Origin of the sequence: Granulicella mallensis, from assembly GCF_014203225.1 — a bacterium.
In the GTDB taxonomy this organism is placed as follows: Bacteria; Acidobacteriota; Terriglobia; order Terriglobales; family Acidobacteriaceae; genus Granulicella; species Granulicella mallensis_A.
Window position 1 is genome coordinate 1 of the sequence record NZ_JACHIO010000015.1, and the last position, 56,057, is coordinate 56,057.

57 protein-coding genes, 2 tRNA genes and 3 rRNA genes (1 of these 62 running past the window's edge) are annotated in these 56,057 nt (G+C 58.0%); 45 read left to right on the forward strand and 17 right to left on the reverse strand.

Translation table 11 applies throughout. The features are described 5' to 3' along the window. From HDF15_RS16910 to map, 25 genes are all read left to right on the forward strand, one after another. Positions 1-94: hypothetical protein (locus HDF15_RS16910; protein WP_184257641.1), on the forward strand; the 94-nt coding region annotated here is incomplete at its 5' end. 144 nt (positions 95-238) lie between these two features. Beyond that, complete coding sequence (gene rpsJ, locus HDF15_RS16915) at positions 239-556, forward strand: 30S ribosomal protein S10 (protein WP_014263806.1); 318 nt, start codon at positions 239-241, stop codon at positions 554-556. Between the two features lie 133 nt (positions 557-689). Further along, on the forward strand, positions 690-1,418 hold the full coding sequence (gene rplC / locus HDF15_RS16920; protein ID WP_184257643.1) for a 50S ribosomal protein L3: 729 nt from the start codon (positions 690-692) through the stop codon (positions 1,416-1,418). A gap of 95 nt (positions 1,419-1,513) precedes the next feature. Next, entirely contained in the window at positions 1,514-2,182 is a 669-nt protein-coding gene (gene rplD / locus HDF15_RS16925; protein ID WP_184257645.1) for a 50S ribosomal protein L4, read from the forward strand. Beyond that, positions 2,182-2,475 carry a 50S ribosomal protein L23 gene (locus HDF15_RS16930; protein WP_014263809.1) on the forward strand — a complete coding sequence of 98 codons (294 nt, stop codon included), beginning with the start codon at positions 2,182-2,184 and terminating at the stop codon, positions 2,473-2,475. The genes rplD and HDF15_RS16930 overlap by 1 nt, the downstream gene beginning before the upstream one ends. A gap of 120 nt (positions 2,476-2,595) precedes the next feature. Then, positions 2,596-3,420, forward strand: coding sequence for a 50S ribosomal protein L2 (gene rplB / locus HDF15_RS16935; RefSeq protein ID WP_014263810.1), 825 nt, complete (start codon positions 2,596-2,598; stop codon positions 3,418-3,420). Positions 3,421-3,522: 102 nt separating this feature from the next. After that, positions 3,523-3,807 (forward strand): 30S ribosomal protein S19, encoded by a 285-nt coding sequence (gene rpsS, locus HDF15_RS16940; protein WP_014263811.1) that lies wholly within the window; start codon positions 3,523-3,525, stop codon positions 3,805-3,807. 47 nt (positions 3,808-3,854) lie between these two features. Further along, positions 3,855-4,376, forward strand: coding sequence for a 50S ribosomal protein L22 (rplV, locus tag HDF15_RS16945; RefSeq protein WP_184257647.1), 522 nt, complete (start codon positions 3,855-3,857; stop codon positions 4,374-4,376). A gap of 130 nt (positions 4,377-4,506) precedes the next feature. After that, positions 4,507-5,178 carry a 30S ribosomal protein S3 gene (rpsC, locus tag HDF15_RS16950; protein ID WP_014263813.1) on the forward strand — a complete coding sequence of 224 codons (672 nt, stop codon included), beginning with the start codon at positions 4,507-4,509 and terminating at the stop codon, positions 5,176-5,178. 172 nt (positions 5,179-5,350) lie between these two features. After that, positions 5,351-5,785, forward strand: coding sequence for a 50S ribosomal protein L16 (rplP, locus tag HDF15_RS16955; protein WP_158824402.1), 435 nt, complete (start codon positions 5,351-5,353; stop codon positions 5,783-5,785). A gap of 92 nt (positions 5,786-5,877) precedes the next feature. After that, entirely contained in the window at positions 5,878-6,090 is a 213-nt protein-coding gene (gene rpmC, locus HDF15_RS16960; RefSeq protein ID WP_014263815.1) for a 50S ribosomal protein L29, read from the forward strand. Positions 6,091-6,092: 2 nt separating this feature from the next. Then, a complete protein-coding gene (gene rpsQ / locus HDF15_RS16965; RefSeq protein ID WP_014263816.1) occupies positions 6,093-6,443 on the forward strand; it encodes a 30S ribosomal protein S17 in 351 nt (116 codons plus the stop codon). Positions 6,444-6,536: 93 nt separating this feature from the next. Further along, a complete protein-coding gene (rplN, locus tag HDF15_RS16970; protein WP_014263817.1) occupies positions 6,537-6,908 on the forward strand; it encodes a 50S ribosomal protein L14 in 372 nt (123 codons plus the stop codon). Between the two features lie 116 nt (positions 6,909-7,024). Next, the gene (gene rplX / locus HDF15_RS16975; protein ID WP_184257906.1) at positions 7,025-7,366 is read left to right on the forward strand and encodes a 50S ribosomal protein L24; all 342 of its coding nucleotides are present in this window, start codon (positions 7,025-7,027) and stop codon (positions 7,364-7,366) included. A gap of 156 nt (positions 7,367-7,522) precedes the next feature. Next, the gene (rplE, locus tag HDF15_RS16980) at positions 7,523-8,071 is read left to right on the forward strand and encodes a 50S ribosomal protein L5 (protein WP_014263819.1); all 549 of its coding nucleotides are present in this window, start codon (positions 7,523-7,525) and stop codon (positions 8,069-8,071) included. Between the two features lie 66 nt (positions 8,072-8,137). Further along, positions 8,138-8,323, forward strand: a complete 186-nt coding sequence (locus tag HDF15_RS16985) for a type Z 30S ribosomal protein S14 (protein WP_014263820.1) — start codon at positions 8,138-8,140, stop codon at positions 8,321-8,323. Positions 8,324-8,523: 200 nt separating this feature from the next. Continuing rightward, entirely contained in the window at positions 8,524-8,922 is a 399-nt protein-coding gene (rpsH, locus tag HDF15_RS16990) for a 30S ribosomal protein S8 (protein ID WP_184257649.1), read from the forward strand. Between the two features lie 148 nt (positions 8,923-9,070). Beyond that, on the forward strand, positions 9,071-9,610 hold the full coding sequence (gene rplF / locus HDF15_RS16995; protein WP_184257651.1) for a 50S ribosomal protein L6: 540 nt from the start codon (positions 9,071-9,073) through the stop codon (positions 9,608-9,610). A 122-nt stretch (positions 9,611-9,732) separates the two neighbouring features. Next, the gene (gene rplR, locus HDF15_RS17000) at positions 9,733-10,098 is read left to right on the forward strand and encodes a 50S ribosomal protein L18 (RefSeq protein ID WP_014263823.1); all 366 of its coding nucleotides are present in this window, start codon (positions 9,733-9,735) and stop codon (positions 10,096-10,098) included. 44 nt (positions 10,099-10,142) lie between these two features. Further along, positions 10,143-10,649: a 30S ribosomal protein S5 gene (rpsE, locus tag HDF15_RS17005; protein WP_014263824.1), complete on the forward strand. Its 507-nt coding sequence runs from the start codon at positions 10,143-10,145 to the stop codon at positions 10,647-10,649. 99 nt (positions 10,650-10,748) lie between these two features. Then, positions 10,749-10,934, forward strand: a complete 186-nt coding sequence (rpmD, locus tag HDF15_RS17010; RefSeq protein WP_184257653.1) for a 50S ribosomal protein L30 — start codon at positions 10,749-10,751, stop codon at positions 10,932-10,934. Between the two features lie 128 nt (positions 10,935-11,062). Next, entirely contained in the window at positions 11,063-11,527 is a 465-nt protein-coding gene (gene rplO / locus HDF15_RS17015; RefSeq protein ID WP_014263826.1) for a 50S ribosomal protein L15, read from the forward strand. A 165-nt stretch (positions 11,528-11,692) separates the two neighbouring features. After that, positions 11,693-13,102, forward strand: a complete 1,410-nt coding sequence (secY, locus tag HDF15_RS17020; RefSeq protein WP_184257655.1) for a preprotein translocase subunit SecY — start codon at positions 11,693-11,695, stop codon at positions 13,100-13,102. 137 nt (positions 13,103-13,239) lie between these two features. After that, on the forward strand, positions 13,240-13,947 hold the full coding sequence (locus HDF15_RS17025) for an adenylate kinase (RefSeq protein WP_184257657.1): 708 nt from the start codon (positions 13,240-13,242) through the stop codon (positions 13,945-13,947). A gap of 68 nt (positions 13,948-14,015) precedes the next feature. Then, positions 14,016-14,765, forward strand: coding sequence for a type I methionyl aminopeptidase (gene map, locus HDF15_RS17030; RefSeq protein WP_044177677.1), 750 nt, complete (start codon positions 14,016-14,018; stop codon positions 14,763-14,765). A 159-nt stretch (positions 14,766-14,924) separates the two neighbouring features. Here map and HDF15_RS17035 read toward each other — a convergent pair whose 3' ends face one another. Continuing rightward, complete coding sequence (locus HDF15_RS17035; RefSeq protein ID WP_184257659.1) at positions 14,925-16,763, reverse strand: phosphoenolpyruvate carboxykinase (GTP); 1,839 nt, start codon at positions 16,761-16,763, stop codon at positions 14,925-14,927. A 260-nt stretch (positions 16,764-17,023) separates the two neighbouring features. Here HDF15_RS17035 and HDF15_RS17040 point away from each other — a divergent pair, with 260 nt between their 5' ends. Continuing rightward, positions 17,024-18,403: an NAD(P)/FAD-dependent oxidoreductase gene (locus HDF15_RS17040; RefSeq protein ID WP_184257661.1), complete on the forward strand. Its 1,380-nt coding sequence runs from the start codon at positions 17,024-17,026 to the stop codon at positions 18,401-18,403. Positions 18,404-18,704: 301 nt separating this feature from the next. Here HDF15_RS17040 and HDF15_RS17045 read toward each other — a convergent pair whose 3' ends face one another. Beyond that, on the reverse strand, positions 18,705-19,640 hold the full coding sequence (locus HDF15_RS17045) for a branched-chain amino acid transaminase (RefSeq protein ID WP_184257663.1): 936 nt from the start codon (positions 19,638-19,640) through the stop codon (positions 18,705-18,707). Positions 19,641-19,665: 25 nt separating this feature from the next. On the opposite strand from HDF15_RS17045, the gene HDF15_RS17050 reads away from it, so the two are divergent. The 3 genes from HDF15_RS17050 (at position 19,666) to HDF15_RS17060 (ending at position 23,220) form a co-directional block, all read left to right on the forward strand. Next, a complete protein-coding gene (locus tag HDF15_RS17050; RefSeq protein ID WP_184257665.1) occupies positions 19,666-21,108 on the forward strand; it encodes a glycosyltransferase family 87 protein in 1,443 nt (480 codons plus the stop codon). Positions 21,109-21,219: 111 nt separating this feature from the next. Then, the gene (locus tag HDF15_RS17055) at positions 21,220-22,443 is read left to right on the forward strand and encodes an acyltransferase (RefSeq protein ID WP_184257667.1); all 1,224 of its coding nucleotides are present in this window, start codon (positions 21,220-21,222) and stop codon (positions 22,441-22,443) included. Between the two features lie 90 nt (positions 22,444-22,533). Beyond that, positions 22,534-23,220, forward strand: a complete 687-nt coding sequence (locus tag HDF15_RS17060; protein ID WP_184257669.1) for a MarC family protein — start codon at positions 22,534-22,536, stop codon at positions 23,218-23,220. Positions 23,221-23,241: 21 nt separating this feature from the next. Here the strand turns inward: HDF15_RS17060 and HDF15_RS17065 are convergent, their stop codons facing one another. Next, the gene (locus tag HDF15_RS17065; protein WP_184257671.1) at positions 23,242-23,784 is read right to left on the reverse strand and encodes a DUF4337 domain-containing protein; all 543 of its coding nucleotides are present in this window, start codon (positions 23,782-23,784) and stop codon (positions 23,242-23,244) included. Positions 23,785-24,889: 1,105 nt separating this feature from the next. On the opposite strand from HDF15_RS17065, the gene HDF15_RS17070 reads away from it, so the two are divergent. The 7 genes from HDF15_RS17070 (at position 24,890) to HDF15_RS17100 (ending at position 32,726) form a co-directional block, all read left to right on the forward strand. Beyond that, a 16S ribosomal RNA gene (locus HDF15_RS17070) occupies positions 24,890-26,389 on the forward strand. A gap of 333 nt (positions 26,390-26,722) precedes the next feature. Beyond that, positions 26,723-26,799, forward strand: a tRNA-Ile gene (locus HDF15_RS17075). 31 nt (positions 26,800-26,830) lie between these two features. Continuing rightward, positions 26,831-26,906, forward strand: a tRNA-Ala gene (locus tag HDF15_RS17080). 368 nt (positions 26,907-27,274) lie between these two features. Continuing rightward, a 23S ribosomal RNA gene (locus HDF15_RS17085) occupies positions 27,275-30,224 on the forward strand. A 160-nt stretch (positions 30,225-30,384) separates the two neighbouring features. Beyond that, a 5S ribosomal RNA gene (gene rrf / locus HDF15_RS17090) occupies positions 30,385-30,501 on the forward strand. Together the 16S, 23S and 5S rRNA genes with 2 tRNA genes alongside form the textbook arrangement of a ribosomal RNA operon. After that, on the forward strand, positions 30,489-30,788 hold the full coding sequence (locus tag HDF15_RS17095) for a hypothetical protein (protein ID WP_184257673.1): 300 nt from the start codon (positions 30,489-30,491) through the stop codon (positions 30,786-30,788). Before rrf ends, HDF15_RS17095 begins: the two co-directional genes overlap by 13 nt. A gap of 501 nt (positions 30,789-31,289) precedes the next feature. Continuing rightward, the gene (locus HDF15_RS17100; protein ID WP_184257675.1) at positions 31,290-32,726 is read left to right on the forward strand and encodes a hypothetical protein; all 1,437 of its coding nucleotides are present in this window, start codon (positions 31,290-31,292) and stop codon (positions 32,724-32,726) included. A 95-nt stretch (positions 32,727-32,821) separates the two neighbouring features. On the opposite strand, the gene HDF15_RS17105 is transcribed toward HDF15_RS17100, so the two are convergent. The 5 genes from HDF15_RS17105 to HDF15_RS17125 form a co-directional block, all read right to left on the reverse strand. Further along, positions 32,822-34,531, reverse strand: a complete 1,710-nt coding sequence (locus HDF15_RS17105) for a DUF4097 family beta strand repeat-containing protein (RefSeq protein WP_184257677.1) — start codon at positions 34,529-34,531, stop codon at positions 32,822-32,824. 1 nt (position 34,532) lies between these two features. Next, on the reverse strand, positions 34,533-35,864 hold the full coding sequence (locus HDF15_RS17110) for a hypothetical protein (RefSeq protein WP_184257679.1): 1,332 nt from the start codon (positions 35,862-35,864) through the stop codon (positions 34,533-34,535). A 2-nt stretch (positions 35,865-35,866) separates the two neighbouring features. Further along, positions 35,867-36,733, reverse strand: coding sequence for an anti-sigma factor (locus tag HDF15_RS17115; protein WP_260331163.1), 867 nt, complete (start codon positions 36,731-36,733; stop codon positions 35,867-35,869). Positions 36,734-36,743: 10 nt separating this feature from the next. Then, positions 36,744-37,568: an RNA polymerase sigma factor gene (locus tag HDF15_RS17120; RefSeq protein ID WP_184257683.1), complete on the reverse strand. Its 825-nt coding sequence runs from the start codon at positions 37,566-37,568 to the stop codon at positions 36,744-36,746. A 131-nt stretch (positions 37,569-37,699) separates the two neighbouring features. Then, positions 37,700-38,221 carry a superoxide dismutase family protein gene (locus tag HDF15_RS17125; protein WP_184257685.1) on the reverse strand — a complete coding sequence of 174 codons (522 nt, stop codon included), beginning with the start codon at positions 38,219-38,221 and terminating at the stop codon, positions 37,700-37,702. 189 nt (positions 38,222-38,410) lie between these two features. Here HDF15_RS17125 and HDF15_RS17130 point away from each other — a divergent pair, with 189 nt between their 5' ends. Next, a complete protein-coding gene (locus HDF15_RS17130) occupies positions 38,411-39,016 on the forward strand; it encodes a thymidine kinase (RefSeq protein ID WP_184257687.1) in 606 nt (201 codons plus the stop codon). Between the two features lie 489 nt (positions 39,017-39,505). On the opposite strand, the gene HDF15_RS17135 is transcribed toward HDF15_RS17130, so the two are convergent. From HDF15_RS17135 to trpD, 5 genes are all read right to left on the reverse strand, one after another. Continuing rightward, positions 39,506-40,327: an alpha/beta fold hydrolase gene (locus HDF15_RS17135; protein ID WP_184257689.1), complete on the reverse strand. Its 822-nt coding sequence runs from the start codon at positions 40,325-40,327 to the stop codon at positions 39,506-39,508. 132 nt (positions 40,328-40,459) lie between these two features. After that, positions 40,460-41,668 (reverse strand): MFS transporter, encoded by a 1,209-nt coding sequence (locus HDF15_RS17140; protein ID WP_184257691.1) that lies wholly within the window; start codon positions 41,666-41,668, stop codon positions 40,460-40,462. Between the two features lie 18 nt (positions 41,669-41,686). Continuing rightward, on the reverse strand, positions 41,687-42,070 hold the full coding sequence (locus tag HDF15_RS17145; protein WP_184257693.1) for a VOC family protein: 384 nt from the start codon (positions 42,068-42,070) through the stop codon (positions 41,687-41,689). A gap of 4 nt (positions 42,071-42,074) precedes the next feature. Further along, on the reverse strand, positions 42,075-42,434 hold the full coding sequence (locus HDF15_RS17150) for a YbjQ family protein (RefSeq protein WP_014263853.1): 360 nt from the start codon (positions 42,432-42,434) through the stop codon (positions 42,075-42,077). 33 nt (positions 42,435-42,467) lie between these two features. Further along, entirely contained in the window at positions 42,468-43,481 is a 1,014-nt protein-coding gene (gene trpD / locus HDF15_RS17155; protein WP_184257695.1) for an anthranilate phosphoribosyltransferase, read from the reverse strand. A 500-nt stretch (positions 43,482-43,981) separates the two neighbouring features. On the opposite strand from trpD, the gene sucC reads away from it, so the two are divergent. The 3 genes from sucC (at position 43,982) to ndk (ending at position 46,579) form a co-directional block, all read left to right on the forward strand. Next, positions 43,982-45,160, forward strand: a complete 1,179-nt coding sequence (gene sucC / locus HDF15_RS17160) for an ADP-forming succinate--CoA ligase subunit beta (RefSeq protein ID WP_184257697.1) — start codon at positions 43,982-43,984, stop codon at positions 45,158-45,160. Continuing rightward, positions 45,160-46,035: a succinate--CoA ligase subunit alpha gene (sucD, locus tag HDF15_RS17165; protein ID WP_184257699.1), complete on the forward strand. Its 876-nt coding sequence runs from the start codon at positions 45,160-45,162 to the stop codon at positions 46,033-46,035. The genes sucC and sucD overlap by 1 nt, the downstream gene beginning before the upstream one ends. Before the next feature lie 127 nt (positions 46,036-46,162). Continuing rightward, a complete protein-coding gene (gene ndk / locus HDF15_RS17170) occupies positions 46,163-46,579 on the forward strand; it encodes a nucleoside-diphosphate kinase (protein WP_014263857.1) in 417 nt (138 codons plus the stop codon). Positions 46,580-46,688: 109 nt separating this feature from the next. Here ndk and HDF15_RS17175 read toward each other — a convergent pair whose 3' ends face one another. Further along, positions 46,689-47,912, reverse strand: a complete 1,224-nt coding sequence (locus HDF15_RS17175; RefSeq protein ID WP_184257701.1) for an SGNH/GDSL hydrolase family protein — start codon at positions 47,910-47,912, stop codon at positions 46,689-46,691. A 213-nt stretch (positions 47,913-48,125) separates the two neighbouring features. Between HDF15_RS17175 and HDF15_RS17180 the strand changes: the two genes are divergently transcribed. The 4 genes from HDF15_RS17180 (at position 48,126) to hppD (ending at position 53,578) form a co-directional block, all read left to right on the forward strand. Next, complete coding sequence (locus HDF15_RS17180) at positions 48,126-49,220, forward strand: aldose epimerase family protein (RefSeq protein ID WP_184257703.1); 1,095 nt, start codon at positions 48,126-48,128, stop codon at positions 49,218-49,220. A 597-nt stretch (positions 49,221-49,817) separates the two neighbouring features. Beyond that, positions 49,818-51,104, forward strand: a complete 1,287-nt coding sequence (gene fahA / locus HDF15_RS17185) for a fumarylacetoacetase (RefSeq protein WP_184257705.1) — start codon at positions 49,818-49,820, stop codon at positions 51,102-51,104. 20 nt (positions 51,105-51,124) lie between these two features. After that, entirely contained in the window at positions 51,125-52,090 is a 966-nt protein-coding gene (locus HDF15_RS17190; protein ID WP_184257707.1) for an aldo/keto reductase, read from the forward strand. Between the two features lie 354 nt (positions 52,091-52,444). Then, a complete protein-coding gene (gene hppD / locus HDF15_RS17195) occupies positions 52,445-53,578 on the forward strand; it encodes a 4-hydroxyphenylpyruvate dioxygenase (protein WP_184257709.1) in 1,134 nt (377 codons plus the stop codon). Between the two features lie 59 nt (positions 53,579-53,637). On the opposite strand, the gene HDF15_RS17200 is transcribed toward hppD, so the two are convergent. From HDF15_RS17200 to HDF15_RS17210, 3 genes are all read right to left on the reverse strand, one after another. Further along, a complete protein-coding gene (locus tag HDF15_RS17200) occupies positions 53,638-53,946 on the reverse strand; it encodes a DUF3861 domain-containing protein (RefSeq protein ID WP_184257711.1) in 309 nt (102 codons plus the stop codon). Between the two features lie 62 nt (positions 53,947-54,008). Then, positions 54,009-54,920 (reverse strand): SDR family oxidoreductase, encoded by a 912-nt coding sequence (locus HDF15_RS17205; RefSeq protein ID WP_184257714.1) that lies wholly within the window; start codon positions 54,918-54,920, stop codon positions 54,009-54,011. Positions 54,921-54,966: 46 nt separating this feature from the next. Further along, positions 54,967-55,698 carry an SDR family oxidoreductase gene (locus HDF15_RS17210; protein WP_184257716.1) on the reverse strand — a complete coding sequence of 244 codons (732 nt, stop codon included), beginning with the start codon at positions 55,696-55,698 and terminating at the stop codon, positions 54,967-54,969. A 93-nt stretch (positions 55,699-55,791) separates the two neighbouring features. Between HDF15_RS17210 and HDF15_RS17215 the strand changes: the two genes are divergently transcribed. After that, positions 55,792-56,057, forward strand: the start of a protein-coding gene (locus tag HDF15_RS17215; protein WP_184257718.1) for a LysR family transcriptional regulator. It continues 658 nt past the right edge of the window; only the first 266 of its 924 coding nucleotides appear in the window; its start codon is at positions 55,792-55,794; its stop codon lies off the right edge, out of view.

Below are 56,057 nucleotides of genomic sequence, written 5' to 3' on the forward strand. Positions count from 1 at the left end.
CACCCCGGTGGCGATGGAGAAGGGCCTGCGCTTCGCAATCCGCGAAGGCGGTCGTACCGTCGGCGCGGGTACCATCTCCGAGATCATCAAGTAAGACTCTTCGATAAGAAGGTTTTGCTTCTCGGATACAGATAACGAGGACTGCCGGTTCGCCAAGAGGTACGACGGCCGGCAGTCACTCCAGGCGTTCTTTGAATAAAGTGCTTTTTGACAAAGCATAGAAAGATATTGGTTCAACATGGCACAGCAGCGCATTCGCATCCGTCTCAAGGCTTATGACTACCGCGTCCTGGACGTCTCCACCAGCGAGATCGTCGAGACGGCTAAGCGCACCGGCGCACAGGTTGCGGGACCGATTCCCCTGCCGACGATGAAGAACAAGTATTGCGTTCTGCGCTCGCCCCACGTCGACAAGAAGTCGCGCGAGGCCTTCGAGATCCGCACGCACAAGCGTCTGATCGACATCCTTGAGCCCACGCAGCAGACCGTCGACGCGCTCATGAAGCTCGACCTGCCGGCGGGTGTGGACGTAGAGATCAAGACGGTTACCAAGTAATAAGCAAGTCAGCAAGTCAGCAAGTCAGCCTAAAAGCTGATTCGCTGACGCGAAGCAAGCTGACTGGCCGACTCGCTAAAAAAGAAGTACCTACAGTGCCGCGATCAACGCAGCATGATGAGGAAAGGGAAGTATGTCAGTTACAGGAATTCTCGGTAAGAAGATCGGCATGACGCAGTTGTTCGATGATCGCGGTGATATTCACCCGGTTACGGTGCTGAAGGTTGGCCCATGCGTTATCACGCAGCTCAAGACCCAGCAGACGGATGGCTACAGCGCCGCCCAGATCGGTCTCGTTGAGTTCGTCAAGGCTTCCAAGATCAACAAGGCCATGACCGGACACTTCGCGAAGTCGAATGTGCCTCCTGTCAGGGAGATCCGCGAAGTTCAGATCGAGTTCGTTGAAGAGGGTGAAGAGGCGCCGAAGGCTGGCGATCGCGTCACGGTTGAGATCTTCAATGAGACCCGTTTTGTCGACGTGATCGGCAACTCCAAGGGGCGTGGTTTTGCGGGCGTCATTCGCCGCCACGGTTTCGGCGGCGGTCCCAAGTCGCACGGTCATATGTTCCAGGTGCAGGGTTCTATCGGCGCTTCGTCGTTCCCCTCGCGCGTGTTCCCTGGTCAGCGTATGCCTGGCCACATGGGCACCAACCAGGTGACGGTTCGCAACCTCCGCATTCGCGGCATCGACGTAGAGGACAACCTTCTCCTCGTTGAGGGCGCGGTTCCCGGAGCTCGTGATGGATATGTTCTCGTTTCGAAGTCCGTTGCTCCTCCGCGTGAGCGTCGTGGATTTGCCGGTGCCGCTACGAAGGACGCGTTGAAGGCTTCCAAGAAGGCAGCAGCACCCAAGAAGAAGTAAGCATTCGTAAACCTCTGCTCGGGGAATAGACCGATACAGCAGACGAACAAAGTTAAGGCGCACCGCATCGATGGTGCGCACGAAGAGAGAAGAAGATGGCAAACATCAACGTAGTCAATCTCACGGGAGCCAAGGTCGGCGAGTTCGAGCTCGACGAGGTTTTCGCGGGAGAAGTAAACGAGGCTCTGCTCTGGGAGGCGGTCAAGCACTATCGCGCCAGCCTTCGCCAGGGTACGCACGCCACCAAGAATCGTAAGCTCGTCTCCGGCGCAGGTAAGAAGCTGTGGAAGCAGAAGGGCACGGGCCGCGCCCGCGTCGGTTCGATCCGCACTCCCCTCTGGCGTGGCGGCGGTACGGTCCACGGACCTCAGCCGCGCAGCTATGAGTATGCTTTCCCGCGCAAGAAGCTGATGGGCGCTCTGCGCTCGGCTATCGCTTCGAAGATTGCCGACGGCAAGTTCACCGTGGTTGAGAACTTCGATGTGAGCGAAGGCAAGACCAAGCTCTATCGCACCGCGCTGAACAAGCTCGAAGCGAAGAAGACCGCGCTCCTGGTAGAGACCTCGCAGCAGCTCAGCGAGAAGCTCTATCTCGGTTCGCGTAACCTTCAGGGTGTGGAGCTGGTGCTCTCGTCCGAGGTTCACCCCTACGATCTGCTCAAGTATGAGCATGCGATCTTCTCGAAGGCCGCGATCGAGGCCCTGCAGGAGACGCTGAAGAAGTCCGTTTCCAAGCGCAAGCACGCTGAGAAGGAGGCTGCATAATGCCTACCGTTTATAACGTCATTCGTCGTCCGCTCATTACCGAGAAGGCCCTGACGAGCCGTGAAGTTGAAGGCTCGCTCGTATTCGAGGTTGCCGCCAATGCCAGCAAGACCGAGGTCAAGCAGGCTGTCGAGCACCTCTTCAACGTCAAGGTTGCGAGCATTCGCACCGCCAACGTTGTAGGCAAAGAGCGTCGTCGTGGCAAGTTCGCTGGTTTCCTCCCCGACTGGAAGAAGGCGTATGTCCGCCTGAAGGCCGGCGAGAAGGTTCCCGACTTCGCTGCAGAGATTTAGTACGAGTTGTCAGTTCTCCGTTCTGAAGAAGATCGACTTAAAGCTGACAACTGAGAACTGACAACGATCCAGGCCAGGCGCGAGACCAATATGCGCCTGGCAGGCAAAGGAAGAAGCACCATGCCGATTAAGAGTTTCCGTCCGATTACGCCGACCCTCCGCTTCCAGACGAAGCTGGTCAATGACGACATCACGACCGACAAGCCGTATAAGCCGCTGCTGGCTGTAAAGCCGCGCACCGGCGGCCGTAACAACATGGGCAAGATGGTCATCCGCCACCAGGGCGGAGGCCACAAGCAGAAGCTGCGCCTCATCGACTTCAAGCGCGACAAGTACGGTATCCCCGGCACCGTCGCGACCGTTGAATACGATCCGAACCGCAGCTCGCGCATCGCGCTCATTAACTACGCGGACGGTGAGAAGCGCTACATCATTCAGCCGGTTGGGCTGAAGGTTGGGCAGAAGATCATGAGCGGCCCCGAGGCCGACATCCTGATCGGCAACGCCCTGCCGCTCAAGTTCATCCCTACCGGTACGATCGTTCATAACATCGAACTCCGTCCTGGCAAGGGTGCGCAGATGGCGCGTTCGGCCGGCGCACAGGTCAACCTGATCGCGAAGGAAGGCGACTACGCCCTCCTGAAGCTGCCCTCCGGCGAGACTCGCAAGGTACTCGTAGAGTGCATGGCGACGATCGGCCAGGTCGGCAACACCGATCATGAGAATGTCACGATCGGTAAGGCTGGACGCAACCGCTGGAAGGGCATTCGCCCGGCCAACCGCGGCGTCTCGATGAACCCGGTCGATCACCCGCACGGTGGTGGTGAAGGTAAGACCTCAGGCGGCCGTCACCCGGTTACGCCGTGGGGCCAGCCGACACGTGGCTACAAGACTCGTAACAATAAGCGCACTGACACGTTCATCGTTCAGCGTCGCACGAAGTAACTCACAGCCCGGAGGAGCATCGCCAAGGCGATGCAGACGGGCAAACACCAAGTCTCGGAACTCCTCACGAGATTCGTTGTATCGAGTACCCAGGAGTTTCAAATGTCACGTTCGACAAAGAAAGGCCCGTTCATCGACGCTCACCTGATGGTGAAGATCGACACCATGAACGCCGCCAACGACAAGAAGGTCATCCGCACCTGGTCGCGCCGGTCCACCATCCATCCCGACATGGTTGGTCACACCATCGCTGTGCACAATGGGCGCAAGTTCATTCCGGTCTACTGCACCGAAAACATGGTCGGGCACAAGCTCGGCGAGTTCTCGGCTACCCGCACCTTCAAGGGCCACTCCGCGAAGGCTGGCGACACAGCGAAGGCGAAGTAAAAAAGATTTCGACAAAAGGCGTTTGCTTTTTGTTCTAAGGATCAGCAATGGCAAAAGTAACAGCACCGAAAGCTCCCGAGTTCCGCGCCGAGGCCAAATTCCAGCGCGGCAGTCCGCAGAAGGCCAAGCTCGTGCTCGACCTCATCAAGGGTCAGCGCGTTGAGGCCGCTATCAACACGGTCGCGTTCACCAACAAGCGTTGGTCCCCGATCGTCGAGAAGGTACTGCGTTCGGCAGTGCAGAATGCCGTGTATCTCTCCGGCGAGCAGGGCCTGGACGTCGACGTCGATAACCTCTACGTCAAGACGGCCATCGCGAACGAAGGCCCGCGCATGAAGCGTATCCGCCCTGCTCCAATGGGACGCGCCTTCCGCTACCAGCGCCGCATTTCGCACATCATCATCACCGTAGCGGAGAAGAAGTCCGCTGCAACGGCTAACGTTGAGGCTCCAGCTACACCGGCGAAGAAGACTGCCGGCAAGCCCGCCGCGAAGAAGGCCGCTACCAAGGCTCCAGCCAAGAAAGCTGCTGCCAAGAAGGCTCCAGCGAAGAAGGCTGCTGCTAAGTAGTTCAACGGGAATTTCAAGAAGCAATCGGTTGACTGAAGTTTAGAAAGCAACCGGTTGATTCTCTCTAACAGGTAATTTGCAGTATCAGCCGCGCCGGCTCAACCGGCTATGGCTCAGGTAAAGGGAAGCTATGGGACAGAAAGTCCATCCGTATGGATTCCGACTCGGCATCAACAAACCGTGGAAGTCGCGGTGGTTCACCGAGCGCGGTTTTGACAAGCTGCTGGTTGAGGATGTCAAGCTGAAGGCAGAGCTTCGCGAGAAGCTGAAGGCCGCCGGCGTCAGCTCCGTCGAGGTCGAGCGCCCCGGCAACAAGCTGCGCCTCATCATCCGCACTGCGCGTCCGGGTATCATCATCGGCCGCAAGGGCGCGGAGATCGATAAGCTCAAGGCCGATATCCAGAAGCGGACCAACCGCGAGGTCTTTATTGATATCCTCGAGGTCAACAAGCCGGAGCTCGATGCTCAGCTCGTCGCCGAGAACATCGCGCTGCAGCTCGAGAAGCGCGTCTCGTTCCGCCGTGCGATGCGTAAGAGCGTCGATTCGGCGCTGCGTTTCGGCTGCAAGGGCATCAAGGTCCGCGTTTCGGGCCGCCTGAACGGTAACGAAATCGCACGCTCGGAGTGGTATCTCCAGGGCCGTCTGCCGCTGCACACGCTGCGCGCCGACATTGACTACGGTTTTGCCGAGGCGCACACCACCTACGGCATCATCGGCGTCAAGACCTGGGTTTATCGCGGCGATATCTATGAGCAAAAGAAGCGTCGCGAACCGGCTCCTGTCACGACCGGCGCGTTCTAAATCTTTGCGGGAGATTTGCGGGCTGGATAAGTCCGCAAATTTCCTGTAAACTTAACAAGCTTCGGCCCCGAGTCTGCGCGGCTACTTCCAGTGCAGAGACCCCGGCTGAATCATCCGACCCATTCGCGGACGTTTCATTGCAACATCACGCGGACGTTAGAAGGAATTCCTCATGCTTTTGCCCAAGAAGGTTAAATACCGCAAGCAGCAGCGCGGCCGCATGTGCGGCAAGGCGTGGCGCGGCTCCGACATCTCGTTTGGCGATTTTGGTCTCAAGGTTCTGGAGTGCGGTTACATCACCGACCGCCAGATCGAGGCCTCTCGTATCGCCATGACGCGTTTCATCAAGCGTGGCGGCAAGGTCTGGCTGCGTCTCTTCCCGGACAAGCCCATCACCAAGAAGCCTGCCGAAACCCGTATGGGTAAGGGCAAGGGTGCTCCGGATCACTGGGTCGCCGTCGTTCGTCCGGGCAAGATCCTGTTCGAGATGGAAGGCGTTCCGGTTGAGCTTGCGAAGGAAGCCATGCGTCTCGCGGCGCACAAGCTGCCGCTCAAGACCACCTTCGTCGTCCGCCCCGGCATGAAGCCCGAAGTGGCCGCTAAGTAGCTTTTATTTGCATCTCTGGTTGCCTGCTCCAAGCGCCGTAAGGAATCTGTTCTACCTCGCTTGCAGTGGCAACAACATAGAAGGAAGTCATTATGGAACTCGAAAAGATCCGCAGTCTGAGTGAAGAGGAGTTGAAGGGCGAAGAGGCCAAGGCCGCTGAGCAGCTCTTCCGCATCCGTTTCGCTAAGAGCCTCGGCAAGCAGGAGGGCGTCAGCAAGATCCGTAGCCTCAAGCTTGACATTGCTCGCTTCAAGACCATCGCTCGCGAGCGTCAGCTCGCCACCGCTAAGGCAGGGAAGGAATAACCATGGCCGATACCACCGTAACTACCGCGCCAGCGACCGAGCAGGCCGCACCGCGCCGCAATGAGAAGGTCGGCCAGGTCGTCTCGACCAAGATGCAGAAGACCATCGTTGTCGAGATCGAAATGCGCAAGGCGCACCCCAAGTACAAGCGCGTGATGAAGTCGAACAAGAAGTTCTACGCGCACGACGAGCAGAACTCAGCACGTGTGGGCGATGTCGTCCGCATTCGCGAGTCACGTCCTCTGTCGAAGCTCAAGCGCTGGTCGCTTGAGGAGATCATTCGCCGCTCGTCCTTGTCGGCTCTGCCTGACGAGAAGCCGTCGCGGGCCGAGAACGCCATCCAGAAGGCGTAATCGATTTGTTTTTGAGGGGTTGATTCTAGCCTCGATGCACTACCAAGTTTCCGCGCGGGGCCCAGGCCTCCCGCTGCTGCAAGGAGATCTACCATGGCAGTTCAAATGCGCACCATCCTTGCCGTCGCCGACAACTCCGGCGCCCGCAAGCTCCAGGTTATTCTGCCGCTCGGCGGCGGTCTCGGTAAGAAGGCCGGTCTCGGCGACGTCGTTACGGCGGCCGTCAAGGAAGCTTCTCCCGATGGCACCGTCAAGAAGGGCAAGGTCGTGAAGGCGGTCATCGTCCGTACGCACAAGGAATATCGCCGTCGCGACGGCACGTATATCCGCTTCGATGAGAATGCGGCTGTTGTGATCAACGATGCGATGGAGCCGGTTGGCACGCGCGTCTTCGGTCCCGTCGCCCGTGAGCTCCGCGAGAAGAAGTTCCTCAAGATCGTCTCGCTCGCTCCCGAAGTCATTTAGTTTCGCGCCGCATTGGTTTGCGGCGCAATAAAGCGGATTCCGGCTCCGCGGTAGTGGATCGCCGAGGCAGGAGAGTCGTTATGCCAAGCAAGTTCAAGCCGATCATCGCCAGCAAGATTCGCATCAAGCGCAACGATCAGGTTGTCGTCATCGCCGGTAAGGACAAGGGCAAGAAGGGCCGCGTCCTGCGTGTCATCGTCGCCAAGCAGCGCGTGCTGGTTGAAGGCGTCGGCATGATCAAGAAGCACGTCAAGCCCGACCCGCAGCGGAATATTGCCGGCGGCATCGCCGAGCAGGAAGCTCCGATCCACGTGTCCAACGTGATGCTGGTCGATAGCGAAGGCAAGGCAACTCGTCTCGGCCACCAGGTCGAAGGTGACAAGAAGACCCGCGTTGCTCGTACCAACGGCGTAGTGATTGCCGATAAGGTCGAGAAAAAGGCGAAGGCCAAGAAGTAAGAAATTAGTTCTCAGGAGTGAGCTCTCGGTTGTCAGTGAGGGCGAAATGATCTTCTGGGAACGGACAACGGAGAGCTGACATCTCCAATTGAGCACCCCACGAAACGGTACACAGCGCAAGCTACCCCGGAACCGTGGAGAAAGAGAAGAAGCCACATGGCAGCACGTTTGAAAGAGAAGTACCACAGCGAGATCAAGTTGGCCCTGCAGAAGGACCTTGGCCTCGACAACATCATGGCGGTTCCCAAGCTCGAGAAGATCGTGATCAACATGGGTCTTGGCGAAGCGACACAGAACGTCAAGATCATGGATCCTTTGCTCGCCGATCTCGGCGCGATTGCCGGTCAGAAGCCGGTCATCACCAAGGCGAAGAAGTCCATCGCGGCCTTCAAGCTGCGTGAGGGCATGCCGATCGGTGCGATGGTTACCCTTCGCGGCGATACGATGTACGAGTTCCTCGACCGCCTCATCTCGATCGCTCTGCCCCGCGTACGTGACTTCCGTGGTGTTTCGTCCAAGTCGTTCGATGGACGCGGCAACTACACGCTCGGCCTGCGCGACCAGTTGATCTTCGCTGAAATCGACTACGCGAAGGTGGACAAGACCAAGGGTATGAACGTCACCATCGTGACGACCGCATTGGACGACAATGGCGCTCGATCACTGCTCAAGCACTTCGGCATGCCGTTCCGCCAGGGTGCATAGGCTGTAGAGGTTTCGGCCTCGAATCGTTTCGATAAGTTTGCAGTAAGATAGAGAGAGTAAAAAGTTATGGCTACTACAGCAAAGCGCGTCAAAGACGCCCGCACGCCGAAGTTCAAATCACGCCAGCACAACCGCTGCCAGCTTTGCGGCCGTCCGCGCGCTTTCCTGCGCAAGTTCGGTATCTGCCGTCTGTGCTTCCGTGGTCTTGCGCTCAAGGGCGAGATTCCGGGCGTCGTCAAGTCCAGCTGGTAAGCTGCGCAATCGCTTCCACCTAAGAGCACAATGGACATCGGTCCCTTGGGCTTTAGGTGTGGAACGGGGCTTCAGCCCCGGCCCTCCCTGAGGGTGAGACAAATATCGGCGTGACACGCTGCAAAGCGAACCGCCACAACCATTCCCGCAGGTTCTCCTGGCTGATCAGTCCGGAGCGAACGGGGGATGAAAGGAAAACGATGAACCTTACCGATCCAGTCGCAGACTTCCTCACGCGCATTCGCAACGCACACCGTGCTCGCCACCAGAAGCTCGACGCTCCAGCCTCCAAGCTCAAGACTGAGATTGCCCGCATCCTCAAGGAAGAGGGCTACATCGCAAACTACAAGGCCGCCGAAGAAGAAGGCCAGAAGGTTCTGCGCGTGTACCTGAAGTACGGCCCGAACAACGAGCCGGTGATCCGCGACCTCAAGCGCATCTCGCGTCCCGGCTGCCGCGTGTACCTGGGCAGGGACGAGATTCGTCGCGTCCAGGGTGGCCTCGGCATCTCGATCATGACTACCCCCAAGGGTGTTATGACCGGACGTCAGGCCCGTCGCGAAGGTGTTGGCGGCGAAATCCTCGCAGAAGTCTGGTAGTTCCCGGGGTAGCGGTGGGCTTTGGCTCACCGCTGCCCGTACAAGTTTGAAAGGGCTTTGGCCCAGGCCCAAGGCGAGCCATGATCGCCGGCTGCAGTGGAACGAAGCCTAAACTCTTCGCGACTCGCAAGCCATAAAGGATTTTGAAATGTCACGTATCGGCAAGAAGCCCATCACGCTGCCTAAGGGCGTCAAGTACACAATGCAGAGCAACATCTGTGTTGTCGAGGGTCCCAAGGGCAAAGTTAACGCTTTGATTCCCGACGGCATCACGCTTTCCGAGAAGGACGGCATTCTTACTGTCGAGCGCCCTGACGATAAGCACGCTGCGGTCCACGGGCTGGCTCGCGCTCTCGTCTTCAACGCTGTTGAGGGTGTGACGAATGGCTGGAAGAAGGAGCTTGACGTTGTCGGTATCGGTTACCGCGTCGAGATGAAGGGCAAGGATATGGTCGTGTTCACACTCGGCTACTCCCACCCCATCGAGTTCCCCTTGCCTACCGGTATCGAAGTTGCCATCGACCCCAAGCAGACCCATGTTACGGTCTCGGGCATCGATCGCCAGAAGGTCGGCCAGATTGCCGCGGACATGCGTTCGCTGCGCAAGCCTGATCCTTACAAGAACAAGGGTGTTCGCTACTCCGACGAGAAGCTCAAGAAGAAGGTCGGAAAGACGGGCGCTAAGTAATAGGGCGTAGGGTCTAGGGTTCAGAAGGCGATGCTTTCTGGGCCCTGAACCCTGGCCCTGACCTCTCAGCAATTCACCGAACGTCGTCTTCATTGAGGCGACGCTACTAGGAAGGAAAGATCATGATCAATCTCCGCAAACGCAATGACATTCGCCAGCGCGTGCACTTTCGCATCCGTGCGAAGATCTCCGGCACCGCCGAGCGTCCCCGTCTCAACGTGTATCGTTCGTTGAACCACATCTACACGCAGCTCATCGACGACGCGACCGGCACCACCATCGTCTCGGCTTCCACCATCAGCAAGAAGGGTGAGGGCAAGACCGCAGGCGGTAACGTTGAAGCCGCAAAGACTGTCGGCAAGCTGATCGCAGAGCGCGCTCAGGAGAAGGGCATCAAGAAGGTGGTCTTCGATCGTGGCGGTTACCTGTATCACGGTCGCATCAAGGCGCTGGCCGATGCTGCTCGCGAAGCCGGGCTGGAGTTCTAAGGTTTGCTGTCAGGCGCACCGCGCCAGAAGGATTAAGGAAAATAATGGTTACGAAGAAGAGACTCGACGGCAACCGGATGAACCTCAAGGATGAGGTCGTCTCCATCAACCGCGTCACCAAGGTCGTCAAGGGCGGCAAGAACATGTCGTTTGCGGCGCTGGTCATCGTTGGCGACGCTGCTGAAGGCGTGGTCGGCTACGGCTCCGGCAAGGCCAAGGAAGTGCCCCAGGCTATCCGCAAGGGCATTGAAGCGGCGAAGAAGAACCTGATCAAGGTCAACCTGACGGAGTACACGATTCCGCACCAGGTGCTTGGCCACTTCGGTTCGGGTGAAGTTCTATTGAAGCCCGCTCCTGAAGGTACGGGCGTCATCGCCGGCAAGACGGTACGCGCCGTCATGACCGCTGCCGGTGTGCAGAACGTGCTGACCAAGAGCCTTGGCTCGGCCAATCCGCACAACGTGATCAAGGCTACCTTCGACGCGCTCACCCAGCTTCGCGATCGCGCTGAAGTTGCCGCTCTGCGTGGCAAGTCAGTCGACGAACTTTAAGAAATGCAGAGGGTAGGGAATAGAGCATAGAGAGTAGAGAAAGATTTGGTCTACACTCTATCCTCTTCACTCCATCCTCTCCCTCAACGGAGAAGAACAATGGCAGCCGAAAACAAGATTAAACTCCAGTACTTCCGCTCGCAGATCTGCACGCCGGTCAAGCACAAGCTCGTCGTCAAGGGCCTGGGCTTCACGCGCCTGAATCAGATTGTCGAACGCGAAGATACACCGTCGATCCGCGGTATGGTGAATAAGATTCCTCACCTCGTCCGTATCGTCGACTAGTGAAATGTTCTCAGTGGTTGGTTCTCAGTTGTCAGTGAGAATGCAAAGAAGCTGAGAACCGGGAACGGAGAACTGACATCTCCGCAACAGATGCGAGTCGGCTACCAGCCGGCGTTAGCGAGGAAATCATGGCACTTAATCTCAGCAATCTCAAAGCGCCCAAAAAGGCGAATGAAAACAAGAAGCGCGTTGGCCGCGGTATGGGTTCGGGTATGGGTAAGACCTCGACCCGCGGTCACAAGGGTCAGGGTTCGCGTTCGGGCTCCAGCCTGATGCGCGGTTTTGAAGGCGGCCAGATGCCGCTGCACCGCCGCCTGCCGAAGCGTGGCTTTACCAACATCTTCCGCGTCGAATACGCCGTCCTCGGCCTCGACCGCATCGCCGAGCTGAACGAGAGCGAACTCACCCTCGAGAAGCTCACCGAGCATGGGATTCTGAAGAAGCGCAACGGCCTGGTGAAGGTCCTCGCGAACGGCGAGCTGAAGTCGGCTGTCACGGTGCATGCGCACAAGTTCTCGAAGGCTGCCTTGAAGGCTATCGAGGCTGCCGGCGGTAAGGCTATCGTTGTTGGCGAACCTGTTTCCGCTGCCTAATGGTTCATGGGCCGGGGCATGAGCCCCGGCCTTGTTATGTGAACGCGAATTTCCGCGTAGAATGTTTCTCAAGAACCCCAGCAGAGATCGGTTCCGCTGAAACAGTGTGCGGTACTCTGCCTGAAGCTTCGAAATCCGAAATTCGGTTTAAGGCCTTCTTCCACGATGCTCGAGAAATTCCTCAACATCTTCCGTATCCGCGACCTGCGCAATCGCATTGGCTTTACGCTCGGGATGCTCGCGATCTACCGCCTGGGTGGACATATTCCTACGCCCGGCATCAACGCCGACATGGTCGCGCAGTTCTTCAATCAGAACTCCGGCTCGGCTCTGGGACTGCTCGATCTGTTCAATGGCGGCAACCTGCGCAAGGCAACAATCTTCGCGCTGGGCATCATGCCTTACATTACGGCGTCGATCATCTTCCAGTTGCTTACGGTTATCTATGAGCCGTTGGCGAAGCTGCAGAAGGAAGGCGAGCTTGGCCGCCGCAAGATCACCCAGTGGACGCGCTACGTCACGGTGGTTCTGGCGGTTGTGCAGAGCTTCTTCATCGCTCTTACTTTGACCAGCACGCAGGCCGGCCAGTCGATGGTCAACGTCAGCCGTGCTCAGTTCATTCCACTGTGCGTTATCACTCTGACCTGCGGCACCGCCTTTATCATGTGGCTGGGTGAGCAGATCACAGAGCGTGGCATTGGCAATGGTATGTCGCTGCTGATCTTCACGGGTATCGTCGTCGGCTTGCCACGCGGTGTGGAGGACCTCTACGAGAAGGCCCATACAGCTGTCTGGGGTGGTTTTACTCCCATTGCGGTTGGGATGATTATCGCGTTGATGATCGCTGTTGTGGCCTTCATTGTTTATGTAGAACGCTCTGAGCGCCGTATTCCGATTCAGTCAGCCAAGCGTATGGTCGGTCGCCGCATGGCTGCACCGGATTCCAGCTTTCTGCCGCTCAAGGTGAACTCCGGTGGCGTGATGCCGGTCATCTTCGCCAGCTCAATTCTGTCATTCCCGCTCTTGTTGCAGGGTGTCAATGTCTTCGGCGTTCCTCTCCGCGATAGCAAATACCTGGGGCCCGTCTTCCGGAACCTCGCGCCCTCTGAACCCTGGTATGAACTCATCTCGATTGCGGCGATCATCTTCTTCGCGTACTTCTACATCTCGATCATCTTCCGTCCGGACGATATCGCGGACAATATGCGCAAGTACGGCAGCTTTATTCCCGGCATCCGTCCAGGCAAGCGCACCTCCGATTTCATCAACGATGTGCTGACGCGCATCACACTGGTTGGAGCGATCTATCTCAGTATTATTTGGATCATTCCGACGATGCTGGTCAGCGGTATCCACTTCAACCATCTGTGGCTCGTTGGCAAGTTCTTCGATACCCTTCCAACGTGGACTACCAATGGCCTTGGCCTTAACTTCTACTTCGGCGGCACATCGTTGCTGATCGTTGTGGGTGTTGCCATGGATACGGTGCAGCAGATCGAATCGCAACTGATCATGCGCCACTACGAAGGCTTTACGCCCAAGTCCGGGCGTATTCGTGGCCGCCGTAGCTGGTAGTTTCAAACTCGTTTGACGCAGGAACCCACGTCTGCAGGTCTGGGCGTGGGTTCTTACGTTGTTCGTTCATCCTTTGTGATTCTTCAAGGTAGAACGATGAACCTCTTCACCCTTGTTCTTCATCAAAGCTGAGTCCTATGTCTAAACCCCTTCCCAACGCGAGCGATTTCCTTCCCGGCCCTGTACTGTTGCTCGGGGCACCCGGAGTGGGCAAAGGCACACAGGCCAAACGTTTGATGGATGAGTTCAACATCCCTCAGATCTCTACCGGCGATCTGCTGCGTGAGCATCGGCGCAATCACACGCCGCTTGGCATGCTGGCCGATGAGCTGATGAGCCAGGGTAAGCTGGTTCCTGACGATCTCGTCAACCAGATGGTGGCGGTCCGTTTTCAGGATCCTGATACCCAGCACGGCTACATCCTGGATGGCTTTCCGCGCACGCTCAACCAGGCGGAGTGGCTCGACGGTCAACTTGTTGCCTACCTGCTGCCGGTCGTTGCGGTCAATATTGTTGTCGACGAAAAGGTCCTGCTGGAGCGCATTACCGGGCGGCGTATCTCTCCCGCCGGGCGCATCTACAACATCTACACCACTCCGCCCAAGGTTGAAGGCATCTGTGATGTCGATGGCAGCAAGCTCGAACAGCGCGCTGACGATACGGAAGAGGTCTTTCATGAGCGCATGAAGACCTTCCGGGTCAAGACGGCGGCTGTCATCGAATACTATCGTTCACACGGAAATCGCTTTGCCGAGGTCGATGGGGATCGTCCTGTTGATGAGGTGACAAAAGGCATCCGTGCCGCGCTTCTGAAGCTTCGGCATCATCCGGAAAACGGAGAATAAAGTTTGAAAGAGGAGAGCTCTTATGCTCCCTCTCTGCGTACGGCTTTCAACGTTCCACCCCTGAATTTATGGCTATTCTCATCAAATCCGCTGCCGAGATCGAAAAGATGCGCATCTCCGGCATTGCCCTGCGCAAGGTGCACGAGGCTGTGAAGTCTGTAGTTCGCGCCGGTGTGACCACCATGGACCTGGAACGCGCGGCTGAAGCCAAGGTCGCAGAGCTTGGAGCGAAGGCTGCCTTCAAGGGATACCACGGGTATCCGGCGGTACTTTGCACCTCGGTGAACGAAGAGGTCATCCACGGCATTCCCAGCGAGCGGCGTACACTGCGCGAGGGAGATGTTGTCTCCGTGGATTGCGGCGTCATCGTCGATGGCTATTACTCTGACTGTGCTGTGACCTATCCGGTCGGCAAGCTCAGCCCTGCGGTTGCCAAGCTGCTGCGCGTTACCGAGGCCTCGCTCTATGCGGCCATCGACAAGGCTGTTGTTGGCGGCCGTCTCTTTGACATCTCCCACGCGGTACAGAGCATGTGCGAAAAAGAAGGCTACGGCATTGTGCGCGAGTTTGTCGGGCACGGTATCGGCAAGTCCATGCACGAAGACCCGCAGGTTCCTAACTTCGGAGACCCCGGCAAGGGGCCTCGCCTGAAGGCCGGCATGGTGTTGGCGATCGAGCCGATGATCAATGCTGGCACGGCAGAGGTAAAGGTGCTTGAGGATGGCTGGACCGCTATCACAACCGATGGCAGTGTCAGCGCCCACTTCGAGCATACGGTTGCCATTACCAACGATGGCCCGGTTATCCTGACGCTTTAATTCCTCGACTACGCAATTTGTCTTTGCATTTGTGATTGCAGCTAAGGGCCCCTGTAGAACAGGGGCCCTTAGCTGTTTTGATTCGATTAGGCCCGAGATTTTTGCTAGGTGCGTAGTCGAAGGATGACGCTTCTGATGAATATGTAAGAAAGCAGGGCACTACAACCTGCAGATCAAAAGTTCGCGCTCGTAGATCATCTCCGGTGGTAGATGGTCATGCAGAGCGAGGAACAGTTCTTCGTGTCCCATCACCTCGTGCCGCCAGGCTGCACGGTCTACCTTTTGCAACTCGTCGAATCGATCGCGAGGCATGTCCAGGCCGTTCCAGTTCATGTCTTCGTAGTGCGGTGTCCAGCCGATGGAGGTCTCCTTGCCCTGGGCACGGCCGCGTACGCGATCGACGATCCACTTGAGGACGCGCATGTTTTCGCTGAAGCCGGGCCACAGGAACTTACCGCTCTCGTCCTTGCGGAACCAGTTGACGTGGAAGACGCGCGGCGTGACGGAGAGCTCGCGCTGCATCTTGAGCCAGTGCCGGAAGTAATCACCCATGTGATAGCCGCAGAAGGGAAGCATCGCCATTGGGTCGCGGCGCACCTTGCCCAGCGCGCCTCCAGCGGCCGCAGTGGTCTCAGAGCCCATCGTCGCACCGAGATAGACGCCTGATGACCAGTTGAAGGCCTGGAAGACCAGTGGGATGGTCGTGGCACGGCGGCCGCCGAAGAGAAAGGCCGAGATGGGAACGCCGTCGGGCGACTCCCAGGCGGCCAGGTCGATGCTTGGGCACTGCACGGCGGGTGCGGTGAAGCGGCCGTTCGGATGTGCGGCAGGTTTGCCCGTCTCGCGGCCAATCTCCGGCGTCCAGAGCTCGCCACGCCAGTCGAGGCACTCGGCGGGCGGCTCGTCGGTCATGCCCTCCCACCAGACGCCGCCTTCCGGCGTCAGCGCGACGTTGGTAAAGATCGTATTGCGGCTGAGTGTCGCCATGGCATTGGGATTGGTCTTGCCGCTGGTGCCGGGAGCTACGCCGAAGAAGCCTGCCTCTGGGTTGATGGCACGGAGCTGGCCTGTGGCGTCCGGCTTGATCCACGCGATGTCGTCGCCGACGGTCCAAACCTTCCAGCCGTCGAAGCCTTCGGGAGGAATCATCATCGCGAAGTTGGTCTTGCCGCAGGCGGAGGGGAACGCCGCGGCTACGTAGGTCTTTTCTCCCTGGGGAGATTCCACTCCGAGGATGAGCATGTGTTCCGCCATCCAGCCTTCATCACGAGCGATGTTGGAGGCGATGCGCAAGGCAAAGCACTTCTTGCCTAACAGGGCATTGCCGCCGTAGCCCGAGCCGTAGCTCCAGATCTCGCGCGTCTCCGGGAAGTGAACGATGTACTTGGTGTCGTTCTGCGGCCAGGACACGTCCTGCTGACCGGGCGTCAGCGGAGCGCCGACGGTGTGCATGCAGGGGACGACGCGCTTCACATCCTTATCGATCTCGGCAAATACCGGAGCACCGATCCTGGCCATGATGCGCATGTTCACCACGGCATAGGCAGAGTCCGTGAGCTGCACCCCGATCTGTGACATCGGCGAGCCGATGGGCCCCATCGAATAGGGCAGAACGTACATGGTTCTGCCGCGCATCGCTCCGCGAAACAGCTGCTTCAGCTTCTTGCGCATGACGAACGGATCTTCCCAGTTGTTCGTCGGCCCGGCGTTGTCCTTCGACAGCGAGCAGATGAACGTACGGTCCTCCACGCGCGCGACATCGTTCGGAGAGGAGCGAGCGTAGTAGCATCCGGGCCACAGCTCCTGGTTCAGCTTGATAAAGGTTCCTGCGTCGACGAGCTGACGGCAGAGATACTCATTCTCTTCCGCGGAGCCGTCGATCCAATGGATCGCTGCCGGCTGCGTGAGTTCGGCCATCTTTTCGACCCAGCGGATCAGGTGTTTGTTGGTAGTCAGAATACGAGTTGAAGCCAAAGGGCTTTTTGTTGCCGCAGACATGGTTTCCTCCACCCTCGGAAGGGATGCAAAAACACTAGAGCAGCCAGGGTACGCCTGTCGTCAAGACACCCCGGAAATGTCTCAAGAAAAAGCAAAAACGAGCGGTTATCGAAGAGAGGGACGCCTGGCAGGGGCTTTTGGAGCTGAGAGCCCCACCGTTTGAGGAGGACTGGAGCCAGCTTTCCAGCATGTTGTGCGACAGAGGGGGCTGGTGCAGCATCGTAAGCTAGAGACAGATTACGAAGGAGAGGGAGACGGCGATGGCAGAGCAGGGTACAAGCAGACGACCGCGGGTCGTTATCGTGGGTGCAGGCTTTGGCGGCATCAATGCGGCAGCGGGCCTGGCGAAGCTGCCGGTGGATGTCACCGTCGTCGACCGCAAGAATCACCATACGTTCCAGCCCTTGCTCTACCAGGTGGCATTGGCTGTGCTCTCTCCGGGGGACATTGCTCAACCTATCCGCAGCATCCTGCGCGAGAACACCAATACCGAAGTCATCATGGATGAGGTTACGGGCTTTGATACGGTGGAACGCCACATCATGCTGAAGAGCGGTGCGGTGCTGATCTACGACTACCTCATCCTGGCCACCGGCTCTACGCACAGCTACTTCGGCAAAGACGAGTGGGCGAAGCTGGCCCCGGGGCTCAAGACGATCGAAGATGCTACGGAGATCCGCCGTCGCGTGCTGCTGGCGTTTGAACTGGCTGAGCGCCAGAAGCTCGAGAGTGGATCGCATCCGCCGTTGAACTTCGTGATCGTCGGAGGCGGGCCCACCGGGGTGGAGCTCGCGGGGTCCATCTCCGATATCGCCAAGCTTTACATGACGAAGGATTTTCGCCATATCGATCCGGGTACGGCGCAGGTGCTGATCCTGGAGGGCTCACCGAACATTCTTGGCGCCTACCCTGAAGACCTGCAGAAGAAGGCCGTGGAGCAGCTCAACGCGCTCGGCGTGCGTGTACGAACCGGCGCGCACGTCTCCGATATTCAGCCCGGATACGTCATGGTTGGCGACGAACGGGTAGAGAGCGTCTGCACTCTATGGGCGGCAGGGGTGCAGGCTTCGCCGCTGGGAAAGATACTAGGAGTTGAAACGGACAGACGAGGCAGCGTTATGGTCGATGACCATCTGCATCCTGCCGGACATCCTGAGATCTTTGTCCTCGGCGACCTTGCGCACTTTGAGCAGGACGGCAAGCAGGTTCCGGGTGTTGCGCAGCCTGCCATGCAGATGGGCGCTTATGCGGCCAAACGCATCGGCCTGCTTCTTAAAGGCAAAGGCGACACGCAAAAGCCCTTCCGTTATTTCGACAAGGGAGATATGGCGACGATCGGCCGCAAGGCTGCGGTAGCCCGTATTGTGTGGCCGTTCCATGCGCACTGGAGCGGCTTTATGGCCTGGCTTACGTGGCTGGTCGTGCACATCTTCTTTCTTATCGGATTCCGCAACCGTCTCTCCGTCTTTCGCCAGTGGGCTTATACCTATGTGCAGTTTCAGGATGGTGTACGCCTGATCGTCGGTTCGCAGGAGCTGCCGGGTTGGGACAAGCTTGCAGCGTCCGTAGGCCCGATTACGAGCGGCGATCCGCAGCCTGAGACCCAGAGAGCCGATAGTTCTACAACTACGGTGGTTTAGAACATTTCCTCATAGTGTGGTGCAGGAATGAACCATCACAGAAATGTCATCTCGACCGGAGCATGATGGTTTTATCGTCATGCGGAGTGGAGAGACCTGCAGTTTGCTCGCATAGACGATGGTGCCGGTACGAACAACCTGCAGGTCTCTCCACTGCGGCGGCAAAGAGCGCCGCGTTCGGTCGAGATGACAGGGGATGGGTGGGATCGAAGAGGTGCATGGGGGGACTCAACCTACCTGTTTCAGGCAAGGGAAAAGGGCAGCCGCATTGGGCTGCCCTTCGTGTATTGCGTTCGCGAGACTAAGCTACAACGGCCTCGCGGACCTTTACCGGCGTCAGCCAGTTATAGCGATCCGGCGCAAGTCCGTTCACCACATCGAAGAACGCCTTGTGCAGCGCGCTGGTGATGGGGCCCATCTTGCCGTCGCCGACCATGATGCGATCGACAGAGCGCAGATGCGTCACTTCCGCAGCGGTGCCGGTGAAGAAGGCCTCATCGCAGATGTAAAGCAGCTCGCGCGGCAGGGCTTGCTCGACGACGGGAATGCCCAGTTGGCGTGCCAGCACCAGGATCGAGTCGCGCGTGATGCCGTTCAGCACCGAGTTCGCCAGCGGTGTCGTATACAGCGTTCCGTCGCGCACGATAAAGAGATTCTCGCCCGAACCTTCCGAGAGATAGCCGTTCACATCGAGGGCGATGCCCTCCGAATAACCGTTGATATCGGCTTCCATACGAATGAGCTGCGAGTTCATATAGTTTGCGCCGGCCTTCGCGAGTGAGGGCATCGTGTTGGGCGCCAGACGGTTCCAGCTCGAGATGCAGACATCCGCGCCGCCGTCACCGGGAACGTACTTGCCCCAGGGGAAGTTCGCGATGTAAACCTCAACCGGCGACTTTAGCGGGTTGACGCCGATCTCGCCGTAGCCACGAAATGCAATGGGCCGAACGTAGCACGGAGCTACACCATTAGCCTCGACGACCTCGATCACCGCGCTGTTCAACTGCTCGACATCGTAGGGAAGGGGCATGCGATAGATCTTGGCGGAGTTGATAAGCCGCTTCATGTGTTCGTGCAGGCGAAAGATGCTGGCGCCGTCAGGCTGCGTGTAACAGCGAATGCCCTCAAATACAGACGAGCCGTAGTGGATCACGTGGCTCATCACGTGAATGTTGGCCTTCTCCCAGGGGATCAGTTGGCCGTTGTGCCAGATGTTTGTGGTCGTTTCGAGCGGCATAGCATCAAACTCCTTTGATGGAGGAGTGCTTCAGCAATCTCCTCCGCGTTTCACCACTATTGTAGAGGGGAACTTGGAGAGTGGGCATCGTCCGGCTGATATAAGCGAAAACTGTTGTTGCAATTGCCCCCCTTCTTTTCCTGGCGGAATTTGCTGGAGGGCATTCTTCAGAGCCTTTTGGGCGTGCTATATACTTTCGGCCATGTCCGCAGAGATTCCTTCGCAAGAGACGCTTGTGCCTCGTAATGTCCTGGGTGTGTGGTGGATCTTTTGTGTTATCGCCAGCTTGCTCTGGGTGATCTGCGCGATAGCCCATCGGCACGGCTATGATCCGCTGGCAAAGCCGCTTCTGGATTCGCCCCTTACGGATATTACGGTGTATGCCCAGCGATTCGAGTTATACCGAACCCCTGCGTTCTTTGCGAAATCCTCTGATCCTAAGGTATCGACCTTTGCCTATCCGCCGGCGGCAGCGCTGATTTATTACTTCTTTTATAAAATCATCCCGCATTCGAGATATCTCTATGTGGGGCTTTCAGCGCTTGTAAGTCTTGTGACGATTGGCAGCCTTTGGCTGTTGGGTGTACGGTTTCTGCGATCTCCTTTCAGAAGTGGCCTCTTTGTCGCGACGTCGTTGCTCTTCAGCTTTCCCTTTTTATTTCTTATGCAGCGCGGCAATATCGAACTTATCGTCTGGATCGTTATTGCCATCGGCATACTGGCCTACTTTCGAGGCGCACTCTATCTTGCTGCTGTGCTGTTTGGAATCGCCGCATCCGTCAAACTGTATCCAGTCCTTCTGCTGGGGTTGTTTCTGTCGCGACGGAAGGCCTACGGCCCGTTCTTTGCCGGACTTGCATCCTGTACCGTGGTGACGCTATTCGCGCTCTGGTTTTCCGGCCCATCCATCGGGTATGCAGCGGATGGCTTTGCCGCTGGCGTCGCAGGGTTCCAGGGGGGCTATGTCAAACAAATTCGTTTCACAGAGATAGGGTTTGATCACTCTCTCTTTTCTCCTTTAAAGTTGCTGGCCATCCAGCACAACATGTCCCTAGCCAGCTTGACGCGTCCCTACTACCTGATCGCCGGTCTGTTCATGGCGATTGCGTTTTTTCTGAGAGTACGCAAGCTGCCGTCGATCAACCAACTTGTGTTTCTTGTGACTGCGATGATCCTGTTTCCGCCTGTCTCCTACGAATACACGCTCGTTCACCTGTACCTGCCCCTGTTGCTTCTGCTAGCTACGTTTGTTGGCTATCGGAGTGAGTCTGGTCCTCCTGTTTCATCTATTGTCCTGGGTGCGCTTGTCTGCATGCTCATTTTGCTTCTGCCCGTAGACTTGTTAGGAAAGTTGCCTGTCTTTCTGGCGGGTCAGCTTCAGGTTATTCCACTCTTGTTCCTATTGGGTTTTACCGTTGCCGCTCCATGGACCTCCGAGGCCGCAGCGGTAACGGCTGTGTCTTTGTGACGAACACAGTGTGTCTCGCTTTTCCAGGCGAAGACTTTGAATTGTTCATGGCCGACAGCCGTACCCTCGGCCTGGCATAAACCAAGAAGACTCCGAAGGGGGTTCCTTAGCTTGCCGCATTCATTGCCGGTTTCTGGCAATACAGAACGCACGATACCCGAGAACCGAGCCTTCTACCCTGGGCTCGATGGCCTCCGCGCGATTGCCTTTCTGATGGTCTTCTGTTTTCACTACCTCCACATCGCATGGGGGTGGGCAGGCGTTAATATCTTTTTCGCTCTCTCCGGATTTTTGATCACAGGCATTCTCTTCGATACACGCGACAGCCCGCATCGCGCACGTAATTTTTACGTTCGGCGTACGCTAAGAATCTTTCCTCTTTACTACGGGATCTTTGCTGTTTTGCTGCTGCTTTACCCACTGGTCCATTGGCAATGGACGTGGCTGTGGGTTCTTTGGCCTGCATACCTGGGGAATTTTGCCGGCTGGATTCACCCTTATCTTGAGGGCGATCCGTTGCAGCGGCTAGCGGACTTTCAGCTCTTTGCGGCTCGTCCGACTTTTTACACGCCTGTCTATCTCGGACATTTCTGGACCCTTTGTGTAGAGGAGCAGTTTTATCTGATCTGGCCGTGGATCGTCTTCTGGGTTCGAGATCGGCGCAAGCTTCTCTGGATCTGCGCAGCTTCTATTCCAATCTGTCTCCTGGCGAGAATCCTGGCGGAACATCTGCTTCCAGCTTGGCTTCTCCAGCACGAAGTCTTGAGCCATGCCACACCTTTCAGCATGGATAATCTTCTGCTGGGCGGATTCCTGGCTCTTCTCCTTCGCGGGCCATATGCCACGGATTTACTGCGTCGGGCGCGCATTGCCTCATTGATAGCATTCACCGCTGTCTTGCTCTGTTTCGTCTTTACTCCGGCGCACCATTTTCGAGCGCATCCGTATCCTTACCCCGCGAGTCTGCACACCTGGTCTTTTAGCGTCATCGCAATTCTGTCGGGCCTGCTGATTCTGCTGGCGCTTCAGCCCGGTACATGGGTCTATCGTGTCTTCAACCTTGCTCCACTGCGCTGGATGGGACGCATTAGCTATGGCGCTTATGTATTTCACGATATTTTCCACATGCTCTATGTCTCTCTTGTTGACCGCTTTTGCGCCTATCTTGTCCTGCATCATGAACCTCTGAGTTCTGTGTTGTGGGCGCATCGCGATCGTGTCGTTGCGGTGGTTGCCCTGGCCGCAACCTTCCTGCTCGCCTGGCTAAGCTTCAGGTTCTACGAGTCGCTTTTTCTCAATCTCAAAGAGCGCTGGACGATTCGCGAAGGTGCATGAACTCCTCTCTTTGGCTCGTGCGACGCGAGTATGCGTTCGCACGAGCAGACTCCCGACCTGCGCATTGCCGACTCGTGAAAGAATTGCAGAGTGATCGTCCCGCATGCAGCTTCGCTCTCCCTCTTTGAAGGGTCGGCCTATGTCCGCTTTTCGCTGCTTGCTCTTAGCTCGATCTTCTTCCTTGTCGATCCGTTTGCTGCGCTGCCGACGTTTCTGGCCGTTACGGCCGATCAGGATGCCGCTAAACGTGCACGTACTGCCCGCAAGGCTTCGCTGACTGCATTCGTGATCCTGACAGCGTTTGCGATTGCAGGCACGTACATCTTCCGCATCTTTGGGATTACACTCCCGGCGTTTGAGATCTCGGGCGGAATCATCCTTCTGCTGATCGGCCTCGACATGCTCGAAGCCAAGCGCTCACCTACGCAGGAGAGCCCGGGCGAAACCCAGGCTGCTTCCTCGAAAGACGATGTTGGCATCGTACCGCTGGGTATCCCGATGCTGGCCGGTCCTGGAGCCATCACCAGTGTGATGGTGCTGGTCGGCCAGGCGCAGACGCACTGGCAGATGATTGCGATCTTTGGGGCGATCGCCATCACGGCGGCAATCTGCTATCTAGTGCTTGGCAGTGCGGATCGTGTGGCCAGAATGCTCGGGGATACAGGGATTCGCATCCTTGTTCGCATTATGGGTTTGCTACTGGTCGCGCTAGCCGTACAGTACTTCGTCAATGGTTTCGTTGATCTGGGCGTGTTGACGAAACCCAGCAGTCTCTAAGCGATTCCAGCGAAGCCCTGTTCAGTGAACCAAGAGTGCCGAGGCTGCCAACAGCAGTCCGGCTATCCCCAGGCCTAGTCCAAGCATGAAATAGATCCTCTGCTTCGTCAGCAGGGTAATCGACGAGAGCACGACCGCAATCTGGAGCAAAGCTTCACCCAGATCGTAACGGCTTGCACGCCGCTCGGCGCGGTTTACTTCATGCTCAAGATCTTCGGCCTTCCTTTGTTCTTCAATGAGGTCGTCGGCCAGCTTCTCCATATGCGCCTTATAGCTGTTCAGCTTTTGCTGCACAGCAATACTGTTCGAGCTGGGCTGGAGAGACAACAGATCGGAGGTCATGCCGATCTGTCCCTGGCGAATCTTCTTGGCCTGGTACTCGTTCCACTGATCGGCCGCGCGTGACTGCAGGAGTACGGCTTCGGTATGTGTGCGATGGCCCAGAACTGTAACCATTGCGACCAATACTGCCAGAATACTGATGATCAAAGAGATATACCGCGTGTCTCCCTTGCTGGCTTCGTGCATTTCCTGGGTAAATTCGTGAATTTCAGTTGCTTCCATGGATGGGACACCTGATGCGGATTCTATCGGAGCCCTTGTTTGAGTGCGTGAGGGAGTTTTTTAGGCAGTTTGTTCGAATTCTAGTTAATCGCGTTTTCATTGGGGAAATGAGAGTTTTTGAAGGCTGCGAGTAGCAATAAAGACGAGAAATGCACAGCAGTCCACAGGAATCCACAGCGATCCGCCTTGCATGAGGCCTGGATCGTTGCTAATCTCAACAAGTCGCAGTTGTAACGCGATGGCAACAAAGAGGTAACGCAGTAGCAATAAAGAAAGTATCAACTTAGAGGTTGCGCAAAGTAGAAAGATGCGATACACTGAATTGGTACTGAAGTAAGAGCTAAAGCCTTGCATCGAAGCCACTTAGAAGTATTGAGGGCAACAAGGTGGAAATAAAGAAAGTATGAACTTAGGGGTTGCGCAAAGCAAGAAGATGCGATACTCTGGGTTGGTACGAGAATAAGAAGTAAAGCTTCGCGCCAGAGCCCATTTGAGGTGTTGACGGCAAGTCGGAGCGCAGTCCAAGCGTTTGATCGCGGTAGTAAGAGCTCAGTTGAGCCAGCCGACACAAACCCAAGCCACTGCAATTGATATATCCAGGAGCTTAGGCTCCGCGGCCCTTTGTTGGGTTGTGAAGATGTTTTTGAGAATTTGTGCTGTTTTTGGTTGACCTCCTCGCTATCTGGTCGCCCCGCTCTCCACGCCCTGACGGGTTCTGATGAGAAGAGCAAAAGGGTGAAAAGGAAAGTTGAGGGTAGAGGTTGACAAGCGAACGAAACTTTGATACTCTTAAAAAGTTCGCGCAAAACACTGCAGCGAGGCCGGTGAATAAAGAAACACTCCCGGTATCTCCCCAGTACAACACAGCGCAATCAAGTTCGAGGACACAAACCTGTGGCTTTGCCCAGAGTTGGTCCTTGATCCAAAACTGTCCGCTTAGGCGAGAACAGTCAGGATCTTTGACAACATAGTTGAACGTGCCAGTCGTGAGATGAAACGACCTTTGGTTGGGTCATTCTCACTATATTATTACCTCCGCTCCTTTCGAGCGAGCGGAGCGCTCGAGCCTTCGGACCCCTGTCCTAGAAGGCAGAGCAAACCAAGATTAAACGAGAGTTTGATCCTGGCTCAGAATCAACGCTGGCGGCGTGCCTAACACATGCAAGTCGCACGAGAAAGGGACTTCGGTCCTGAGTACAGTGGCGCACGGGTGAGTAACACGTGACTTATCTACCTCCGAGTGGGGAATAACCTAGAGAAATCTGGGCTAATACCGCATAACACTTACGAGTCAAAGCAGCAATGCGCTTGGAGAGGAGGTCGCGGCAGATTAGTTAGTTGGCGGGGTAATGGCCCACCAAGACGATGATCTGTATCCGGCCTGAGAGGGCGCACGGACACACTGGAACTGAAACACGGTCCAGACTCCTACGGGAGGCAGCAGTGGGGAATTTTGCGCAATGGGGGAAACCCTGACGCAGCAACGCCGCGTGGAGGATGAAATCCCTTGGGATGTAAACTCCTTTCGATCGGGAAGATAATGACGGTACCGAGAGAAGAAGCCCCGGCTAACTTCGTGCCAGCAGCCGCGGTAATACGAGGGGGGCAAGCGTTGTTCGGAATTATTGGGCGTAAAGGGTGCGTAGGCGGTTTGATAAGTCACATGTGAAATCTTCGGGCTCAACCCGAAGTCTGCATGCGAAACTGTCGGGCTTGAGTATGGGAGAGGTGAGTGGAATTTCCGGTGTAGCGGTGAAATGCGTAGATATCGGAAGGAACACCTGTGGCGAAAGCGGCTCACTGGACCATAACTGACGCTGATGCACGAAAGCTAGGGGAGCAAACAGGATTAGATACCCTGGTAGTCCTAGCCCTAAACGATGATTGCTTGATGTGGTGGGTACCCAATCCTACCGTGTCGAAGCTAACGCGATAAGCAATCCGCCTGGGGAGTACGGTCGCAAGGCTGAAACTCAAAGGAATTGACGGGGGCCCGCACAAGCGGTGGAGCATGTGGTTTAATTCGACGCAACGCGAAGAACCTTACCTGGGCTCGAAATGTACAGGACAGCGGTAGAAATATCGTCTCCCAGCAATGGGTCTGTATATAGGTGCTGCATGGCTGTCGTCAGCTCGTGTCGTGAGATGTTGGGTTAAGTCCCGCAACGAGCGCAACCCTTATCTCCAGTTGCTACCATTTAGTTGAGCACTCTGGCGAAACCGCCTCGGATAACGGGGAGGAAGGTGGGGATGACGTCAAGTCCTCATGGCCTTTATGTCCAGGGCTACACACGTGCTACAATGGCCGGTACAAACCGCTGCAACCCCGCGAGGGTGAGCTAATCGGAAAAAGCCGGCCTCAGTTCGGATTGGAGTCTGCAACTCGACTCCATGAAGCTGGAATCGCTAGTAATCGTGGATCAGCATGCCACGGTGAATACGTTCCCGGGCCTTGTACACACCGCCCGTCACATCACGAAAGTGGGTTGCACTAGAAGTCGGTGCGCTAACCGCAAGGGAGCAGCCGCCCAAGGTGTAATTCATGATTGGGGTGAAGTCGTAACAAGGTAGCCGTAGGAGAACCTGCGGCTGGATCACCTCCTTTCTAAGAGAGAACGTTCTGGTAATCAATCTCAGCCTCGCGATTGCGAGCAGGCCGCCGCAAGGTGCTACCTGATGAGTGCGAAAGGCCAGACAACCCCTCCCTCAAGCAAAGCCGATCTTGGTCGGTAGAGTGCGAGATGGGGAATCTGAACTCAACCTTCTCTTTGTCGTATGAATCAACAACGATGGTCATATCCGGCGTAGCTGGATAGCACGTTCAACTGTGTCCTCGAAAACCTTCGAGAGAGCTCAAGAGCCCGCGTCATCATTCTTCGGAATCGTTGGCCGGGCGACAGAGTAAGCATGTCGGCAGCGTAAGCTGTTCGCCAATGCCGGGCCTGTAGCTCAGTTGGCTAGAGCGCACCCCTGATAAGGGTGAGGTCGGTAGTTCGAGTCTACCCAGGCCCACCATTTTCTATTCTTCGGTTATACTGAACGAAGTGGGGCTGTAGCTCAGTTGGGAGAGCGCCTGCTTTGCAAGCAGGATGTCATCGGTTCGATCCCGGTCAGCTCCACCAAACTCTCTAAGGTTTTTATGAAGCAACCTGTTCGAGGTTGAGTTTCCGCTCATTGCGGATTCTGATCCTTGAGCATGTCTCAGGCGCGCTCCAGAGCGCGTAGCGTTGCAACACTTTGTTGCCGCAGACGATTTTTGACAACTGAATAGATTGGGTAAATATAACTACAAGGCTGAGCAGCTTTGGGTTATCGGTAGTCTCGATAACTTGAGCTGATTACAGTGTTGAGTGTCTTTAGAATATTTTTGGAACGGCGATGGAGATCCGCAAGTTGTGATCGAAGTTGACCGTTCAGGCGGACTAAACAACGTAGGTTTATTGGCTTACGGTCAGAGGTTTTCAATCTGATGCGTGTGAGTAAATTCTATGGTCAAGCTACTAAGGGCGCACGGTGGATGCCTTGGCAGAAACAGGCGATGAAGGACGCGACAAGCTGCGATAAGCTTCGGGGAGCCGCACATAGGCATTGATCCGGAGATTTCCGAATGGGGAAACCCAATATGGCAAACCCATATTATGCCCTACTGAATACATAGGTAGGAGCAAGCGAACGGAGGGAAGTGAACCATCTCAGTACCTCCAGGAGAAGAAAGAAACCTCGATTCCGATAGTAGTGGCGAGCGAACTCGGAACAGCCCAAACCCGTATTATTTCGGTAATTCGGGGGTTGTAGGGCCTGCAACAGTAGAGTTACCAATCTGGTCGATAGTCGAAGCTGTGTGGAAACCAGCCCGAAACAGCGTGACAGGCGCGTAGACGAAATTGATCCAGACTCGAAGCAGGTACCTGAGTAAGGCGGGGCACGAGAAACCCTGCTTGAATCCACGGGGACCATCCCGTAAGGCTAAATACTCGTTTCTGACCGATAGTGAACCAGTACCGTGAGGGAAAGGCGAAAAGCACCCCGAGAGGGGAGTGAAAAGTACCTGAAACCGTGTGCCTACAAGCAGTGGGAGGACTATGCCCTTCGGGGAATGTCTGACCGCGTGCCTATTGCATAATGAGCCGGCTAGTTATTCTTGTCAGCAAGGTTAAGCGTGAGCGAGCCGCAGCGAAAGCGAGTCTGAATAGGGCGATTCAGTTGGCAGGAATAGACGCGAAGCGGGATGATCTACCCTTGGCCAGGTTGAAGATGGGGTAACACCCATTGGAGGACCGAACCGGTGTTTGTTGAAAAAAGCTCGGATGAGCTGAGGGTAGGGGTGAAAGGCTAATCAAATTCCGTGATAGCTCGTTCTCTCCGAAATAGCTTTAGGGCTAGCGTCGTGTGATTTGGATCGGTGGTAGAGACATGGATGGACTAGGGGGCTTTCCGGCTTACTGAATCCAACCAAACTTCGAATGCCGATTACAACCAGCACGGCAGTCAGACTGTGGGGGCTAAGCTTCACAGTCGAGAGGAAAACAGTCCAGACCGCCTGCTAAGGTCCCAAAATTATAGTTAAGTGGGAAAGGAAGTCGGAACGCTCAGACAGCCAGGAGGTTGGCTTAGAAGCAGCCATCCTTTAAAGAAAGCGTAATAGCTCACTGGTCAAGCGGTCCGGTGCCGACAATACAACGGGGCTAAAACTATATACCGAAGCAGCGGATGCACACTTTTGAGTGTGCGTGGTAGGAGAGCATTCTCTCGTGGATGAAGCGTAACTGGGAAGATACGTGGACATTAGAGAAGAGACCCTGCCGGCATAAGTAGCGATAAGGAAGGTGAGAACCCTTCCCGCCGAAAGTCTAAGGTTTCCTGAGGAAGGTTAATCCGCTCAGGGTTAGGCGGTCCCTAAGCTGAGGCCGAAAGGCGTAAGCGATGGATTTCCGGTTAATATTCCGGACCTCCCAATAGTTCGTTTGACGATGGGGTGACGCATAAGGATAAGCAGGACCACATATGGCTATGTGGTTCGATACGCGTGAAGCTGGTTTCTCTAGGCAAATCCGGAGAAGCTTAACAGTGAGGCGTAAAGCAGAGCCGTAGGGCTTGAAGCTGCTGATTTCATGGTGCCAAGAAAAACCTCTAAGGAGAAAGATTGGGAACCGTACCACAAACCGACACAGGTAGACGAGGAGAATATCCAAAGGCGCTCGAGTGAAAGCTTGTTAAGGAACTCGGCAAATTAGACCCGTAACTTCGGGAGAAGGGTCGCCCCCGTGGGTGCAAGCCTAGGGGGGCCGCAGTGAAACGCGAACGGCGACTGTTTAACAAAAACACAGGTCTCTGCAAAGTCTAAAACGACGTATAGGGGCTGACTCCTGCCCGGTGCCGGAAGGTTAAAGGGAGAGGTTAGGGCGCAAGCTCGAAGCTTCGAACTGAAGCCCCGGTGAACGGCGGCCGTAACTATAACGGTCCTAAGGTAGCGAAATTCCTTGTCGGGTAAGTTCCGACCTGCACGAATGGAGTAACGATCGTTCGACTGTCTTAACGAGTTGCTCGGCGAACTTGTAGTACCGGTGAAGATGCCGGTTACCCGCAGCTAGACGAAAAGACCCCGTGCACCTTTACTATACTTTTACTGTGAGTTACGGCTCTTGCTGCGCAGGATAGGTGGGAGGCTTTGATGCCGGACTTTTGGGTTCGGTGGAGCCAACGGTGAGATACCACCCTGCGAGTGTTGTGATTCTAACCTCCTTCCCTTATCGGGAAGAGGGACATAGTAAGACGGGTAGTTTGACTGGGGCGGTCGCCTCCTAAATTGTAACGGAGGCGCGCGAAGCTACACTCAGGTCGTTTGGAAATCGACCGTCGAGTGCAAAGGCATAAGTGTGGTTAACTGCAAGACCTACAAGTCGAGCAGATGCGAAAGCAGGCCTTAGTGATCCGGTGGTTCTGTATGGAAGGGCCATCGCTCAACGGATAAAAGGTACGCCGGGGATAACAGGCTGATCGAAGCCAAGAGTTCATATCGACGCTTCGGTTTGGCACCTCGATGTCGGCTCATCGCATCCTGGAGCTGTAGAAGGTTCCAAGGGTTAGGCTGTTCGCCTATTAAAGCGGTACGTGAGCTGGGTTCAGAACGTCGCGAGACAGTTCGGTCTCTATCTGCTGTGGGCGTAGGAGATTTGAAGAGGGCTGTCCTTAGTACGAGAGGACCGGGATGGACGAACCTCTTGTGTTCCAGTTGTCATGCCAATGGCACGGCTGGGTAGCGAAGTTCGGTTGTGATAACCGCTGAATGCATATAAGCGGGAAGCACGCTCTAAGATGAGATCTCCCAACCCGTAAGGGAAATGAAGGGCCCAGGAAGACCACCTGGTTGATAGGCTGGAGGTTGAAGTGCAGTAATGCATGTAGCTTACCAGTACTAATCGCCCGTTCGGCTTGTCCATAGAATTTACTCTGCGCAATGTTTAGTCACATTGTTCTAGAGAATATTCAACACAAGCTTTGTAGTTATAGAGATATAACTAAGAAATACGTTTTTGGTAAATGTCTGCTCAATCTATTCAGTTGTGAACGATCGCGCTGCGGCGCATCTTTCTAAAGTTTGCCGGTGAGTTTACCGCGAGGGTCCCACCCGTTCCCATCCCGAACACGGAAGTTAAGCCTCGTTGGGCCGATGGTACTGCACGCGTAAGTGTGTGGGAGATTAGGTGATCGCCGGCATTATTTCTGGAAAGCCCACCCTTGTGGTGGGCTTTTCTGCGTTTGCACGTCGCATTACACTTGTTCCATGTTTGTTTCGACGCTTCGCTCTTGTTTCTACCTTCTTATTGCGGCTTTTCTGTGCGTTCTTGTTCTTCCCGCCTCTGCACAGCTTCCGCCGCCTGGTTACAACAGTCATTGGCGGACAGCTGACGGATCTGAAAAGCTTGTCCTTGAGTTTGGAGGCGGTTGGGATCTGGCTATGGGAGCAGCGCGCCAGTCTGAGACTCGCGGTTGGAATTACATGATGGGTGCCGGTTATAACTTCAATCGCCACTTGGCATTGCTGGGCGAGTACGGCTTCAACCACCCCAGCCCAAGCTGTCGAACACAATTCCTATTTCGGGTAGCCTTCACATCTGGTCCGTCACGGCCGACCCAAAGTTCCAATACTTCGCGACGGATCGGGTTGGGGCCTACGTCATTGGCGGTGGAGGCTTCTATCGGACGAGCGACAACTCTGATGGAGACACCGGCGAGGCAAACGATGCCGGGGGAGTCAACTTCGGTACAGGCATAGCTTTGAAGGTGTCCGATAACAGCGACGCCAAGTTCTATGCGGAAGGCCCGTTATACATGGATCGATAACAAGCCCACCCCGCACACCACTTATATTCCGCTTACGATGGGGATTCGCTGGTAACGGTGGCGGGTTCTACCTGTGGCTTGATTACAATCAGGGGCTATGGGTAATTCTCCAATTCTTGTAACGCGATGGGGATTCGTGCGTGCCGTCTTCTCCCGGAGAAATGGCATCCAAATCCACGATGCGCGTTATTTCAAAGGGAGAGTTACCTCTGGCTCCAAATCCTCGCCGCATAGAGATGCCTGTGACCCAACTTGCCCCGATGGAACGCCGTCGCGCCGGCTGGTTTACGGCGCTGCTCTTGATGATCAATTTCGTCGGCGATGGCTGGTCCGGGCGCCCGATTGGAGTGGCGCATCAGCTCTTCCTGCTACCGTTTACGGCCGGCTTCCTGGTCTTGCTTTGGCGCTTTCTCCATGGTTCGGAGAGTAAAACGGCCTGGTGGTCTACGGAGCGGGCTCTTCAATTGGCATTGTTCTTTGAGATCCTGGCTGGCCTGCTCTTTCTCTATGAGTGCCACCACTTTGCGCCGCTAGGCTATCGGCTGCATCCGTTCGCGGTGCTTGCGGTCTTCATCCCTCTGCTGATCCTTCTCACAGTTTTAATGGTGAAGCCCCGCGCACAGGGCGGTTTGATTTTTGGTGCCGTGCTTGCGGCGTATATCGCAGGAGTTCTGCTGGCAATCACCAGCTTTCCTTTGAACTACCTCCGCTCGGATATGCTGCCTGTCATCCAGTGGGCAGATACAAACCTGCTGCATCACCTCAGCCCCTACGCGACGATGTACGTAGGCGATCGCATCTACAACTTCCCTTATCTTCCGGGAATGCTCGTGGCGTTCTTCCCGTTCGTTGCGGCCCATCTCGATATTCGTTTCGGGTCGATTGCCTACGTTGTGGGCAGTGCTGTGCTCGTCTTCTGGGCCGCGAAGGTTGAACGGCGACGCGAGGTGGCGGCACTCCTTGGACTCTTTTTGTTGTGCCCGTTTCTGCAGTATCGCCACGAGCTTTACCTGCAGCCGCATTGGTTTACGCTCGTCGCGATCTTTGTCCTCATGCAGCGCCGCCACTTTGCCTGGGCAGCGTTTGTCTTCGGCGTCAGCATGGCGATCTACCAGTTCAGTTGGATTCTCTTTCCATTCTTCCTGCTTAACGCGTTCCGTCGTCGTGGCTGGTTGGAGTCGGCCAAACTTACAGGAGTGGGAGCGCTTGGAGCACTGGCTGTCGCCGGGCCATTTTTGGACTCGGCGACTCGGCGTATCGCCAACAACACGGTTGGGCAGTGGGGGCTGATGCCTCATGCCGAGGCCATGCCTATCAACCTGTCGTATTGGGTGACGTACCTGATTCGGCCCGACAAGCTGCTGAGGTTGCAGGCGGTCCTGATGATCGCGATCTTCCTCTACTGCGTCATCCGCAAAGGCTGCGCGACTCTCGAGGACACGTTGCGGTGGAGCATCGTCGCGCTGACTGTTTTTGTCCTGCTCAATGTGCTGGTCGACGGCTACTTCTATCTCATGCTGCTGGTCCCCATGCTTCTCTACACCTGTGTTGCTAATGGCTGGTGGCGTGAAGCCGAGGGTAGCTACGACAAGATTTGATGCGATGGCTACAAACAGTGAGAGCCCCAGGACCTTGAGATCCTGGGGCTCTCATTGTGAAAGAACCCTACAACTATATGGAAACTGCTCCCAGGTCAGAACCCCGGCGAAGGCGGTGCAGGAGCTGCCGGTGGCTGGGGTGGTGTTGTGGGAGCACGCAGCGACTTCGGAGTTTTGGGTGCCTTGGGCGCCTTGGGACCTGTCGAAAGTACGGTGACTCCGGGGGCAGTGACCGTAATGCGAGGCGGGATAGGTGCAGTGGGCGGCAGGGGAGCGACGGTGGTTTTGCTAATGGTCACGTCTCCGTCGCTGGTGTTGATCTTTACCTGGGGACCGCCATGGCCCACCGTCTTCAGCAGCATATTAACTTCTTCCTTCTCCATTGGGGCCAACCCAAAATCGTTTTCGATATCGCCATTTTTCGTCTGGGCGTTCAGCTCAAATCCAGCGTTTGCCGGAACTCCGACGCTCACCGAACCATGCTGATTCGTAATGGTGATCTGTCCCAGGGGAGAGGTGTTGGTGATATCGACCGAACCATCGCGGTTGGTAATCTGCACGTTGCCTTGCACGCGGTCCAGGGTGATATTGCGTTCCCGGGTGTTCAGCACGACGGGGCCAAGAATCTGATCGGCCTGTAGCTCCGGTCCGGTTGCTACCTCGAACTCGCCGTCAAGCCGTGCGGCCTGGAACTGGGTGCGGCTGGTCTGGAAGCTGATCGCTCCGTTGATGTGCTCCAGGTGGGTCGTCCCGAAGAAGTCTCCGCGCAGAGTTACCGGGCCCGTGATATCGGTGGCCGTAATGTCGCCGGCGCGTCCTTCGACGGTGACGATTCCGTTGACGCTGTGTGCCGATACGCTCTCATCGTCGTCGTTGACATGGGTCTGAACGGCGCCGTTAATTCCATTCAGATCGACCTGCCCGTGATTGGCGGTGAGGGTCACATTGGCGTGGATATCCGACACCTCCACATCGCCGCGCCCCGCCGTGATGGAGAGCATGGTGTTGTGTGGGACATCGACTGTCAGGTCGGCCTGTCCGCCCGCTACATCCGGCACTTCCAGAAGGACATTGGCTCCGTCAGGCTTCAGTGTAGGTTGCAGTTGAGATTCTTTCTTCTCGGCGTCGCTATCGCTCCACGCATAGGCCTGCTTGTGGACGTTCACATGGACCTGTCCATCGTCGCTGGTGCCTGTCACTGTTACGTCGCCGTGCGGGCAGTGAATGGTAAGCATTCCGCCGGAGGGGATGGTGCCTGTCACCGAGTCGTCTGCATCATGCCGATCGCCGAAGGCATGGTCCCAGTTGGTGAAGCCATGTCCCAGGGCGCGCTCTTTCCACTCCATGCCACGCTTGGTGGCCCGCGAGCAGGCGCCGACGATCGCGAGGATCACCAGGAGCGTGATGACACCGCCGCCGAGCGCGCGGGTTCCGCGTACCGGGCCGCTGCTGTGTTGCGCCTGGTATTGATCCAGCGCCCACTCGGCGAGCAGGATCAGGCCGGCGCCGATCATTACAAACGGCCAGTATCCGGCGTACCAGTCCAGCGCATGCGCCCAGGAGAGTCGACCGGTCTGGACGAGCAGGAACACAATGCCGACGGCCAGGATCACCAGGGGCCCAACGATCGATCCGCGGCGCTGGGCACGCATCTGCAGGCGGGTCTGAGTGCGCTGCATCCGGGCCTGGGCGCGTTGGAGGCGGGCCTGCTGCTTCATGGCACGCTGCTGAGCCTTCCAGTCGTTGCGGTTATAGGGCGGCGGATACGGCGGCAGGCCGGAAGGAGGAGGCGGATAGGAGCTCATTTTACTGTCCACCCTTTGTCGAGTCGTCCGTTGCGGGCCAGTGTGGCACGCGGGGTTCCGTTACAGGAGTTGCGTAGCCGGAGGTCTGCGGGGTTCCGGGAATGAAACTGGAAACAGGAGGGACGTAGGACGGACGGCCGACAGAGCGTTCCAACAGCAGGAGTGCACCGAAGGTAATGACCAGGATCGGCCACGTCTGCCCGAACGTCCATACATGGGCTGCCTGCAGGGCAAAGAGGATGGCAAGAGTCATCAGCATGACCGGACCGCGCAGCATGCAGACGAACTGAGCGCTTGCCAGGCCGCTGCCGGTCAGGCGGTTGACGCCACCCAGCCAGCCCAGGCGGCGGACGAAGGCCCAGATAGAGAGGCCTGCGAGCAGCACAGGGAACAGCCAGCGGCCACTGATATGGAAGAAGGAAGAGTCGATGTTGGCCAGCAGAAAGACCAGGCCAAGAGCGATCAGCCAGATGGCCCCTGTCGGGAATCGCCGCGCAGGGGCGACTGGAGGGGCGGCGACGTCGGGCGTGTCTGTACCTGTGCCAGTACCGGTATACGTTTGCGCGTACGGCGGAGCTGCGGCGAAGCCGGTGTCCCTATAGGCTTGCTGGCGAATGGCTTCTGCCGTAGCTTCGGCTGTCGCCGCCTGCTGTGCGGCTGCGTCTGCTCCAAACTGCGTAGGGGGGACATAGCCTGCCCAGGAGGGAGGCGTGCTGGGCGACGAGGCGGCGGGCTGACCGGGTGTCCAGCTTGTGACCGGAGTGGCTGGCGGACGTGTGGCGCTTCCAGGCCAGTTCTTGCCGAAGCCCATGCGATCGCCGATGTCATTGAACCCAAAGGCATTGGGCAGGGGCGTGCCCTCGATGCGTGCCTTGGCCGTGTGATAGGCCTCAAACGCCTGATAGAAGACCCAGCCCGCTACGAAGAGTCCGAAGATACCGTTGACGCTATCGGCCAGAGAGACCAGCACCACGAAGACGATCAGGTGGACGATGCCCTTGGCGAACTGTCCGTTGTACATGGCGCCAACACCGGGGATCAGTCCCAGGAGCCATGCCAGCAGAGGGCTGGGTTCGCTGGGAAGGGGGCTCACTGGAGGAGGAACTGCCGTGCCTGGGCCCTGGGATGGGGCCTGGGTTGGATTTTGGGTGGTTGCTGAACCCGTGGCTTGAGGTGAGCCTGAGAGGCGCGCCTCAAGGCAGGATTCGCAGAAGATGCCCGAGCCTACGACTCGTACTGTCTCGCGGGTCAGGGGACGACCGCAATCCTGGCAGAAGCCTACCCGTTCGTTGTTCTGGCTCTCGTTTGTTGTCTCGTCAGGTTTGTCGAACATGGCTAGGCTCCTTTCTCGAATGTTGCATAGCGGATCCTGGGGCGTTGCAGGCTGCTTGTGCCCTGGGGTACATCCTGTTTCGGTTTGTTTTCGGGAGCCTGTTGGTTGGAGTCCGGTGTCTTGTCGCTGGACCTGTGCGTTCTATCCAGGGTGCCAGGGGTCTGCGTGTCGTCCTGAGTATCGTTGCCGAACTCACTGTTGCGCAGATCATTGACGCGTGACTCCACCTGATACACCACGCGCAGATTCTGGAAGGAGCGTGCCGCCGAAGCTCCGGCATCCGCCACGGTTCGGCGCAGGGATGAAGGCCGCAGGCTATCGGCACGCAGGTCGCTCAACCGGACGCCGGTCATATTCAGCGTCAGGGCGATCGAAAAGAAGGCCATGGCCGCGGTCATCGCCAGCCGGGGCTGGAAGCTTGCGCTGCCATTCTCAAAGGAGAAGAGATCGGCCAACTTGCGCCGGAAGGCCAGGAACCTGCCGCCGGTCTGGGCTGCGGTACGGGGAGGCCAGGCTTGCAGGGGCTCCTCGTAGTAAGGCGTGATTGCCGGGCTGGGAGCCAAGACAGGGGCCAGGTCAGGAGCCGGGGAGGCCGCGGCCGCTTGAGCCGCTCCTGTCGTCTCTGCCAGGATCCTTTGCAGGAGGGCGGCGGGTGGCTCAGGGGTGTGGCCCTTGAGCATCGCCATCCATGCGGCTCCGCGCTGCGCCTCGGCCAGTTCTTCGGCACAGGCTGTGCAGCCCGCCAGGTGCTTGTCGAATGCCCGCTGTTCGGCCTCGTTGAGCGTGCCGTCCACTGCGTCCGGGCACATCGCCTCACACACGGCGCACGCCATCGGTTTGCTGTTGTCAAACTCATCGAATTGGCCCATGTTTGCCACCCTACATCACCTGCCCTTCTATACGTTTCAAAAGCTTAGCGAGTTCACTGCGTCCGCGGCTAATGCGACTCTTTACCGTGCCCTGCGGAACGCCGAGAATCTCTGCAATTTCCTTGTAATCCATATCTTCGAGGTCGCGCAAAATTACTGCCTCGCGCAGGTCCGGCGACACCTGCGCCAAGGCCTGCTGAATCTGAGCCCGAAGTTCCAACCCGGCCATATGATGCTCCTGCCCGGGTCGCGTGTCAGCCAGCTTCTCCGCTTTGGAGGGCCCGTCCTCTTCGCCGTCATACGTCTCGTCCAGCGAGTCGCTGACGCGGTCCATCCGCGAGCGGCGATAGCTGTCGACGAGCAGATTGCGTGTCAGCGTCGTCAGCCAGGTTGTAAAGCCACCTTTGGTAGGGTCGAAGCTGGCGAGGTTTTTGAACATCTTCAGGAAGACTTCCTGCGTCATGTCCTCGGCCTCGGTTGCCGACCCGGTGAAACGATAACAAATTCCGTAGATCCTGCGATGCTGCCCGGTCGCTAATTTTTCCCAGGCGTCGGCGTCGCCCTGCAGACACCGTACCGTCAACTCGGCCAGCCTGGCCTGTTCTGCTGCTGCCGCGGCGCGTTGCTCCTGCACTTGCGGAAGCGGTTCCCGCTGCGGGTCTGGATCCTGGGGGGGCAGTCGCGCTTCCGTCATAGGTATCTCTTGCAAAGGCAAATGCTCCGGCCGGGAATTGCGCCCGGATGGGGGTGTCAGCGGCTCGCGCCGCAGAATTCGCGCCCCCAGCAGAATTCGGCTGTCTTGTTCGAAGATCGCCGGAATCGTCGCCGTTGCCATGTGAAGTGATACGCAACACCTGTCGCTATGGTTCCCCTTAACAGCAGAAAATAGCGAACAGGAACAGAAAACAGCGAAAGGAGGGGTGCAACCAGCTTATAACTGTTTTCTGTTCACCGCTTTACTGTTTTTTAGTTTTTTATGACCCCGCAGGCGATGCGATTTCCGGAGTTTCCGCTGGGATCGGTCTTCATATCGTCGGCCTTCTCGTGGACGACGATGGAGGTGCCGCCATTGGCGAAGAGCGAGTTCGGAGCGGCCGGATCGAGCGAGATCGTGGTCACGACGAAGGTCGCGGTGCCGGTGTGGTCTTCGCCGACCGACACGTTCTGCGGCAGGTCGCCGTTGTGGTGGCCCATCGGGTTGTCGAAGCCGTGCTTCTTGCCGTCCGGATTGAAGTGGCCGCCAGCACTCTTGAAGTCCGGACCTTCGCAGGAGGCGGTCTGGTGGATATGGACGCCATGAGGTCCGAAGGGCAGGTTTTTCAGGTCGATCTTGACCTTCACACCCTTCTTCGACGTCTTGAAGGTGGCTGTGCCGGCGTCTTCGCCGGTGGATGTTTTGATTGGAACTTTAATCTCTTTGGGCCCCTGGGCCGTAGCTACCGATAGTCCTGCCACTAACCCACAAACCGCCAGCATTTTAAAACGCATTGCACAGCCTCCAGTCAGAAGTACCGACAGAATACGCCTTATCGAGGAGACAAAGATAAACGCTGTAAAGTTCTGCCGCCAGTCCTGAGTGTGTTTTACCGACGGGTTATCCACTGCGCCGGCTCTTCGTGGCGATTACGATAATCCAAAGCGTTTACTCCAATCGATTGACGAGGCCTCCGCCAGCCCATGCAAACACAGCCTCCCGGCGTGCTCGAAGTCATTACCGGCCCCATGTTCTCCGGCAAGAGCGAGGAACTGATCCGCCGCCTCAAGCGGGCGCGCATCGCTCGCCAGCGCGTAGCCTGCTACAAACCGGACATCGACCTGCGCTATCACCGCACCGCGATCGCCTCGCACAGCGCGCAGACCCACGAGGCTACGACCGTCGCCACCGTTGAGCGGTTGCGCGAGGACCTGTATCCGCAGCTCTCGGAGGTAGAGGTCGTGGGGATCGACGAGGTGCAGTTCTTCGACGACGGGATTATTCCCCTGGCCGTCGAGCTGATCGCCATGGGCAAGCGTGTTCTGATGGCCGGTCTCGATACGACCTTTGCGGCGGAGCCCTTTGGACCGGTCCCCAACCTGATGGCCATTGCGGACAAGGTTACGAAGCTCTCGGCTGTCTGCATGGTTTGCGGGGCGTCGGCGATCCATACGCAGAGGCTGGGGCAGAGCCAGGAGCTGGTCGTCGTCGGGGCAGCAGGTCTGTACGAGGCACGCTGCCGCGCGCACTTCTCGCCCTTTACCGATGAGCTCGGGTCGGAGCAGTTGGAGCTGCCGGCGGTTGGGTAGTGGTTGTTTGTTTTGCCGGTGTTCTGGTGTCATCAACTGCTATTCGAGATGAAGATTGAGCCGTGCAAATAGCTTCTTGTGGCACGAATCGGAAGGGCCTGGCTTCAGCCAGGCCGTAGAGGTGGGGCGCACATCTCTTCCACTCTGCCGAAGGCTGGAGCGAAGGCGTAGCCGTAGCGAATGAATTGCTTTCCTCGGTATCGTCAAGACTGTATGGGGTTCACCAAGGGCGCATCCGTGCCTGGGGTGGCTTGTTCGCCACTGCAAAAGAAGGCAATTCAGTCGTTGCGCCCTGCGGGCTTCACTCGGGCCTTCGGCAGAGAGGTATGGTCTTTGGCCTGCTATTCACGGCATGGCTGAAGCTATGCCCTTCCAATTCTTGCCTCAATCAACAAATTGAAGCCCCCGCATTCGTGGCAGCACGAATGCGGGGGTCCTTCGGCTACGCCTCAGGATGACGGCGAAAAACGAGCAACGGCAGTGTGTGTTTTAGCTCTTGATGAAGGCCAGTAGATCGGCGTTGATCTCGTCGGCGTGTGTGGTGCACATGCCGTGCGGATAACCGGGGTAGACCTTCAGCGTGGCGTTCTTCACGATCTTTGCGGACAGAAGGCCGGCCGCGCCGATGGGCACAATCTGATCGTCATCGCCGTGCAAAACCAGCGTGGGGATGTCGATCTTCTTGAGGTCTTCGGTGAAGTCGGTTTCGGAGAAGGCCTTGATCGTGTCGTACTGGCTCTTGTGCGAGCCGAGCATGCCCTGCAGCCAGAAGCTGTCCTGCACGCCTTCCGAGATCTTGGCGCCCTCGCGGTTGTAGCCATAGAAGGGCAGCGTCAGGTCCTTGTAGAACTGCGACCGATCTGCCGCGACGCCTGCGCGAAGTCCGTCGAAGACCGCGATCGGAAGGCCGCCGGGGTTCTGGGCTGTCTTGAGCATCAGCGGAGGCACCGCGCCGATCAGCACGGCCTTCGCGACGCGCTTGCTGCCGTGACGGCCCAGGTAGCGCGCTACCTCACCGCCACCGGTCGAGTGGCCCACCATCACGGCGTCCTTCAGGTCGAGCGCTTCGAACAGCTCCGCCAGATCGTCGGCGTAGGTGTCCATCTCGTTGCCGTCCCAGGGCTGGCTGGAGCGGCCGTTGCCGCGCCGGTCGTGGGCGATGACACGATAGCCCTGCTGGCCGAGGAAGAGCATCTGTGCGTCCCAGGCGTCTGCGGTCAGCGGCCAGCCGTGCGAGAACACGATGGGCTGACCTGTGCCCCAGTCTTTGTAGTAGAGAGTGTTTCCATCTTTGAGGGTGAGGATGCTCATTGAAAAATCTCCTTTGGTGCGGTGAGAGATGTTCGTGGGGAGGAGCGCTTATGGAGGTGGCTGTAAGCGTAGTTTGGGTATGCCCATACTAGCTCGCGGTTCTGTGTGTCTGTATGAAGTTACAGACAAGGCTTACCCTTTGCGCATCAACCGCACCAGCGGCAGCAATGCCACGCAGGCTGCGAGGCTTACCAGGGCGTCGGTGCGCAGCTCCCCTCGCAGACCGCCGTGGCCGTAGGCCCAGCCGTCGAGCGCGCCCATGTAGCTGATAGGCAGGGCCGTTGCCGAGGTCAACAGGCCGAACTGCGTTGCCGCCAGAGGGTTGTTGCGTCCGATGGTATCGAAGGTAATGGCCACAGCAGTCGAAAAAGAAAGTGCCTGGAAGATGTTCTCTCCCAGGATGGCCGTGGCAAAGGTTGCCGGGGCATGGGGGAGCGCCAGCAGGCTCAGGGTAAAGAGCGCGCCTGCGATGCCGACCACAAAGTACAGCGGCAGAATCCGTATCTTCTTCGCCAGCAGAGGCAGCATCAGGCAGCCGAACGCGCCGGCCAGCATGAGCATGAGCGCGCTGATGCGGCTCACAAACTGAGGGCTGGCGTGGAAGTCCTGGCCTATGCCGCCGAGGTTGTTGGTCATGGCGAACGATCCTGTCGGCAGCAGGAACAAGGGCAGCGCCACCAGGACCTCGCGGCGTTTAAAGAGGGTCAGCAGCTCTCGCCCGAAGGCTCCAAAGCTTGCCGCGAGCCGCTTGGCCTGGGTGAGGTTTTCGAGAGGCACCGGCATCCAGAGGAAGATCACGGCGGGCAATGCGACCAGCGTGCCCAACAGAGGCGCTATAGCAGAGGGGGGCAGTACACGGGAGAGCTCGCCGGGAAGGACGGCCATCAGGGCATAGCCCAGATAGCTTCCCACCTGGGTCCAGGCGCTGAGCTGGGCCTCGTCTTCGCGGCGTACGATCGTTCCGAGCCAGCCGCCGAGCGCATTGGAGCTCAGCATGGCCGAGGCGTAGCCGATGATCAGCAGCGTCTCCAGCGTCCGCATGTGGTGCTGTGACAGGATGGCGACGGCCATGATGGCCCCCGCGAGGATTGCGAACAGGGTCGCGTACCACCGCCGCGAGAACCGGACATCGAGCAGGGGGCCCAGGGCAAAGCCCCAGAACCCCGGCGAGAGACACGCCGCGACGATCGCTGTGATGTAGCCCTCGGGCACACCCTGTGCGGCGAGCATCTGGGGCAGCGGCACGAGCAGAAATCCGCCGAACAGGCCAAGCGTCATGTTCGACATGCCCATCAACCACAGAGGGGCATATCGTCTTGGCTGCTGGGTGATATCGGCCATGCGTCGAGCTTACAGACTTTATTCGCTGGCCAACGGCTGCCACAGCTCCAGGCGGTTGCCATCGCAGTCTTTGATCCAGGCGAAGCGACCGTAAGAGTGATCTTCGCGCTTCGGATCGATCCAGACTCCGGCTGCGGAGAGTGCTGTGATCAGGGCGTCGAGATCGTCGACACGATAGTTGATCATCGCGGCCTGCTGGCCTTCGCCGAAGTACTGCGTGTCCACTGGGAACGCGGACCAGGCCGTCATGCCCGTGCCTGCGGGAACTTCGTCGCTCCATTGAAAGGCTGTGCCGTTGAAATCGCTGAGGTGCACGCCCAGGTTCTCGGCGTACCACTTTGCCAGTGCTTTGGGATCGCGTGAGCGGAGGAAGACGCCGCCAATACCGGTAACTCGTGCCATTTCGTTAGCCTATTCTTTCTACGCGTACCGCCGTGCCGTAGGCCAGCACTTCGTTTACGCCCTGCATGATCTCGTTGGCATCGTAGCGCGTGGAGACGATGGCGTTTGCGCCACGTTCGGCGGCGTGAACCATCATTCGATGAAAGGCATCCGCGCGGGTTCTCTCGCAGAGCTCGGTGTAGAGCGTGATGTCTCCGCCGATGATGGTCTGCAGGCTTGCTCCAATGGTTCCAAACACGGACCGCGAGCGTACGACGATGCCTCGCACCACGCCAAAGTTTTCGACGATGCGATAGCCCGGCAGCTCCAGCGCTGTCGTCACCATGGATTCGGAGAAGGGAAGCGGTTGGTTCGGTGCGGCCATGTTCGGTTACCTCTCGGGAGAGTCAGTGTAGGGTTACTGGGCCAGCGCCGCAACCAGATTTGTGACAGCGCCTGAGTCGATAGTCTGCGCCGCTACTGTTACTCCCTCGCGAATATCGTTGACTCGGCCTGCGGCAACCAGCACGGCTGCGGCGTTCAGCAGCACGACGTCGCGATGTGGCCCCGGTGCGCCACTGAAGATCGTCCTCAGAATCAGGGCGTTCGCGGCTGCGTCGCCGCCTTCAAGGGCGCTCAGGGGGGCTCGCCGCAGCCCAAAGTCTTCGGGGGTGACGACGTACTGCCGGACCTCGCCGTAGAGCACCTCGGCTACTTCGCTGGGACCGCTGAGGGCCAGCTCGTCCAGCCCGCCATCGCCGTGCACGACAAAGGCGTGCTGAATGCCGAGCATCGTCATGGCTTCTGCAACCAGCGGAACCAGCCGGGCCGAGTAGACTCCCATGACCTGCCGTCGGGCGCCTGCGGGATTGAGCAAGGGGCCGAGCACATGCAGCACCGTGCGCACGCCCATGGCTCGCCGGACGGGCATGACGGCCTTCATGGCGGGGTGGTGCGAGGGGGCCAGCAGAAAGCAGAATCCGTGCTGTCGAAGGGCGTTGGCGGCCTCTTCGGGCGCGAGGGTGGTTGGGATGTCCAGGGCATCGAGCACGTCGGCTGAGCCGCAGCGTGAGGTAATGGCGCGATTGCCGTGCTTGGCGACCTTTGCGCCTGCTGCCGCTGCTACCAGGGCGGCGGCGGTAGAGATGTTGAAGCTGCCGCTGGCATCGCCGCCGGTGCCGCAGGTATCGACCAGCGAGGCTTGCTCGGCTGCGGTGAGCGGAAGGGTAGTTGCCACCGCGCGCATGGCAGAGGCGAAGCCCGCGACTTCTTCGGCGGTCTCGCCGCGACCGGCTAGAGCGCCGAGCAGGGCGGCGATTTCGACGTCGGTGGCCTCGCCGTCGAGGATGCGTTGCATCAGGATCAGGGCTTCGCCGCGCGAGAGGGTCTCGCGCGCTTCGACGATGCGCCGCAGTTCGTGTTGAATCGACATGACTTTCTGAGCCTACCAAAAGCAGCTAGTGTGTTGAGCCATTCGTTCGTTGAAGAACCAGCGTTACCCCACAGCGCGAAGCGCAAACCGTGACGCTTCAGCGTCGCGGGGCGGAGGGAGCCGTAGCCTTTAGGCTACGGAATAGGGGGCAGGCGAGAATCGGGCTTAAGCCCCGGGCCTTTTGTTCGCAGCCGAAAGAAGGCCCGGGCCTAAAGGCCACATTTTTGCTAGGCCTGAATTCCGTAGCCTAACGGCTACGGCTCCCTCCGTCTTCCTGATGCTGAAGCATCAGGGAACGCGCTCCGCGCTGTACTGAACAGACCAGCCTCCGGTCGAGATGACAATGTTAGTGAGGCGTGAATAACGGTGTTTTTTACTCGCGATTGTTGCTTTTCGCGCGGCGGCTCCGATAATCGTCGCACTGGTTTGCTCCGCGTTTCCGGCACTCGCTACTATGATTGGGTCTGCCAAGCAGCGAATGGTTGCATTCTGGAGCGCACATGAAGATCCACGAGTACCAGGCCAAAGAGATCCTCCGGAAGTACGGCGTCGCCGTACCCAATGGAGAGATGGCCACCACGATCGAAGAGGCCGATGCGGCCGCCAAGCAGCTTTTCTCCGCCGGTAACGCGGTTGTCGTCGTCAAGGCGCAGATCCACGCGGGTGGGCGCGGCAAGGGCGGCGGCGTCAAGCTGGCGCGCTCGCTTGAAGAGGCTGCCGGGTACTCGAAGAGCATCCTTGGCATGCAGCTTGTGACGCACCAGACCAGCCCCGCCGGACAGAAGGTGCAGCGGTTGCTGGTCGAGGCCGGTTCGGCCATCGCTCGCGAGCTGTATCTCGGACTGGTGCTCGACCGCGCTTCATCGAAGGTCGTGTTCATGGCGTCGCAGGCGGGCGGCATGGAGATCGAAGAGGTCGCGCACGAGAATCCCGACGCCATCTTCAAGGAGTACGTCAATCCGGCCATCGGCCTGCAGCCCTACCAGGCCCGCGCGCTGGCGTTCAAGCTCGGCCTTGAGCCTGCACAGATCGGCGAGGCGGTAAGGTTCATGCTCGGCCTCTACAAGGCCTTCATTGAGACCGATTCGACGCTGATGGAGATCAACCCCTTCATCACGACCAAGGACGGCAAGCTCCTCGCACTCGACTGCAAGATCAACTTCGACGACAACGCGATGTTCCGCCACAAGGATCTGAAGGAGCTGCGCGACCTGAGCGAGGAAGATCCGCTCGAAGTCGAAGCCAGCAAGCACGCGCTCAACTACATCAAGCTCGACGGCAACATCGCGTGCATGGTGAACGGCGCAGGCCTCGCGATGGCGACGATGGACATCATTCAGTACGCCGGTGGCTCGGCTGCGAACTTCCTCGATGTCGGCGGCGGTGCGAACCAGGAGCAGATTGAAAATGCCTTCGGCATCCTTCTCTCTGATCCCAACGTAAAAGCAATCTTCATCAACATCTTCGGCGGCATCCTGCGCGTCGACGTGCTGGCGACAGCCGTTGTTGCCGCAGCCAAGAAGTTGAATGTGCAGCTTCCGATCATCCTTCGGCTTGAAGGAACCAATGTAGAAGAGGGCCGCAAGATCCTTGCTGAGTCCGGTCTGAAGTTTGAAGTCGGCGCAACGATGAAGGAAGCTGCTGATTTGGCCGTTGCCGCAGCGAAGGGAGTCAACTAATGTCAGTTCTCGTCGATAAAAATACGCGGTTGATCGTGCAGGGTATTACCGGTCGTGAAGGTACGTTTCACGCCAAAGGCTGCGCGGAGTATGGCACGAAGGTTGTGGGCGGTGTAACTCCCGGCAAGGGTGGTACGACTCACGAGGGCTGGCCTGTCTTCAATACCGTTGAAGAAGCGGTGAAGGAGACCGGTGCGAATGCTACGGTGATCTTCGTTCCGCCACCGGCTGCTGCGGACGGAATTCTCGAAGCTACGGCTGCGGGTGTTCCACTGGTGGTTTGCATCACCGAAGGCATTCCGGTTCTCGACATGGTGAGGGTCTGGGAGGTTGTGAAGACCTCGAAGTCGCGACTCATCGGGCCGAACTGCCCGGGCGTGATCTCGCCGGGTAAGGCCAAGATCGGCATCATGCCCGGCCGTATTCACAAAGAGGGTTCGGTCGGCATCGTTTCGAAGTCCGGCACGCTGACCTATGAGGCGGTGTACCAGCTCACGCAGCGTGGCATCGGCCAGTCAACGGCCATCGGCATTGGCGGCGATCCCATCATCGGGACGACCCACATCGATGCGCTGCGGCTGTTGAATGACGACCCTGAAACCGAAGCCATCATCATGATCGGCGAAATCGGCGGCTCGGCTGAAGAGGCCGCCGCTGAGTTCATCAAGCAGCACGTGAAGAAGCCGGTCGTTGGCTTCATCGCGGGCCAGACAGCGCCTCCGGGACGCCGCATGGGACACGCCGGGGCGATTATCTCCGGTGGTGAAGGCACGGCCGCGAGCAAGATGGCAGCCATGTCCGCGGCCGGGATCACCGTGGTGAAGAGCCCGGCGGAGATCGGCGACGCGATGGCGAGGTTGCTGGGCAAGGCTTAGTTCGCCGCAAACAGGAAAACACCAGCCGGGTGGCTCGTTCTTATCGCGTCTTGCGAAAGGGCGGGTCATCCGGCTGTAACGCGTGTCCAGTTACACTGGTAGAGCAGTCAAAACTAAGGAGAATCAAGTGTCACAGCGCACCTTCAGCATCATCAAGCCGGACGCCGTCCGCAAAGGCGACACCGCCGCTATCCTCGCCGAGATCAGCAAGGCCGGCTTCAAGCTTCTCGCTATCAAGAAGATCGTCCTCACCAAGAAGCAGGCAGAAGGCTTCTACTACGTGCATGCCGAGCGTCCCTTCTTCGGCGAACTCACCGACTTCATGAGCTCCGGCGTGATCTACCCGATGGTCCTCGAGAAGGACAACGCCATCGCCGACTTCCGCAAGCTCATGGGCGCGACCAATCCGGCGCAGGCTGAGGAAGGCACCATCCGCAAGCAGTTTGCTTCTTCGATCGGCGAGAACGCGATCCATGGTTCCGATGCCGAAGAGACCGCGGCGTTTGAGATCGGCTACTTCTTCGCAGGTTACGAGCTCAAGTAAGCGATTCGCATTACGACAAAAGGCCTGCGGGAGATGTCTCCTGCAGGCCTTTTGTCGTTCGCAGGATAAAAATGGATGTAGAGATCCGTGCATGTTCCGTTAGGTATGGCTATTTGGTGAACAGCTTCAGATCGATGCTCTCTCCCATGGCTTTATAGCCTGCATCGCTTGGGTGAAGATGGTCGCCGCTATCGTCCGCCGGAAGAAAGGTATCCGGGTGCGCCGGATCGCTCGTTACTTTGCCGAAGTCAACGAAGCCGTCCAACTCCTTGGTCGTGCGAATCCACTGGTTCAACGCCTGACGTATCGCTTCGCCCGTGGGGGAGGAATACTTTGCACCCCCATACGGTGTCAACGTGGCTCCGATGACCTTGATGCCGTGCGTGTGTGCGCGGCGCGCCATCTGCGTATAGCCTGCTATCAGATCGTCGGCGGTGATGACGTCATAGGGCTTCGCCGGGTCGGTCGCGTGGCCGATATCGTTGACGCCCTCCAGGAGGACCAGGTACTTTACGCCTGCCTGGGACAGCACATCGCGATCGAAACGAGCGAGAGCGCTGGGCCCCGATACGTCGTGCAGAATCCGGTTGCCGCCGATGCCCTCGTTCAGTACGCCGAGCTTCGTGGTCTTCTTATCGGCCTGCAGGCGCTGTGCCAGCACATCGGGCCAGCGCAGGTTCTTGTCGCGTGCACTGTGTGCGCCGTCGGTGATGCTGTCTCCAAAGGTCACGATGGCTGCGCCGTCGGCCTCGGTCTTCACGTCGATGCCCTTCAGGAAGTCCCAGCTATAGACCTCTTTGGGGCTGGTCAGGCTGGCGCTGGCAACGGAGTTGTCGGGGATGACGTAGTTCGTCTGATCGGCGTAGGAGTGAGCGGACAACTGGCTCATTCGCTGGGTTGGCAGATAGAGGCTGACCGCGAGGTCCGACAGAGCCGCAGCTTTCAGCGGAGCGGGATCGCTCACGATGAGTGCTCCCGGAGGGATGATGACCGAGCTGTGTCCGCCAAAGGTCAACGGTACGGAGCTTCCGGCAAGGATGCTTCCACCGCCCGTGCTTGGTGCCAGCGTGGCGGCGTTGATGGTCAGCGGCTCTTTGCCGAACTCGTTCGTCAGGATGACCCTGAACTCAGACCCTCCCAGGGAGATGTGTACGATCTCGCGCAGCGTGGTTCCATCGGTGCCATCCGCGCCGAATTGACCGTCGGGATTTGTAGCGCCTGTGGGGGCGGCGGCCCAGGTGCCTGTCCAATGATCGGGAGCGGCGGCATGGATTGTGGGCGAGAGACTGAGCAGGAAGATCGCTGAGGCAAGCAAGGGGCGTGAGAGGCGCAAAGAGAACTCCAGTGTGTGGGATGGGATGGTTATGACGCCTGGCAAGGCGGGCGTTCGGGTTTGCTCAATAGACTAAACCGCTCTTATTGAGACTGGCTACAGGCTTCGAAAGACGCAGGATGTGCGGCCATGCTGTGCTCGCGTATAGTGGCGCATGATGGCGCGCTACCGTGTGCGGCGTGCCGTGATCCTACTCTGTTGGTGAGCTCCCTCATGAAGCTGCTTTGCGCTGTTTTGCTGTGCACCACGTTTACTGCCATCGCCCATGCCTCCGTTACCCATAGCACTTTTGGAAAACTGCCGGATGGTGCCGCGGTCGAGATCTATACGTTGAAGAATCCATCGGTTGAGATGCGGGTGATGACCTATGGCGCGCGCGTTGTTTCGCTTGCTACCAAAGATCGTGATGGCAAGATGGGGAACGTCGTGCTCGGATACGACAAGATTGAGGGCTATCTCAAGGATGCGAGTAGCTACTTCGGCAGCGTGCCGGGACGGTATGCGAACCGCATCGCGCTGGGCAAGTTCACGCTCGAAGGCAAGCAGTACCAGATTCCGATCAACAACGCTCCGAACGCCCTGCACGGTGGCCCCGATGGCTTTGCGAGCCGCAACTGGACGGGGAAAGAGATTCCCGAAGGCGTGGAGTTCACGCTCGTCAGCCCGGACGGCGACCAGGGTTTTCCCGGCACGATGACCGCGCATGTGCGCTACACGCTGGCGGGGAACACGGTTCGCATCGTCTACAGCGCGACCACGGACAAGCCCACCGTCGTGAACCTGACCAATCACTCGTACTTCAACCTTGCGGGCGCGGGGAATGGAACGATTCTCGATGAGAAGCTGACGATCGACGCCGACAAGTTCACGCCCATCGATGCGACGTCGATACCCCTGGGCAATCTTGCGCCGGTTGCGGGAACGCCCTTCGACTTTACGAAGCCCGAGACGGTGGGCTCGCGCATCGACGCGGACAACGAGCAGTTGAAACATGGCAAGGGCTATGACCACAACTTCGTCCTGCGCGGCAAGGCCGGCGTGTTGCGGCCGGCGGCCAAAGTTTATGACGCGAAGAGCGGGCGTGTGTTGACGGTCGAGACGACGGAACCGGGAGTTCAGTTCTACAGCGGCAACTTCCTCGACGGCACGCTGATTGGGCCGGGCGGCGTGAAGTATGTGAAGCGCAGTGCGTTGTGTCTTGAGACGCAGCACTATCCCGATTCACCGAATCGTCCGGACTTTCCGAGTACGGAGTTGAAGCCGGGGCAGACGTATCACAGCGAGACAACGTGGACGTTTTCGAATTAGCAAGTCAGCAAGTTAGCAAGTCAGTGAGTCAGTGAAGCGGAAGGCTAGCGAATTAGTAGGTTCGTGAATCATAAGTCCGGTGAATCATGTTTCGTTAAGGGCACGGGTTTACCCGTGCCGTAAAAGTCTGCCACGAATTGGGCTTTAGCCCCTGAGGTAATGACGCAGAGCGCGCCGCAAACATTGGCATCGCGCTCTGCGTCAGAGGTAACGCGCTGTAGCGCGCAACGACTTTTGCGGCAACTTATGTCGGCCCGATTCACCAGTGGCTCCTGGATGAGCCGGGCTTACAGCCCTCAGCTTCATAGGGGTGCGGCATACCTGGGGCTTCACCCCAGGCTGGGATGAGCCGGGCCTTTGGCCCTGTATCTTCGCCTGTTTCGTAACCCGCGGATTCACGGACTTTCTGGCTCACTGATTTACTAACCCACGGATTCACGGACTTTCTGGCTCACTGATTTACCAACCCACGATCTAATCTGACTTGCTGACTTGCTGACTTGCTGACTTGCTGACTTGCTGACTTGCTGACTTGCTGACTTGCTGACTTGCTGACTTGCTGACTTGCTGACTTGCTGAAGAAACGATGGAGGTTCCATGCTCAGTTGGGTTGACGGTGCAAACGAGCCGCATGGCTTTGGCTTGAATCATCTGCCGTACGGTGCCTTTCGCAAGGACGATATAACTCGCCTCTGTGTACGGATCGGGGACTGGTTGCTCGACCTGGAGGCGTGCGTAAGACACGGGCTTTTTGAGGGACTTGCTCCCACTGTGCGTGCCGCCTGTAGCCAGTCCACTTTGAATGATTTGCTCGCAGAGGGGCCGGAGGCATGGCAGGCGTTGCGTGCCACGCTGACTACATGCTTGAGTGCCGATGGCTATGCTCGGACGGCCGCGGAGTGGTTGCTGGTTCCGCTGAGTGAGGTTGAGTTGGTTCTCCCCATCGATCCGCGTGGCTACACCGATTTCTATGCAAGCCTGCATCATGCGCGGAGAGTCGGCGAACTCTTTCGCCCGGACAATCCCTTGCTGCCGAACTACAAGCATGTGCCGATTGCCTACAACGGCCGCGCCTCATCGGTGATAGCTAGTGGAACACCCGTGCGGCGACCCTGGGGGCAACGTCGTCCAACGAATCAGGAGGCACAGCCTGTGTTCGAGCCGAGTGCGGCACTCGATTACGAACTTGAACTTGCGTTTGTCGTTGGGCAGGGCAATGCGCTGGGAGAGCCGATCTCGATAGCAAACGCGCACGAGCATCTCTTCGGAGTCACGCTGTTGAACGACTGGTCCGCGCGCGATGTGCAGGCGTGGGAGTATCAGCCGCTGGGGCCGTTCCTGGGCAAGAGTTTTGCGACCAGCGTTTCGCCGTGGATTACCCCGATGGCGGCATTAGAGCCCTTCCGCGTTGCTCCTGCGGCGCGTGAGCCGGGCGATCCGAAATCCTTGCCGTATCTTCTGGACGATGCCGATCAGCAGCATGGCGCATTCGACATACAAATAGAGGTGCTGCTGAGCACGGAGGCGAGCCGCGCGGCTGGACTTGCTCCGATGCCGGTAAGTCGCGGAAACGCACGCGGGCTGTATTGGACCGCCGCGCAGATGATCGCACACCACACCAGCAACGGCTGCAATCTGCGTCCCGGCGATCTGTTGGCAACAGGCACGATCTCCGGACCGCAACGCGAGTCCGCAGGTTGTTTGCTTGAGCTTACCCGCAACGGTACGGAATCCATCGCTCTTCCAAATGGGGAACATCGTGCCTGGCTTCAGGATGGGGACGAGATCACTCTCGCCGCGCGTTGCGAACGCGAGGGTATGCCGTATCTAGAACTCGGTTCGTGTATCGGCCAGATTCTTGCTGCCAATGCGTCCGTTGCGTGAGCCGCGGCGTCCAATGGTCTATGACCACACCGCTCGGTAACACCAAACAACTCGGCAACTCTGACCTTCACCTCACCGCGATCGGCTTTGGCGCCTGGGCCATCGGCGGAGGCGGCTGGCAGTACGGCTGGGGCGCGCAGGATGATCAGGATTCCATTGCCGCAATCCACCGCTCGCTCGACGCCGGTATCAACTGGATCGATACCGCTGCCGTCTACGGCCTCGGCCACTCGGAAGAGACGGTTGCCAAAGCCCTGAAGTCCACCAGCGCGAAGCCTTATGTCTTTACCAAGTCCTCCATGACCTGGGGCGAAGATCGCAAGATCGTGCAGACGATGAAGAAGATCCGCGAAGAGGTGGAGCAGAGCCTTCGCCGTCTGCAGGTGGAGGCCATCGACCTTTACCAGATCCATTGGCCGGTTCCTGACGAAGAGCTCGAAGAGGGCTGGACGACGATGGCCGAGCTGCAGCGTGAGGGCAAGGTGCGCTGGATCGGCGTCTCCAACTTCAGTGTTGCCCAGATGGAGCGCGCTCTCAAGATCGCTCCGATCACCTCGCTGCAGCCGCCTTACTCCGCGATCAACCGCTCGGCTGAGCCGGAGATTCTGCCGTTCTGCCTGAAGCATGGTATCGGCGTCATCAACTACTCGCCGATGCACTCCGGCCTGCTTACCGGGGCGATGACCAAAGAGCGCGTTGCGCAGATGCCGGAGGACGACTTCCGCCGCAACGCCAAGAACTACCAGGAGCCGCAACTCTCGCGCAATCTTGAGCTTGCGGAGCTCTTCAAAACCATCGGCAAGCGCCATGGCGTCGAGGCGGGTGTCGTCGCCATTGCGTGGACGCTGCATAACCCCGCGATTACGGCGGCTATCGTTGGCGGGCGCAATGCGAAGCAGGTGGAAGGGGTTCTTCCGGCGGTGAACTTCCGTCTGTCTGAGACCGAGTATGCCGAAGTCGGGGAGTTTCTTAAGGCGAAGTTTTAGCTCCTGATGCTTCAGCATCAGGGTGACGGAGGAGCAGGGGCCTTTAGGCCCCTGAATTCAAGGCCAAGAAGAATTTGGCCTTTAGGCCTGGGCCTTCTTTCGGCTGCGAACAAAAAGCCCGGGGCTAAAGCCCAATTCTCTCCTGCCCTTGATTCCGTAGCCTAAAGGCTACGGCTCCCTCGGTCTCGCGACGCTGAAGCGTCACAATTTACGCTTCGCGCTATGGGGCGCATTGATTCTTCAACGAGCGAAAGATTTAAGACGCTAGCCAGAGTTGTCTGGGCTGGCATATCCTCACCTGTTGCGCCGGATGCATCTTATAGGAGCATGCCGGCGCACCACGGAGAGACCACCATGAGCACTACCCTCGCCCCAGTCCCCGAAACCACACAGCAGCGCGAAGACTTTCTGCCCCTGCGCGGCACCGACCATGTCGAGTTCTTTGTCGGCAATGCGCGGCAGGCGGCATACTTTTATCGCGCGGCGTTTGGGATGAAGCTCGTTGCCTATGCCGGACCTGAGACCGGACGCCGCGATCGCGCGTCGTACGTTGTGCAGCAGGGCAAGGTGCGCTTTGTACTGACTACGCCTCTGCGCCCCAATACCGAGATTGCGGAGCACATTGCCAAGCATGGCGACGGCGTGCGCTCGATTGCGCTGTGGGTCGATGATGCCCGCAAGTCGTGGGAAGAGACGACTAAGCGTGGCGCGCGCAGCGTCGAGGAGCCGCAGGTGCTGGAAGACGAGCATGGCCGCGCAGTGGTGTCGAGCATCGCCGCCTATGGCGATACGCTGCATACCTTCGTCGAACGTGGCGACTACACGGGGCCGTTTCTGCCCGGCTATCGTGCGGTGACGGACGACATCGTCGCGCGGCCCGTGGGGCTGCTGCACATCGATCATTGCGTCGGCAACGTCGGCTGGAACTCGATGAACGACTGGGTCAAGTTCTACGAAGACGTGATGGGCTTCGGGCTGTATCAGCACTTCGACGACAGCGATATCTCGACCGAGTATTCGGCGCTGATGTCGAAGGTGATGGCCAACGGCAACGGCTACGTAAAGTTCCCGATCAACGAGCCTGCCGAGGGCAAGCGCAAGTCGCAGATCGAGGAGTATCTCGATTTCTATGGCGGCCCTGGAGTTCAACACATCGCTCTTGCGACCAACGACATCCTCGATACGGTCTCGCGGCTGAAGCAGCAGGGCGTGGAGTTTCTTACCGTTCCGCACTCGTACTATACGGAGCTGCAGGGGCGCGTCGGCAAGATTGATGAGCCAACCGATGATTTGGAGCGGCTGGGCATCCTGGTCGATCGTGACAACGAGGGTTACATGCTGCAGATCTTCACGCGTCCCGTCGAGGACCGTCCCACGGTGTTCTACGAGATCATTCAGCGCAAGGGAAGCCGCAGCTTCGGCAAGGGAAACTTCAAGGCGTTGTTTGAAGCGATCGAGCGCGAACAGGCCAGTCGCGGAAACCTGTAGTGATACTCGGTGCCCACCCATGGAGATGATCGTCACGGGTGGAGCACTGTGGTGCGGCGCTATGGTTTTGTAGTGTTGCTGACTGGCTCAAGACTCTTGAGCTGTTGAGTGAAGTTACGAATCGGCAGCACCAGGGGAGCGAACAACGGATCTTTCCTCTTTGCGAGAACGATCTCGCCCAGGAGCTTGAGCCCAATCGCCAGCGATGCCGATCTGTTTATGTCGAGGAGGCGTTTCGCCTGAACCGCCTTCACGATATCGAGCAGAGGATCGTGATTGTCGGCGCAGAACTGCAGACTCTCTTCCTCCTGACGATGGCTCTGAAGTGGGTCGAGATTTTCAATGGTGATCCGGTAACGATAAGACATCTCTCCTCCTGACGGCTGGTATGTGGGATCGTCCAGAGACCTGGGAACAGGCCAGCGTCTGCTTAGGACTTGTTCCCATGGACCTTGGTCGGCTTAAGAAGATCCTTAAGGCCAATGCTGTTCAGGAACTCCACGCGTATGCGATCGGCGACAGCGTTTACTACCTGCGCGCCGTCATCGGCTGGATCGATGTGTACGCGGAAAGGGCGCGTGCCGAAGGGCATGTCCACGACCTGCATGATGGCTTGTGCGACCTCGATGACATCGGCGCCTTCAGGCGAAACGCTCTGCAGGCCGGCCATGATCTCCTTGTCGAGTCCAGCGGTCGGCCCCTTGTCGTATTCGGCCAAGCGTTCTTTGTCGTTCGGGTGTCCTGCGTGAGCGAAGTGATTGGTGCCGGAGGTGTAGGCTCCGGGAACGATGATGGAGGTCTCGATGTTCCAGCGAGCGAGCTCTCCCGCGTAGCTTACGGCCATGGCGTCCATACCGGCCTTGGCCGCAAAGTAAGGTGCGAGATACGGAGGCGTGCCGCCGCGAGTGCTCGTGCTCCCGATCCAAAGTACGAGACCGGTGCCTTGCTTGCGAAGCACTGGCAGAGCAGCGCGATTGACGCGCTGTGTGCTCAGGACGTTGATGTCATAGAGCTGCGCGAGCTGCTCCGGCGTGAAGGATTCGGCTGGCCCGAAGACCATGTGGCCTGCGTTATGAATCACGACATCGAGCCGGCCCTGCTCCGCGACGATGGTTTGCAGGCTCTTGTCCACAGAGTCCTGGGACTGTACATCCATCTCGACGGCCCGCAGGTCCGCATGGTTTTCGGCTGCGAACGTACGGACCTCTTCGACCTGTGGGGCGTTCCGCCCTGTTGTCTCACGCATGCCGGCATACACTGTATGACCGGCCTTTGCCAGCTCGCGGGCGGTCAGTGCGCCAAACCCGCTGGATGCTCCTGTAATTACGATTACGCTTTTCATAACCTCACTCCTCTAAGTTGCATTTGCGTTTGTGCGGCGAGCTCTATCAGTACGCGAAGCCGCCGTTGACCTTGAGAATCTGCGAATTGACCCATCCGCCGTCCGGACCCGCGAGGAACGACACCACGTTGGCGATATCCTGCGGCTCGCCGAGGCGCTGCAGCGGAGAGAGGTTGCGCAGCCGTGCGATGTCCTCTTCGCTCTTGCCGTTGAGGAAGAGCTCCGTTCCTGTAGGTCCGGGGGCTACTCCATTCACCGTGATGTTGCGTCCGGCCAGCTCATTCGCGAGAACGTGGACCAGGCCTTCGATACCCGCCTTCGCCGCAATATATGCGCCATAGGTAGGAAAGGACTTCAGCAGCACGCTGCTGGAGAAGGCAATGATGCGGCCGCCCTCAGCAATGTGTTGTGCCGCCTGAGAGAAGACCAGGAAGGTGCCGCGCAGGTTGGTCTGGATCGTCTTATCGAAGACCTCGAGATCTCCCTTTGCGATGGGCGAGAGTGCCATAATGCCTGCGTTATTCACGACGACATCAATCTGCCCGTACTCCTTCCTGGTCGCTGCGAACAGGTTTTGTACCTCTTCGGGCTTCGAGATGTCGGCCTGTAGTGCGACTGCTGTGCCGCCCTCTGCGACGATCTCGCTGACGACTTCCTGTGCTTTGCTTTCGCTGCCTGCATAGTTCACAACGACAAAAAAACCGTCCTTTGCAAGACGCTTGGCAATCACTCGACCAATTCCACGTGATGCCCCGGTTACGATTGCGATCTTTGCCATGACTTTCTCCTTTGCGTCGCTTTCCGCAACGCTTATGAAACCATCTGACGCCGCTACCGGGTATAAGTCCAATGCATAGTGCTAATATCCTTTATGCGTCTGACACAACTACGTCAAGCCGATCTCAACCTGTTGGTGGTATTTGCTGTCATGGCGGAAGAGCGCAATGTCTCAAGGGCGGCTTCGCGGCTGCTCCTGAGCCAACCTGCGGTAAGCCGTGCGCTGCAGCGCCTGCGAGAGCTGTTTCATGACGATCTTCTGGTCAGGACCACCACATCCTACGAACTGACGCCACAAGGGCAGCGGCTAATGCAGGAGCTTGAAGTCATGCTGCCTCGGCTGGATCGCCTGATCAGCGG

Coding starts and splice junctions, on each gene's coding strand:
- HDF15_RS17140 (WP_184257691.1), bottom strand. CDS start 41,668: ATGGCCGATATCACCCAGCAGCCAAGACGATATGCCCCTCTGTGGTTG.
- HDF15_RS17190 (WP_184257707.1), top strand. CDS start 51,125: ATGACCACACCGCTCGGTAACACCAAACAACTCGGCAACTCTGACCTT.
- HDF15_RS17105 (WP_184257677.1), bottom strand. CDS start 34,531: ATGAGCTCCTATCCGCCTCCTCCTTCCGGCCTGCCGCCGTATCCGCCG.
- HDF15_RS16985 (WP_014263820.1), top strand. CDS start 8,138: ATGGCTACTACAGCAAAGCGCGTCAAAGACGCCCGCACGCCGAAGTTC.
- rplD (WP_184257645.1), top strand. CDS start 1,514: ATGGCAAACATCAACGTAGTCAATCTCACGGGAGCCAAGGTCGGCGAG.
- rpsE (WP_014263824.1), top strand. CDS start 10,143: ATGGTTACGAAGAAGAGACTCGACGGCAACCGGATGAACCTCAAGGAT.
- HDF15_RS17100 (WP_184257675.1), top strand. CDS start 31,290: ATGGCATCCAAATCCACGATGCGCGTTATTTCAAAGGGAGAGTTACCT.
- HDF15_RS17040 (WP_184257661.1), top strand. CDS start 17,024: ATGGCAGAGCAGGGTACAAGCAGACGACCGCGGGTCGTTATCGTGGGT.
- rplB (WP_014263810.1), top strand. CDS start 2,596: ATGCCGATTAAGAGTTTCCGTCCGATTACGCCGACCCTCCGCTTCCAG.
- trpD (WP_184257695.1), bottom strand. CDS start 43,481: ATGTCGATTCAACACGAACTGCGGCGCATCGTCGAAGCGCGCGAGACC.
- rpsH (WP_184257649.1), top strand. CDS start 8,524: ATGAACCTTACCGATCCAGTCGCAGACTTCCTCACGCGCATTCGCAAC.
- HDF15_RS17205 (WP_184257714.1), bottom strand. CDS start 54,920: ATGAAAAGCGTAATCGTAATTACAGGAGCATCCAGCGGGTTTGGCGCA.
- HDF15_RS17180 (WP_184257703.1), top strand. CDS start 48,126: ATGAAGCTGCTTTGCGCTGTTTTGCTGTGCACCACGTTTACTGCCATC.
- HDF15_RS17120 (WP_184257683.1), bottom strand. CDS start 37,568: ATGGCAACGGCGACGATTCCGGCGATCTTCGAACAAGACAGCCGAATT.
- rplV (WP_184257647.1), top strand. CDS start 3,855: ATGGCAAAAGTAACAGCACCGAAAGCTCCCGAGTTCCGCGCCGAGGCC.
- HDF15_RS16930 (WP_014263809.1), top strand. CDS start 2,182: ATGCCTACCGTTTATAACGTCATTCGTCGTCCGCTCATTACCGAGAAG.
- HDF15_RS17130 (WP_184257687.1), top strand. CDS start 38,411: ATGCAAACACAGCCTCCCGGCGTGCTCGAAGTCATTACCGGCCCCATG.
- HDF15_RS17125 (WP_184257685.1), bottom strand. CDS start 38,221: ATGCGTTTTAAAATGCTGGCGGTTTGTGGGTTAGTGGCAGGACTATCG.
- rpmD (WP_184257653.1), top strand. CDS start 10,749: ATGGCAGCCGAAAACAAGATTAAACTCCAGTACTTCCGCTCGCAGATC.
- secY (WP_184257655.1), top strand. CDS start 11,693: ATGCTCGAGAAATTCCTCAACATCTTCCGTATCCGCGACCTGCGCAAT.
- HDF15_RS17115 (WP_260331163.1), bottom strand. CDS start 36,733: ATGGGCCAATTCGATGAGTTTGACAACAGCAAACCGATGGCGTGCGCC.
- HDF15_RS17035 (WP_184257659.1), bottom strand. CDS start 16,763: ATGTCTGCGGCAACAAAAAGCCCTTTGGCTTCAACTCGTATTCTGACT.
- HDF15_RS17145 (WP_184257693.1), bottom strand. CDS start 42,070: ATGGCACGAGTTACCGGTATTGGCGGCGTCTTCCTCCGCTCACGCGAT.
- sucD (WP_184257699.1), top strand. CDS start 45,160: ATGTCAGTTCTCGTCGATAAAAATACGCGGTTGATCGTGCAGGGTATT.
- rplF (WP_184257651.1), top strand. CDS start 9,071: ATGTCACGTATCGGCAAGAAGCCCATCACGCTGCCTAAGGGCGTCAAG.
- rpmC (WP_014263815.1), top strand. CDS start 5,878: ATGGAACTCGAAAAGATCCGCAGTCTGAGTGAAGAGGAGTTGAAGGGC.
- map (WP_044177677.1), top strand. CDS start 14,016: ATGGCTATTCTCATCAAATCCGCTGCCGAGATCGAAAAGATGCGCATC.
- HDF15_RS17025 (WP_184257657.1), top strand. CDS start 13,240: ATGTCTAAACCCCTTCCCAACGCGAGCGATTTCCTTCCCGGCCCTGTA.
- rpsQ (WP_014263816.1), top strand. CDS start 6,093: ATGGCCGATACCACCGTAACTACCGCGCCAGCGACCGAGCAGGCCGCA.
- HDF15_RS17150 (WP_014263853.1), bottom strand. CDS start 42,434: ATGGCCGCACCGAACCAACCGCTTCCCTTCTCCGAATCCATGGTGACG.
- rpsS (WP_014263811.1), top strand. CDS start 3,523: ATGTCACGTTCGACAAAGAAAGGCCCGTTCATCGACGCTCACCTGATG.
- rplE (WP_014263819.1), top strand. CDS start 7,523: ATGGCAGCACGTTTGAAAGAGAAGTACCACAGCGAGATCAAGTTGGCC.
- rpsC (WP_014263813.1), top strand. CDS start 4,507: ATGGGACAGAAAGTCCATCCGTATGGATTCCGACTCGGCATCAACAAA.
- hppD (WP_184257709.1), top strand. CDS start 52,445: ATGAGCACTACCCTCGCCCCAGTCCCCGAAACCACACAGCAGCGCGAA.
- rplP (WP_158824402.1), top strand. CDS start 5,351: ATGCTTTTGCCCAAGAAGGTTAAATACCGCAAGCAGCAGCGCGGCCGC.
- HDF15_RS17065 (WP_184257671.1), bottom strand. CDS start 23,784: ATGGAAGCAACTGAAATTCACGAATTTACCCAGGAAATGCACGAAGCC.
- rplO (WP_014263826.1), top strand. CDS start 11,063: ATGGCACTTAATCTCAGCAATCTCAAAGCGCCCAAAAAGGCGAATGAA.
- rplN (WP_014263817.1), top strand. CDS start 6,537: ATGGCAGTTCAAATGCGCACCATCCTTGCCGTCGCCGACAACTCCGGC.
- HDF15_RS17110 (WP_184257679.1), bottom strand. CDS start 35,864: ATGTTCGACAAACCTGACGAGACAACAAACGAGAGCCAGAACAACGAA.
- HDF15_RS17200 (WP_184257711.1), bottom strand. CDS start 53,946: ATGTCTTATCGTTACCGGATCACCATTGAAAATCTCGACCCACTTCAG.
- rplC (WP_184257643.1), top strand. CDS start 690: ATGTCAGTTACAGGAATTCTCGGTAAGAAGATCGGCATGACGCAGTTG.
- rplR (WP_014263823.1), top strand. CDS start 9,733: ATGATCAATCTCCGCAAACGCAATGACATTCGCCAGCGCGTGCACTTT.
- HDF15_RS17045 (WP_184257663.1), bottom strand. CDS start 19,640: ATGCCGCTCGAAACGACCACAAACATCTGGCACAACGGCCAACTGATC.
- HDF15_RS17135 (WP_184257689.1), bottom strand. CDS start 40,327: ATGAGCATCCTCACCCTCAAAGATGGAAACACTCTCTACTACAAAGAC.
- HDF15_RS17210 (WP_184257716.1), bottom strand. CDS start 55,698: ATGGCAAAGATCGCAATCGTAACCGGGGCATCACGTGGAATTGGTCGA.
- rpsJ (WP_014263806.1), top strand. CDS start 239: ATGGCACAGCAGCGCATTCGCATCCGTCTCAAGGCTTATGACTACCGC.
- sucC (WP_184257697.1), top strand. CDS start 43,982: ATGAAGATCCACGAGTACCAGGCCAAAGAGATCCTCCGGAAGTACGGC.
- fahA (WP_184257705.1), top strand. CDS start 49,818: ATGCTCAGTTGGGTTGACGGTGCAAACGAGCCGCATGGCTTTGGCTTG.